Raw genomic sequence first — 47,877 nt, forward strand, 5'->3', positions numbered from 1 at the left:
GTCCAGCCGTGTTCGGATAGGATGTCGGTATAGCAGATTTCGTCCTGGAGATAAGAAGCTGCATCGGGACCCGTGTTGCCTTCGCGGATCCAGTCGTGTACGCCGTGTTGTGAGGGTATGCGACCGGTGAGAAAAGAGGCGCGGCTGGGCGAACACACGGGGATGGTGACAAAGAAATTGTCGAAGCGAATACCCGTGGCAGCAATGCGGTCGAGATTGGGGGTGCGGATTTCTGGATTACCATAACATCCGGCAGCCCAGGGTCCTTGATCATCGGTGAGGATAAAGATGATGTTGGGAGCCATTGGTTATCCTTTCAGTTTTGAGATATGCGTTATAAGTCGTGAGCGCAATGTACACGCATCGAAATAGCTTGTCAATCTTTTGAATTGGGATTAATCGGCAGCGCGATTTATATCTGCGCGGAATGCGCGGCGTTCGCGCCCGATGAGGCGATAAAAGGCGTTGATGATGTCTTCGAGAATATTGTAGCTGATGGGGACGAGTAAGAGGGTGATGACGGTTGCAAAGAGAACGCCAAAGCCGAGGGATATAGCCATCGGCACCAGGAATTGTGCCTGAAGGCTTTTTTCCAATAGCAGGGGCGTGAGGCCGAGAAATGTCGTGACTGAGGTCAAGAGTATGGGGCGGAAACGCACAGCGCCAGCTTCTCGGAGTGCATCGAAAAGTGCGTGGCCTTTTTCGCGTTGTTTGTTGATAAAATCGACCATGACCAGGCTGTCATTGACGACGATACCTGTAAGTGCAACGATGCCGAATACGGAGAGAATAGAGAGATTAAATCCAAGAGCGACATGCCCCCAGACTGCGCCGACGATTCCAAATGGGATGGCCCCCATCACAATTAGGGGTTGGACATAGGATTTGAAGGGAATGGCGAGCAAAATATAAATGATCAGTAAGGCGATAACAAAGCTTTGGGTCAGTCCCTGTAGCATTTCGGCCTGTTCTCTTTGCTGGCCTTCAAAATCGTAGCGCACGCGGGGGTGGTCTGCCAGTATTTGAGGCAAGACAGTGCGGGTGCATTCGGCGATGATTTCGTTTGCATTGGCGATGCTTATATCGACATCGGAAGTAACGTTGATAACTCTCTGGCGGTCGGCGCGCCGGATGGATGCGTAGCCCCGACCGAGTTCGGCACTCGCGGCGATTGAGAAGGGCACTTCGCCTCCGCCGGGCGTGCGAATGCGCATGTCTTCGAGGTTACCCAGAGACCGACGCTCTGATTCGGGATAGCGCACCATCACGCGGATGTCGTCGCGCCCGCGCTGAATGCGTTGCGCTTCTTCGCCGTAAAATGCCTGTCTGACCTGGCGTGCGAGGTCGGCCAATGTGATGCCCAGAGTTTCGGCCTGTCGGGTGAGAGAGAGTTTTACTTCCTCTTTCCCCGGGCGAAATGAATCGGCGATGTCAAAGACACCGGGATAGTCATTCAACGCGCTTTTGAATTTTTCGGCGACTTCGCGCAATTCGCCGTAGTCGGGGCCTGAGAACTGGATATTGATGGCTTCTCCAGATGAAAATAGCGAGGATGAATAGGTCAGTTCGACCGCGTCGGGAATAGCGCCAGTGAGTTCGCGCCAACGTCTGGCAATTTCTTCACTGCCGATATTGCGATTTTCTGAAGGCACGAGTTCAATATTGACTTCGCCCAGATGTGCTGATGAAAATGAGGCGGCATTCCCGGTGGGCGGGCCTTGTGCTGCGCGATAGGGTTGTTCGCCCACGGATGCGAAGACATGGCGAAATACCGAACCCGAATTCTCGCTTTCGATTTCCCGTTGGAGTTGCTGCGCTGACGCCTCCAGGCGGCGCACTGCGGTTTCTGTCACCTCGGCAGGTGTGCCCTGGGGCATAGTGAGCATGGCCGCGACTCTGTCGGCTTCGACGTTGGGAAAAAAGACGAACTTGATCCATCCACCGCCAACGAGACCCACGGTGAGAAAGAGCGTGGCAACACCCCCAGCGAGGGTCAGATACCGCCATTGGAGTGCCCATTCGAGAAAGGGACGATAATAGCGGTCAACAGCGATGAGTAAACCATCGGCCACGCCATTTTGAACGCGTTGCCACAGAGTGACAATGGCGCGTTTGCGCGGGGGATCGCTGTCTTTTTTTAAATCTATTTTGGCGTGCGCGAGGTGTGCTGGTAAAATAAAGAGCGATTCGATGAGGGAAAATATGAGGGTAAGGATAACAATCATGGGAATGAGTCTCATGATTTTTCCCATGCTCCCTTCAACGGTGAGCAGGGGAGAGAAGGCTGCAATAGATGTGAGGATAGCAAAAATGACGGGAACATATACTTCTTGCGCGCCATCAATGGCGGCGCGCAAACCGCGTTTGCCCATTTGGTAATGGCGATAGATATTTTCTCCTACGATGACCGCATCATCTACGACAATGCCGAGCACCACGATAAATGCAAAAAGGGAGATCATGTTGATGGAGATGTCGAAGAAGGGCATCAGGCCGATTGCGCCGAGAAATGAGATGGGAATGCCCAGAGCAACCCAGAAGGCGAGGCGCAATCGGAGAAACATCGTCAGCGCGATAAAGACGAGGATAAAACCCAGTTGACCATTGTGCAGCATGAGTTCCAGGCGGTCATTTAAGATGCGAGAAGAGTCTGCCCAGACGGTGAGTTTGATGCCATCGGGCATGCGCTGTTGTGTATTATTGATATAGGCTTTGACTTTTTCGGTAATGTCCAGAGCATTTTGATCGCCTACGCGATAAATCTGGACAATTACAGTGGGTTCTGCATCAAATTGAGCAGATTGATCGGTTTCTGCAAACCCGTCGATGACTGTGGCGACATCGCCCAGACGAAGGTACGTGCCATCGGGGCGAGAACGCAAGACGAGCGATTCAAATTCTTTGCCTCGATATGCTTGCCCTTTGGTGCGCAATAGGATTTCGCCACCCTGTGTTCGAATGGCGCCGCCGGGCAGATCGATCGAGAAACGCCTCACGGCCATGGCAATTTCGCTAAAGGTGAGGTCGTAACGCCTCAGGTCATTTTCCGAGACTTCGATAGCGATTTCGTAAGGGCGTGTGCTGACGAGATCTACCTGTGTGATACCGGGAATGGTTGCAATGTCGTCTCTGACTTGCTCGCCAATTGTTTTGAGGGTTTTTTCATCTGTCGGTCCCGAGATAGCAACGTTGATGACCTGGCGGCGGTTGGTGATTTCTCGAATGACGGGTTTTTCCGTTTCCACCGGAAAAGTGGTGATGGCATCTACGCGGGCTTTGACATCGTCGAGCAATTTTCGCATATCGGCACCCGCCTCGAGTTCGATGTTGACAACACCGCTGTTCTCCGATGCCGTGGAGGTGATGCGCTTAATGCCGTCGAGACCCAGCACAGCTTCTTCGATGCGTATGCAGATGGCTTCTTCGACTTCTTCGGGAGCAGCCCCTAGATAGATCATGGAGACATTGATCATATCCTGTGAAATCTCTGGGAAGACTTCCATGCGGATGCGGGATACGAGAAGAATACCACCTCCCAGGATCAATACCATCAACAGATTGGCCGCCACGCTGTTTCGGGCAAACCATTCAATGGCATTTTTCATTGTGTACCTCCAGTGCGCACGGTGCGCACGCGCATGCCATCGACGACGGTATCGAGCGGCGATACGCAGAGTTGCTCACCCGATTTTAGACCGCTTTTAACAACGACTTTTTCTGCGTCAGCGCGCAAGATGTCGATGGTTCGATAATAGAGGCGATTGCCCGTGACCACGAGGACGCGATTTTTTTCGCGCAGTGCAGCGCGCGGGATGACCACGACGTTTTCCGCGCGGTGGCCCAGGATTTCTGCCGTGACAAACATACCCACAGCGAATGGCGGCGTGTTGCTATCGCGCTGGCGGTATGGGTTATCTACGCGCCCGACGAGCGCGATCATGCCAGAGCGCGCATCAATTTCACCTTCAATGCGCACAATGCGTCCCATATAGATGTGTTCCCGCCCGGCAAATGTGGCGTGGAAACGCACATCGGGGCCTGAATTATGATGGGGATTATTGCGAAAGGAGAGCGGCAGGTCCAAATAAGCGAGCTGGTCATCGGACACGGGCAGGCGCACTTCGGCATAGTCGATGGCATAAATATGGCCGAGCGGTGAACCCGGGTTGACGTATTGCCCGACATCGGCATTTTTGGTGCGAACGCGTCCGGGATATGGCGCTCTGATTTGCGTGCGTTCAAGGTTGAGATTGGCGCGCATTAATGCCCCTTCGGCAGCGGCAATGGTCGCACGGGCTTCGTCAATTTGTGGCTTGCGCAAGACGAGATCGGTTGGATCTCCATTGCCCAGGCGTTTCCATTCGTCGCGGGCAATTGCGGCTTCTTCTTCTTCGCGTGCCAATCGCAATTTGGCCTGTGCGACCTGAACCTGTGCCTGTGCAACCGCGACTTCGTAATCGCGCGGATCAATGGTGAGCAGGACATCGCCTTTTTCAAAAAATCCCCCGTTGGCAAATGCTGGTGATACTTTAATGATCTGGCCTGCCACTTGTGAAACGAGTGTGGTTTGCGTGCGCGGGGCAACCGTGCCTTGCGCTGGAATAATGAGTTGAAAGTCTGTAAAATAAACGGATTGAACTCGCACGAGCGGCGGGGGCACTTCTGTTGGTTTAGGCTGGACGACTTCTCGGCTTTTGACCAGTGCAAAAGCTCCCAGCATACCGATAATCAGGACAATGATGGGAAGGAGGATTTTGAGTTTCACGATGTATTTTTCTCCTTGTCTATTTGTCTAAAGGAATTCGGGGGCGTTTAAATTCTTTCAAAAAGAGAGAATCGACGGTGGCTTGAAGGATTATGAGTGCTCGCTGCTGGTCGTCGGATTGTTGTAAGAGGCGGCTGGCCATCTGGCGTGCGCTGTTGGCGTTGTCCTGCGCGCTTTTGAGGTCGCTTCTCAGTGCCTTGATCTGGCGATTTTGTACATTTAGTCGCTCGTTGGCGCGGTCGAGCTTTTGTTGGGTGTTTCGCAATGTCTCGCGGTTTTTGGCGTGTTGTGCCTCCTCGCGCTTGAGCCGATTTTGGGTTGATGCGTGAAGTGATTTTTCGGTGTTGAGGCTGTCCAGATAGGCGCGGTGTGCGAGCGTTTCCCGATTTAAGTCGCTTTGTGTGAGGCGCAGTTGTTCGCGTGTAGCGTCGAGTTCTTTGCGGGTGCGTTGGTGATGTGCAATCTCATTGGATAGCTTGCCGCGCACCTCGACTTCAGATCCAGTGAGTTCCGCTTTTTCATTGATTTGGGCCATAAGACGGTCGGTTTGGTCGCCGAGTCGCTCGCGAAAAGCCGTGAGTTCTTGCTGGAACCGCGCCTGGGTATTTTCAAGGGTTTGCTCCTGGCGGGTGAGCGAGGTTTGCAAAATCAGGATCAGAAAAGTGACGACAATGACAGATGCGTAGGCCAAAAATCCGTAGAGCCAGCGATTTTCAAGACGGAAGAAGGATTTTCCTTCAATTTTGTCGCGCTCTGAAATATAAAAAACAATGTACACACCCACGCCGAGCATAATGAGTGTGCCGAGCGTAGAGAGGATGATGATTTTCATAGTTGATTTACCTGTGAGCCAATAGGCGGTGTGCAACTTTCCAGAAAATTTATTTGGATATTGTAAATAGCAAGGTTTTGGCTTTAGACGCAAGTAGAAAGACAGAGGTGTACAACTTCCCTAGAAGCACAAAGAGCGCCGGCAAGTCGCGCCGACGCTCTGATTTTGCTGGGGCTATTTTTTCTGAGACGAGCGGTGTACTATTCCTCGCTTTAACTACAATAGGTCGCAAGCCGTTTGCTATGGGTGGGATGCCGCAGCCGATTGAGTGCCTCTTCTTTGAGTTGGCGCACCCGTTCTCTACTCACCCCCAGTTTGTTGCCTATTTGTTGATAAGTCGCGGGTTTTGAACTGCTGACTTCGGTGCGTTCTGCCGGGTCGCTGAAACCGTAATAGAGATGTAGAATTTGCCGATCGCGATCGGGCAAGGCACCGAGCGCGTTGTGTATATCATTGTGCATCGTGTCTTGAATATAGGCGTCTTCTGGAGACAGTGTTTGGGGATCTGACAGAGTTTCTTGCAGGGTGACAGTGCGTGGTGCAGAGTTTGTGGCTTCATCGTACATTGGCGTATCCAGCGATACGGTGTTGTAAGCCGATTCGAGGGTGTGTGTGACTTTTTTGATGGGCAGATCGGTTTCTCGGGCGAGTTCGTCGGCATCGGGTTGTCGGTCGAGGTGCTGAGTCAGGTCAGCTTCAACTTTGCGCAATTTGTTGAGGTCGTTGACAACATTGCCGGGAATCCGGATGGATCGGGTTTGGACTTCAAGGGCTTTGAGGATGTTCTGTCGGATCCACCAGACTGCGTAAGTGATGAACTTGTAACCTTTTTCGGGTTTGAATTTGCGGGCGGCAGTCATCAGTCCCATGTTGCCTTCATTGATGAGATCGGCCATGGGAAGCCCTTGATTCACAAAATTTTTGGCAACGTGAATGACGAAGCGCAGGTTGCTGGTGATGAGCTTTTCGCGGGCGTGTTCACCTGCCCGCCGAACACGAGCGCTCGCGCCTGGCAGATTGCCCAGGGCTATTTGCTCTGTCAGGGCTTTCTCTTCGTCCGGCGTGAGCAGTGGATGTCGTTCGATCTCCTTGTAGTAATAGGCCAAAGAGGGTTCATCGCCCGCATAGGGTGAGGTACATACTGGGGCTTTGTGAAGAGCCTGTCTGCGATGCTGGTTCATTTCGGAAATCATGTTTCCTCCTTATGGTGTTCTGAGGTCCTATATCGCGTGTGGAACATCTGTCTGATTTGGCCTCAGTTATGGCTGAGCAAGAATATAGTGAACATTTGTTCATAAGTCAAGAAAAAAATAACACAATAAATATTTGTTTATTAACAATTTATTGTGTTATAAGAAAAAATATGTGCAGTATTTTGTGCAGTAAAATAAAAAATACTGTTCAGGTGTATAGATCAGCCATCTACGAGTTCGTATATGCCCGAGTTTTTCATGTTTTCACGGGTTTCAACTTTATAGACCCAGCATCGGTTGTGGGTCATGTCGCGCACGAGTTTGTCGGCATAATCAAAGACAAATTTTGATGACGCTTCCATGCCAACGTTGGGCATAATTCGCAGATCGATCAGTTCCCGGCGGTGCATTTCTTCAAAAAATTCGCGTTCGGGATCATTTTCGTTGATGAGCATTGTGTGGTCAAACATGTGCTCTAACCACGTTTTTAGTTTCTTGAGCTTGCTAAAATCGACGACAAAGTGATTTTCGTCGAGTTCGTCGCAGGTAAAATAAAACGTGATCTCGCGGTTGTATCCGTGAACAAAGCGACAGTGACCGTCGTGGTATCCCTGGCGATGTGCACAGGGCAAATCGCGATAGGTTTTTGTCGATGAGAATTTTCCCTTTCCCATGGGCATCCTTTCTGTTTACGGCCTTTGCGCGGTGCCATCTTGTGGGGTGTAGCCCAATACCTTCCTGGTGCTATCAATTCCGAGATAGGATTTTTTGTGATCAGATACGCCATGTACAATGGCAAAGTCGGTATCTGCTTCCACGCATTTTTGAAAAAGTTGTGCGGTATCTCTGGGGCTGATGAGTATGCTGGGTTTGTCTGGGTCGTAAATTTCATCGGCATTCCATCTCGGGCCGCCCAGGCGCACACAGATGCAGGACAGTCCGTGGGTTGCGGAATATACCCGCGCAAGGGCTTCGCCCCAGCATTTGGTGGCACCATAGACATTGGTGGGAAATACGGGTACATCCCATTCAATGGAGGAATCGCCCGGGTAGCCCAAAACGGCATTGACAGAACTGGCAAAAACAATGCGCTTACAACCGCACAGGTGCGCAGCGTGAAAGGCGTTGTATGCGCCAATAATATTGAGGTCGAGCAAGGTTTCGTAAAAGTCGGCACGCGGACTGCGGTCGGCTGCGAGGTGTATTACGGTATGAATGCCTCGACAAGCAGCTTGAAATTCGTCGAGATTGGTAATATCCATCTGGACAAATTCTTCGTGACCTGCAAGATTTTCAACCGGGTTCACATCTGCAAGCCGAAGGCGATAGGTCGCGCCCCAGTACTGGCGCAACATGCCAGCGACAAAGCCCGCACCACCTGTGATGAGAATGTGTTTTTGTCCGGACATGAGAAACCTTTCTGTAGTAATCCCAGACCTACCATCCATGTGTCCAGTGCCCACCTGTTGGAAACCAGATGAGATCGACAATAGACGAAACGATGACGCCTGTGACATAGCCCACTGGCAGGCCAATAAAATAAGGTGCTGCACGGCGGTACAGGGCAATACCGCCGATACGCAGGAAAAGTGATTTGGCTGCCCAGGTGAGAAAAATGGAGAAGCTGTAGATTCTTGGGCCAGAGGTATTTTGAAAGGCGAGGCCAATCGGGTGCAGGGGCCACCAGGGCAGGCGGCTTCGCAAGCCAATGAGTACTAGCGCTTCAAAGATGCCAATGAACCATACGGCCATTTTATATGGATCAAAGACGGTTTTTTGTTCGTTGAGAATGTGGTTGGTCATGTTGCTGTAGAGGCGGACCGAGGCCGAGTTTGATCGGCCGGAAAATGGGGCTGTGTGCAGATTTTGCCCTCCGTGGGCGTATGCCAGATAGATAATAAAGATGAAGGATGCGAGCAAGCCTGCGGTGAAGGCGAGCACGGCGATACGGGCCATGCGGGCGTTTGGCGTTGCGCCGTGCAATTTCAGATGGTGGGGTAGCGCGGGCCATGCGGGAATGCGAGTGTTGCCAAAGAAGGCGCTGGAGTTGACAAATTCGGTACCCACAAAGTCCGAGGGGGTCAAGTTGGCAGTGCCTGTAAAGGTATAGACCATGCCTCCGCCTTTACCATATATGGGTAGTAGATGGGGAAAACCACTGGCGGCCGTGAATTTGGCGACGGTGAAATATGCCGTGTAGAGTAGCGCGGTTTGCAAGAGTGCAATGGGGATAGACAGGCCCATTGCACTCATCCAGCCGATGATGAAGGTGGTTGCCAGAACAAAGCCGATAAACGCCAGACGGTAGGATATAACGCCGTCGTTATGAACAGACCGTCGGCCTTCTACAACAGCTTGCCAGACGCGAGACAGGTGCCCCCGAGCGGCCCAAACAGACCAGAGTGCCAATAAAACGAGGGCGCCGTGGCTTTCGAGATTGATGATTTCAGATGATTTTGCCTGCTGGTTGGCCAGGCCCAGGGTGAAACCCGTGCGGTCCATAATGCCGAGTTTGACTATGGCGACGAGGCGCAAAACCCAAAAACTGAAGAGGATGTCGAGGTTGCAAAAGTAGGTGAGGCCGACTACTGGAGGCAAGATGCGAAGGTAAATGGGTGGAAAGTCGCGGGCGAGGTCGATTTGTTTGCTTAGATACCCGGCATAGATATTGATGCGCGGCAAGCCGGTGGCGAAATAACCGAGGATATTCCACGCGAAGACGCCAAAAACAGTGAAAAATCCCGCCCAGAAAATTTTGTTGCGAAAAATATCGGGGACGCGCCCGGGTTGATCAAAGCCAGATGTGAGTTCTACGGCAAATTGCGCGAGCGGAAAGGCGAGTCGCTCGTGGTCTTCCCACTGGCGTTGGAAGAGAATACACAAGCACAATCCCGCCGTAAAAACAGCCAATGAGATGGCGGTCCACCAGAATAGGGGTTGCAACCAGCCCACCCAGGGGATGGAACCATAGGGAGGCAATCCATCGTAGAAAGGACGAATGACCGCAGGCGATATATCTGGCAGGGTCCACCAGGGCAAGATGTCAAAGATGATTTCGGTCCAGCGATTTTCCGGTGACGCATAATAGGTGGGCACGGCCATTGTGCTCGTCCAATAAGCTGCCCAACCTTCGAGGGGAATAACGCCCGCGATCCAGGACATGCTGTAGATGACCAGCAGTTCGGTGCCCGAAAGGGCCGCTTTGGGCCAGAAGGTTTTGAGACCGATATTGGCAAATAACCAGAGTACAAAGGGCAGCAACATGGCCATGGGGTATTGCGATTTGACCAGGGATGACGATCCCATCACCAGCCCGGCGTGGTCGGTGTACACGTTGAGGGCAATGGCGGTGAGTGCGCCAAAGAACACGGAGCGACCCGTGATGCGCGAGGGAATGCGTTCTTGTTGGGGAGATGTTGCAGCCATGGTCAGGGCTGGATTCCAAATGCTTTGTTGTAAATATTGGAGACTTCGTTGAGGTTGCCGTAAAAGGCGCGCACTTCGGGGTCTTCGTGGTCGCGCCAGAAGATGGGAGGGATGACGGAGTCATTGGCCAGGTATTTGCGGTCGCGGTGTCCGTAGTAGATTTGCAGGGTTTTGCGGTCTTGGTGCGTCGGTCGCGTGGTGGCTGTGTGTAGTGCCGCGACATTGAAGAGACAGACCGTGCCTGCGGGGCCGTGAATATCGGTGATGCCGCCGCGTTTGAGTTGCGCTTCTTTGTCTTCGAGCGCGGGTTCGTAAACCGATTCGGGGGAGAGTGAGAAGCAGTGAGTGTCTGCACCGACGTCTGTGAGGTAGAGCATGAGTTGGATATAGTCCATTCGGAGTGGATGCTCGTCCCAGTGGGGGCGGTCGCGGTGCCAACTGCGGTGTAGTTCGCCGTCGTAAGGGTGCATGTAACGCGCACCTATTTCGCCAAAACAAACCGGACCACCCATGAGTTGTTCGATTGCAGCGAGGATTTTTGGATGACGGATCACGCGGTCAAATTCGGGCGTGGTGACGAGTGCGTCATAATTGGCTTGCTGGTGGTAGCCATAGGGATGCCAGCGAAACACAAATTGCTCGCGGTCGCGATCAAATAGGGCGATAAATTCGTCGCGCTCCTCATCGGTGAGCAAATCGGTGCGCACGATATATCCATGACGCCGAAAATAATCGACTTCGACTTCGTTGAGGATGGGTTCGGTTAAATTGGACATGAGACATATTTCCCGAAGTTATGCATTTCCGACCATTACCAGCGCGACATCTGCTACATTGGTTCCGGTTGCTCCGGTGATGATCAGGTCGTCCAGTGGTTTAAAAAAGTGGTAGGAATCATTGTTTTTTAAATGTGCGATCGCGGAAAGTCCCAGTGCTTCTGCGCGCGCAATGGTTTGTCCATCGGCTACGGCGCCCGCGGCATCGGTTGGTCCATCGGTGCCATCGGTGCCTCCGCTAAACAGTACGACATTGTCCCATCCTGCCAATTGAATCGCGCCAGAGAGTGGTATCTCTTGATTGCGTCCGCCCTTGCCATCTCCGCGCACCAGTACGGTTGTTTCTCCGCCAGCAATTACGCAGGCGGGCGCCGCAAGGGGCTGTCCAGATGTCACAATTTCTTTGGCAATACCCGCATATACATAAGCGACTTCTCTCGCCTCGCCCTCAATGCACGTAGATAATACCAGGGTATTATACCCCAATTCCATCGCTTTGTTATTCGCCGCCGCCACTGCCAGGCCATTGCTGCCCACCACGAGATTTTGAACTCTGGACAGTGCCGCGTCGCCGGGCTTGGGCGTATCTTCAATATCTCCAGCTAAACCGGCTTGTAGTCGCAGCCGAACACTTTCGGGTATTTTATCGACCAATTCGTATTTGTCCAGGATATCCATACACGTTTTAAATGTCGCGGTATCCGGCACCGTGGGACCAGATGCAATGACATCCATGGGATCGCCAATCACATCTGATAACATCAGCGCGACTACGGTCGCGGGAAAAGCCGCACGCGCTAACCCCCCGCCTTTTAGGCGCGACAGGTGTTTGCGGATGGCGTTGAGTTCTACAATATTTGCACCACAGGCTAACAATAGGCTCGTCGTCTCTTGTTTGTCTGCAAGCGTTAATCCTTCAGCAGGTGCGGGCGCAAGTGCCGAGCCGCCACCGGAAATTAAACAAATCACCAGTGTGTTTTCATCCGCTTCTTCCAGCAGGCGCACCATGCGCCCGACGCCGTCAACTCCCGATTCATCTGGTACGGGATGGCCGCATTCCACTATGTCGATATGTTTTAAGGGCAATGCGTGGTCGTATTTTGTATTCATAGATCCATCGGAGATGCGATCACCCAATATATCTTCCAGAGCTACGCCCATTTGCGGTGAGGCTTTGCCCGTGCCCACGACCAGAATGCGGCGGTAAACACTTAAGTCATAATTTTGATCGCCCACGCGCAAAATATCGCCATCCAGCGATACAAATTGCCGTACGCACTGTTCGGCATCAACTGCTTTGACTGCCGTATCAAAAATCTCACGCGCGTGTGTGCGCATGGTTTCAATGTCGTAAATACGCATTGTATTTGCTCCTGTGCTATTGAGTGACAAATGTCGCTGTCGCGGTTGCCGTCTGACCTGTTGTTTCATCTACAATCGCGATTTCTACGATTTTTTCGCCCGGTTCAGAGCGCGACATATCCAATTCAAGATATCCCGGCTCTTGTGTCTCTGTTCCCACCTGCTCGTATTCGATTGAGACAACGCCCTGTTCGCTCTTTTGTCCGAGCATTTTGCCCACACTACCCAAAATTCGCGCGCCGATGGTCTTTTGATCGCGCGATCGCACCACATAAGATACGCGGTATTTGGTCTGGCCAAAGGCATTGCGTTTTAGGTTGTAAATTTCAAAATAGATAAACACGGGTTGCGTGGGCAAATAGGCTTTTGAAGCTATGGGAATTACTTCGATATCGCCCTTTTGGAACCGGCTCTTGTCGGCCACATTGATGGTGGCGGCGAGTTCCACATCGCTGATTTTTAACTCGTCGTCTATATCGTATTCGGGCACGACGCGGTTGATGTGATACACCTGTGATTTTCTCGAACGGCGATCCAGAACCTGCACGGAGATGCGATAATTTCCTGGTGTTAAAAACAGACGGTCCATCTCCGGCATATATGCGCCAGGCGACTGATCGGCTTCACCCGATGCGCGTAGTACCATTTCCTGGCTGGTGCGATAGACGGGATCGCCCGCCTGATTGTAAACGACAATGCCGCGATCTAATTGTGCGATCTGCACGCCTTCTTGCCCGGCTGCAAAGTGCAACTGCGCGGTTGGAATACCGTAATAAATTTCGAGTGCGGTTAGATCTTCTTGTCCTCGAAAAGCAGATGAGGCGAGATAAAAATCCAATGCGCCCGTTGCAAAGTCGGGGCGATATGTCATCGGTGTAATAGCAGCAACCTGTTTCAAGACGATTTCGGGATGCATGTCCTGCCAGATTCTGGCAATCCGCCCCCTGCCGAGGGGTATATCGGCATAATCCCAGGCTCCCTGGTTTGAGCGCTGTTCAAATACGACCTCTATGCCATCGCCAACATCGGCATAGATCCAGTATTCCCATATCCCGTCCACCGGATATACCGGCCATCCCAAAATGGTTCCACTGGTTACTTGCTGTCGTTCGCCGCGTGCGCCGGGGCTTCGGTCCCCTGTGCGCTGCAATTGCCCGCGCATACCCACCATGCTCGATGCGACCGCGTCGGCCCGCGCTCTGAGCAACCGATCTACTGCTGGCCCCGCCTTTTGAATGAGCCGCTCTTTTACGTCAACCAATTTTTTTGTTCGCTCCAGTTGAATATTGCCCGAATTGCTCACATGGTCGGGTGAGCCATAGCGGATATAGGCTTCGCCGCGCGCGTCCCAGGGAAATCGAAGTGTCCCAAAAAATTCACGCGCATACGCGACGCGGCGATAGTGTTCCAATAACCGTTCATTGGCTTCGGTGACGGGAGCCGGGTCTAAGCGCGACCAGAATGTTCTAAAAACGCGCTTTTTTTGGGGAAGTGTCTCGGTATCGTTATATTCCTTGAGAATGGGACCCGATGCGACGAGATTCAGATCGCAATACGTTTCTTGCTCTTTTTCGGACAACTGTTTGATATAGGATTCAAATAATCGCGCTGATTGTTCAAATGCCTTTGCCCTTTGAAATACCTGCGCCAATTCCAATACGGCGCGACGTTGAAAATCGCTGGCAACCGTTGCAACTTTGAGCAGGTGCTGAAGTGCCTCTCGCAATTGCCCGAGCAATTTCAGATCAATGCCCAGATTCAAGCGCGCGCCGAGGTGCTCAGGTTTTGCTTCTAATTGATCGCGATACGCTTGCACGGCTTTTTCGCGTTCTCCATCTGTGTCGAGCAATATGCCTATGCGATAGTTTGCATTGGGGTGTTTGGGATCGATCTTTAAGACATTGCGATAGGCTTTGAGGGTCTCACTGCTGCCGTAATTTTCCAGGGTTTGCGCCAGGTTATATTGCGCTTCCGAGTACGTTTTGTCTGCTCGATTTGCATCCCGAAAATACGCAATTGCCCGACGTAGTTCGTTCTTTTTGCGGCTATATACCAGCCCCAATCCATTGTAAGCTGGCGCGTATTTTTTGTTTTTTGAGACTGCGGTCTTAAATGCCTTTTCCGCTTCGGACAAATCGCCCTGTTGCAAATAGACATGCCCCAGACCCACATAGGCGGGTGCGTACTTTTCGTGCTGGGCAATCGCAGATTGAAACGATACAAGTGCCGCGTCCAGATTTTCTGCCTCAAAGTGTTTCATCCCTTCACGATATGCTCTTTCTGCCGCGGCAATGGCCTCTGGCGAAGCATCTTTTGCCAGACCATCTGTTGCAGTCAGCGCAATGCACAAAATTCCCATTATTATCGTTTTCATAACAGTACGCCTTTTATCGCATTTTTGATTGTCTGTAAATTTGCTCCATGATACACAAATGGAAACGAAAGCACAAGAGGGCACTAATCGTCGTAAAAAACAAAAAAGCGGGGCTCTCAAAGAGCTCCCGCTTTTTTATTTAGTGCCGGTTGTACGCTAAATCCTTCCCCTCTCCCCTGACGAAAGAATGCGCGCTACAACCGGCTCAAAATCAAGCCGCAATAGGTTGTGCATCGGCTTTGCGCCGGGCGTCTAACCTCGCTTTTATTTTGTGAATCAGTTCAGATGCTTGACGCTTGTCCAATCCACCTTCAATCTGGGTTTTCAATCGCTCGCGTTCTCGCTCGGTTAGCCGCGGACTGCGTCCCAGACTTTTGATCAGATCAATCTGACTTTGCGTAGCGGTATTGTGCGCCGCTTCGACATTGCCATCGGTCTGCGCGGCATCTGTGGCTACCTGTAGTTCATCGACGGAACACATCCCCGTTGCGGTAGCCAAACGCATTGCCCGATTGGTGGCGCGTCGCGTCGCCATTTCGAGTGGGTAATCTGAAAACCGCACAAATCCTTTGAGATTTTTAGGCGTTGTGGTACCGTAATCGACAAAAGGACGCGCAAGCCCATCAACCCACACTTCACCGCGCATTACCACCAGCGGTTCCTCATCTTTCAAGCCCATCATCCGCCGCAATAGGGCGTATTCTTCTTTGGAAGGCATTACGGCCTGTACTGCGAATTTGCCAGCCTTATAGGTTTGCAACATTTTGTACTGCAACCCCGCAGACGTGATGTAGGGATCATTCTGAATGAACACCACAAACTCATCGATTTTCTCGATGGGAAAACCTTCGGACTCTGCTATCTGCTTCTTGATATGGTCGATGGGTTGGGCTGCTGTCGCAGTCATATTTGAGTTATTCGTTTTCATATCTCGCTGGGACATTGCTACCTCTCCTTTGCTTTCGTGGAAATCGGCAATACAATGGGTTATTTATCGCCGAAAATAAACGTGAATATATGGGTTGTGATTTAATTATTGCGGACGCCTAAAGACTCAATAACCTGAAACCAGGCCGATTCGTAATCCGTCAGGGCACCGTGCCACTCGGTGAGTTCCCCTTGCCCCTGAGTCAAATCTCGTGCCAGGGTATCGACGGCTTGCTCGGCGGCTTCGACGCGCGCCAGGGCTTCGGGACGAATAGCATCAAAAGGCACATGCGGCATCTCGGCCTGAATGCGATCGGCTACTTTGAGCAAATCCCGACTCAAATCGGACAATAAAATTTCCCTAATTTCCTGCTCGGTCTGAATCTCAATGCTTGCCATGATTACCTCCTGTCGAAGGATTATGTCTCAACGTTCTATGCACAAAAATACTAAACAAAAGAACAGGTGTCAAGGGAAATTTTACAGTTTAATGGAAAACAATTAAACTTTTTTAAAAAAATAAAATCAATGGGTTATGGTCAATTCTCTCATGACGCCTTATTTGCCCTTATTTCTCAATGAGATCCCAATAATTTTCTCTCATTCATATCGCAGGGCGTGAACGGGATTGCGCTGTGCGGCTTTGAGGGCTTGAACGCCGATGGTGAGCAGGGCTGTTAAAAAGACGAGTAATCCGCCGAGCATAAAGAGGCCCATACCTGCATCGATGCGGTAGGCAAAATCCCGCAACCAGTGTTCGACGCCGTAATGGGCGATGGGCCAGGCGATCAGGTTGGCGATGAGAATAAGTACTACAAATTCCCGGGACAATAAGGCGACGATGTGATGGTTCGATGCGCCGAGTACTTTGCGGATGCCGATTTCTTTGGTGCGTCGGGTAATGGCAAGGGATGTGAGGCCGAGGACTCCGAGGCAGGCGACAAAGAGCGCGAAGAAAGAGGCGTATTGGACAATGGTGCCCCAGCGTTCTTCCTCGCGGTAGAGGCGATCAAAATTTTCGTCGAGGAAGACGTAGTCAAACGGTGCATCGCCCGCAATAGACTGCCACTTTTCAGCCATAAAGGCGAGCGTTTCAGGCATGCGTTCTGGGCGAATGCGTACAAGGAAATCGTCGGCATAGCCGACTGCATCTAAAAATATCACCAAAGGAGGTAGAGTATGATGCAGTGACCGTAGATGAAAGTCATCTACGACACCGATAATTTGGGGATCTTTTATTTGCTGAACTTTTGGTAAGCTATCTCCCGTCGCAAAAGAAGCCATCATCTTCGTCATGGGCAAGGCCGCATTCAATGGTTGTTCCAATTGCGCGCGTTCGACAAATGTTTTATTGACCAGAACAGCCTGTGTTGCATCTGTGCCAAAATCTGGCGAAAAGTTGCGTCCCGCCAATAAATTAATACCCAGTGTATCGAAAAAGTCGTAATCTACGGAAATTTCGGCTTTTTCCACGATTTCTCCATTGGGAAATGTAATATTGCTTTTGCGGGTGTCTGAGTCCGCTTCCAGGTGGGAGAATAAACGCGATTGTGTCACGTTTACGATCTGAAGGTGAAGTTTGAGTTCTCGCTTGAAAAGTTGCAATATCCTATAACGTTCCTGACGATCTTCTAACGAGATCCTCGGTTTTACCAACACGACCTGCGACTCATTCAAGCCCAGATTCTTTTCTTTTAAGAATGTCAATTGCCGAGACATTACAAGGGTGGCGATGAGAAACAAAATTGCAACGACGAACTGACCAACGATCAGGACGCGGCCAGACCAAGACCTGCCGCCGATATTGAATCGGTTCTTCAAAACGGCAATGGGGTCAAAACCCGATAGCACGAGTGCTGGATAGATGCCTGAACCCAGACCTATAACCAATAAGAGCGACAGGCCAAAGAGCAGGCCAGATAGGGAGGGCCGATAATCCAGTGTTAAATTTACCTGTGTCAAAGCATTGAAGGTCGAAAGAAAAAACTCTGTTAGCGCAAGTCCCAACAGCATTCCCACACCCGTGAGCAGCAGAGATTCGCCCCAAAATTGTTTCATCAGTTGAAAACGCATCGCCCCGACCACTTTGCGCACACCCACCTCTCGCGCTCGGGTCGCAGATCGCGCAATGGCGAGGTTCGTAAAATTGATGCACGCCACCAGCAATACGGATAGGGCAATGCCCGCGAGGATATAGGAATATGCGGGGTTGCTCGGTGTTGAAAGTCCATTTGTTATTTCGCGATCAAAATGGATATCCGCAATGGGCTGCAAGTGCAAGGTCAAGTCCTGTTCAAAAAATCTGGGCTTAGACTTGGCCCTGCTTACAGGAGTTGGCGTTTTGTTTGCTTCAACAAATGCATTCAGGACAGGAGCTAAGTCTGACATTTGCACGTTGTCAATTAGTTGTATATAGGTGACATTTCTTCCCCTCGAAAAGACGGGCGGGGCAATTTCTTTGCGTTCGGTTTTGCCGTCTGGTGTCATGATAAATGACGTTACTTTATTTTTAGAAGGAGGACGGCTTGCTTGAGAAAAAATCAGATCGAATTGAATGCTGGAATTTTCAGGAGGATCCTGTGCGATACCCGCGATTACAAAAGTCTTCTCTTCCTCGTTCCAGATTTTGTCGCGGATGCTGATTTCCTGTCCCACAACATTGGTTTGTCCGAAATATTTTTTTGCCGCACTTTGCGTTAAGACAAGATTGTTTGGATTTGCGAGTGCGGTTTTGGAATCGCCGTGAATGAGTGGAAACGTGAATAATTGAAAAAAGTCTTCGTCGGTAAACAGAGATTTCACTTCAAAGGTGTTGTTGCCGTGAGATATAGTGCCTGGGCCTTCATGGATCCGCACAACGTGGGCGAATTGCGGGATGTTATCTCGCATGAGTGGTCCAATTTGATCCGATAGTCGGACATGTATGGTATTGTCTCTTCCGCCAAACATTCCACCAGACATGCCGAGTCGGAAAATGCGATCGGATTTTTCGTGAAATTGATCATAAGTCCATTCGTGCCGCACGTAGAGAAATGTGAGGAGGCAAAACGCAATGCCCGTTGCCAGGCCGAGGGCATTGATCGCGGTGTATGTTTTGTAGCGTACCAGATTTCGCAGGGCTATGGTCAGGTAATTTTTGAGCATGGGACCTCCTTTGATAATTGGAAAGATTGTTTGTGTTTTAATTTAGCGAAAATCGTGCCAAATTTTTTTGGAGATCGATAATTCAAGTAAATTTTTTAGACTATATTTCTCTTTATTTTTTTAAAATGTTGATAATAATCCACTTAATTATTTAAAAAATTTGGGATATTGGCAAAAAATAAAAAATAGCTGGCCTCATAAAAATTTAATTATGAGGTCAAGTGTCCGATTTTGATACAGTGGTGTCCGAAAATGAACACAAAAAAGCCGCCGATAGATGTACCGGCGGCTTTTTTAAGCTGCTTGTTTATACAAGACAGGTCGATTCCGAGTGTTTGTGAAGTACTGGACTCAGTTGCTCGGCGTTGTCGTGTATGCGAGGCGCAAAATAGCGTTCATCACAGGTCGAACATATCGCAAGGGGAATATTGCGAATGGTGACGGTGTGTTTCCCCTTGCCATACATGCGGTCGATTTTGTGGATGTGCGCGTTTTCACGCCCGCAAATGTCGCAGTGCATAAAATGAATTTCTCCCTTTGTTGTTAAAATTTAACAGCTATTGCGCTAACACGTTGTAAGACGTTTTACATTGCCGCAAGTTCCGTGTCATTGAGAGATTCTTGCAACTGGTGTCGCGCGCGATGAAGCCAGGTTTTCAGGGTGCCCATCGGCACGCCGAGTTCTCTGGCAATTTCTGCATAAGATCGATCCTGCACATAGCGCAATCGCACGGCATGGCGATATCGCTGTGGCAGTTCTGCTATGCTTTCTTCGAGTATTTCGCGGCATTCTTTTCGAGACAATGCATCGTCGGGACGCTCTGTATTGGCTGGCTCCCAGCTATCTCGATAGCCGAGTTGTGGATCTTCAATGGTTTGCTGCCACGATCTACGGGCTTGTTTGGATCGCATGTGCGTGGTACACACATTAAGGGCAATTTGCATCAGCCATGTTGAAAACGCAGCCTCCCCACGGAACCCGGACAAACCGCGATAGGCGCGTAAGAAAGTCACTTGCATCAAATCTTCAGCATCGTGTCGATTTCTGGTTCGTCCAATTAATGTGGCGAGAATCCGGGCGTGGTGGCGTTTGTAAAGGCTGTTAAAAGCCCCGGCATCGCCATTTAATGTGCGACGCACCAGGTCCCGCTCTTCTGCGTACTGCATGGTTAATCCTCTGGTGAATGGTTATCACTATTCGTCAATATCGTCAGGCGTTGCGGTAATTTCCCACTCGGTAGGTTCCGCAAGCGAGACCTGAAAAATGTCGCGCAACCCCGTCAGGGCATAGGAACCCGTGATGAGGATAACGACAATCAGAAAGCAGAATCCTATGTTTTTCAGATTTTGCAATTCCTCTTTTCTGCGGAATACATCCTTCCAGGTTTGCATCTATTTTCTCCACAAGTTTATGATTCCATTTGCAGTTATCGGAAATTTGTCCTAAATTATGCGGAACACCGCATGTACTTGTCGGTGTGATCTGGGGTCCTCACGTCGTCCCGCCAAAGACTCGCGTGAGGGCCTTTCTGTTTGTACTGACATCATCATATCAGATCTCCTTTCTCTGATGAAGGGAAGAAATGGTGAGCCAGGTATTGTGTTTACCAAGCGTTTGTTAAATAATCATAGTGCCTCCTTTGAAAAAAAGGGCCACCGCGTCTCGTTTGCGCTGTGGCCATTAAAAAAGCCATCCGGCGAGGATGGCAGTGTTTTTTGATGCATTCAACAAGCCATATAGTCCTCCCCAGGCGCAATAAGAGCGCGTGCAATTATTGAAATTGCGAGCTATCCTGGATTGGACAGTTGAAGGCAACAATGGTGAGTTGAACACAAAAATCTCTTGTGTAAAGGTGTTACCCTGGATGTCGTTCCAGGAGACTCAGCCCTGTGGTGCGGGTTTACGGATATACACGATGGATTCCCTGTTTGAGGTTGGTGAATTGCAACAATAATGTTCAGGTTCAGAAAGATAGTTAGAGAACTTCATTACGTCAAGGAAGAAATCGGAATTTTTTGCAAAATTGATCTTCACTGTTACATGCCTTTGGATGCACTTTGGAACGAAAAGAAAGAAAAAATTTCCCCAACGTCACATACATAGACAGTGCAAGTTGCAAATGGGTTTCAGAAATTTTGATTTTTTTTGGAGATGGTGCAGGTCTCAAGAGACATCTGGGCCTATGCGAATGGCGTGTGTTTTTATCAGGCAAATTACGGGGTCGCCGATTTTTAAAGCCAATTCCTCTATGGCTTCGGGCGTGACTTCGGCGGCGAGGCGTTTGCCTATGTCGATGTACACGAGGCGTCGGCCATGTGTTTCAACGATATCGAGAATCCGTCCAGAGAGGGCGTTGCGTATGCTTAAACCCGCAGGTCGTTGTCGGCATAAAATGATGTCGTTTGCCCGGATGCCTATAAAGATCTGCGTGCCCGATGCGCGATCACAGGGGGGGATGTGGAGGATCTGATTGTTGTATTGCACGCGATTGGGTGCGATGACTTCAACGGGCAGGACATTTTCAAAGCCGTGCGCTTCGAGCAGAGGCAGAATTTCGGGCTGATGAGCGAGAGAAAAGAAGTCTCCATGCGCGAGTACTTGTCCGCGATTGAGCACAATGACCTGTCCGGTGAGTTGCAGAATTTCACCAATTGCGTGGCTGACGTAGAGCATGGGGATGCCCAAATCCGTGCGAATGTGGCGCAGATAGGGCATGATGCGGTCTTTGAGCTCTTGATCGAGCGCGGTCAGGGGTTCATCCATGATGAGCAGTCTGGGAGAAGTCAGGATGGCTCGTCCCAGGGCGACGCGCTGGCGTTCACCACCTGAGAGTAGATTTGGGAGGCGGTCGAGCAGGGTGTTTAATTCGAGCAGGTCGATAATGGTGTCGGGATGAAATTTGCGTTCTGATGGCGCGAGAAATTGATATCCGTACAGGAGATTCTGGCGCACGGTCAGGTGCGGAAAGAGTAAATCGTCCTGAAATACATGGCCTATGCGTCGCTTTTCTGGCGGCAGGTCAATGCCTTTTTCAGCGTGGAATAAAATGGTGTCATCAATGCTTATTTGACCGCTATCTGGCCGCATCAGGCCGCTTATGAGGTTCAGGAGGGTGGTTTTGCCGCAGCCCGAAGGGCCAAATACCGCGGTGACGGGATAGGCACATGTCACATCGATTTCAAGGGTAAATTCGGCGAGTTGCCTGTGTACGCAAAGGGTGAGCATGATGTTTTAATTTTTCATTTTGCGGGCGATGGTCTCGCTGGCGATGAGCGCGCCCAGAGACAGGATGATGGAAAGCATGACGAGACGTGCGGCAGCGGCTTCGCCGTCGGGCTGGTTGATGTACGTGAAAATGGCGAGTGGGAGTGTGCGGGTTTCGCCGGCAATATTGGAGACAAAGGTGATGGTGGCGCCAAATTCGCCGAGGCTACGGGCAAATGTGAGGAGGGAGCCAACGAGTACGCCCGGGATGGCCAGGCGCAGCGTTATGGAGAAAAAGGCGCGGAGCGGATTGGCACCCAGGGTACGGGCAGCGCGCTCAAGGCGGGGGTCAACACTTTCTATGGCGAGGCGAACGGCTCTTAACATGAGGGGAAAACCCACGACAGCAGCGGCTAATACAGCACCTCGCCAGGTAAATGCGATCTGCAAACCAAACCAGTCGCTCAAAATTTGACCCAGAAAACCCCGACGTCCCAACAGGAGTAGTAGTAGATATCCGACAACTACAGGCGGCAACACAAGGGGCAGGTGACACAGGCCGTCGAGGATGAGCTTGCCCCGAAAGTTTTTGCGCGCCAGCACCCATCCCAATAATACGGCAAAGGGCAGGCTTATTACCACGCAGAGCAGGCCGACTTTAAGCGATAGGACAAGGACGGTGTATTCTTCAGGAGTTGGGAATATCACGGTGCAGTAGGTTTAATGCGAATGGCGAGGGGTGTTGTCGCGCACATTCTGGTATTTGACGGCCAGTTCCAAACACGCGCCGTCGGCGAGTTGCCCCACACTTTGGCGATAGATTTCCTGCCAGGGTGTCTGGTGGACCAGATCGGGTTGTTTCCAGTCCTTTTTGCGCTGCGCGAGTTCCCGGTCGCTGACGAGGACATTGGCCGTGCATGTGTTGAGGTCGATGCGCACGCGGTCGCCCGTTTTGAGAAAGGCAAGGCCACCGCCCACTGTGGCTTCGGGCGAGGCGTTGAGTATGGACGGGCTGGCAGAGGTGCCGCTTTGACGTCCGTCGCCGATGCAGGGCAGTTCGGAAATGCCCGCCTGCACGAGGCGGTCAGGCGGGAGCATGTTGACGACTTCGGCTGAGCCGGGATAGCCCACGGGGCCACAATAGCGCACGAAGAGCATGGAATTTTCGTCGATGGGCAAATCGGGATCGTTGATGCGGTGGTGATAATCTTCGGGGCCGTCGAAGACCACTGCTGTGCCTTCCCAGGCGTTTTCATCGCCTTCGCGCTGGAGATATTTTTTGCTGAAGTCGTCGCCAATTACAGAGGTTTTGAGCAAGCCCGCTTCAAAGAGGTTGCCGCTGAGTACAATGAACCCGGCGTTTTCTTTTAGGGGTTGGTCATAGGGCTTGATGACGCGCTCGTCTTCAATGGCGATGTTTTTGAGATTTTCACCTATGGTTTTGCCTGTGACGGTCTGGCAATGGGTGTGGAGTTTGCCGGCTTTGACGAGTTCGGTCATGACGGCGGGTACGCCACCGGCTCGATAAAAGGCTTCGCCGAGGTATTCGCCTGCGGGCTGACAGTTGACGAGCAGGGGGATGTGGTGACCATGGGTTTGCCAGTCTTTTGCCGGTAGTTCCAGCCCGATGTGTCGCGCCATGGCGGTGATGTGAACCGGCGCATTGGTCGAACCGCCAAGCGCAGAGTTGACGACAATGGCGTTTTGGAAGGCTTCTGGCGTGAGGACCTTGTTGGGGGTGAGATCTTCTTTGACCATATCGACGATGCGCAGGCCCGTGCGATAGGCCATTTGTTTGCGGGCGCGATAGGGGGCGGGGATGGCCGCACATCCGGTAAGCGATAATCCAAGTGCTTCGGCCAATGCGTTCATGGATAGGGCGGTTCCCATTGTGTTGCAGTGACCCACACTGGGCGAGGATGATGTGACGATATCCATGAATCCGTCGTAGTCGATTTCGCCAGCCGCGTAGCGTTCGCGGGCTTCCCATACAACCGTGCCCGATCCGGCCAGATGACCGCGCCAGTGCCCGTCGAGCATGGGGCCGCCAGAGAGGACGATGGAGGGGAGGTTCATGGTACAGGCGGCCATGATGCAGGCCGGTGTGGTTTTGTCGCATCCGGTGGTGAGGACGACGCCGTCGATGGGATAGCCGTGCAGGATTTCGACCAGCCCGAGGTACGCGAGGTTGCGGTCGAGGGCAGCTGTGGGTCGTTTGCCCTGTTCTGCAATGGGGTGTACGGGAAATTCAAAGGGTATGCCGCCGTTGTCGCGGATACCGGCTTTGACGCGATCGACCAATTCGACGTGAATGCGATTGCAGGGGGTGAGGTCGCCGCCCGTTTGCGCGATGCCGATAACGGGTTTGCCCGATTGGAGTTCTTCGCGCGTCCAGCCGTAGTTCATATAGCGTTCGACATAAACGGCTGTCATGCCCATGTTGTGCGGGTTGTTAAACCACTCTTGACTGCGCAGTTGACCTTTGACTTCAGAATAATCCTTCTGCATCAATGCTCCTTTTGTTTTATTTATTCAATTTCAATTTATTCAGTATTCTGAAAAATACTTCAGTTTATCGACATAGGCAAGGAACAAAGCATTCTGTATCATGGAACCTCACTTTAAGAAACTCCATTGACGCGGGTTGTTGAGGCTATTATCTTTTTAAAAATTCGATTGGTTTGTATTTGCCAAAGGAGTGAGGCATGCCGTTATCGGTGGATATTGAAGATAAATTTGTATTTGATTTAGATGGCTACATTGTCATTGAGAACGTGCTTTCAGATCGGGAAGTTGATGAACTGAATGCGATTGTAGATGAGAAAATGAAAAAGGTCGATGGCAAATATCGCAGTGTGGGACGGCCCTCAACGTGGGGAAAGCCTTTTCAGAAGTTGCTGGATCACCCGAAGATTATGCCTTATCTGCTGGAATTTTTGGGACCAAAGGTACGAATTGACCACGATTACAGCATTTTTATGCAAAAAGGTGGGCAGCGAGGGCGATTGCACGGAGGCGATAATGGGCGCGAGGGTGACCACTGGTACAAATACCGCGATGGTGTTATTCGGACCGGGTTGACGGTGGTAACTTTTTTCACGATGCCGGCGCGCAAAGGCGATGGTGGGTTTTGTTGTATTCCCGGCACACACAAGACCAATTTTTTGAATAGCATTCCACAGGATGTGCGGGAGTATGAACGGGTACCGCACTATGTGGTACAGCCCGAAGTGAACGCGGGGGATGCGTTGATTTTTACAGAGGCGTTGGTTCACGGGACGATGCCGTGGACAGCCGATCATGAGCGGCGTGCGTTTCTCTATAAATACAGCCCCGGGCATTCATCGTGGGCAAATACGTATTACAATGTCGATGATTATGAAAATTTGACGGCACAACAGGTTCGCTTAATGGCTCCACCATCAATAGGTCAGCGGCCCGATACTGTGCTGTTGGAAGAAAGTGGGTAAATGCGGGCATGCGGAAGGGTTTGATTTCACGAATCGGGCTTGACATCCCAAACTATCTTTTGTTAATTAAAATGCATTGTAAACTTCCTGTAACTATCAAAAAATAGGTCGGTCGTTCTGTGCGGTATTATTGCGAAATTGGGCGATTAGCTCAGTTGGTTAGAGTGCCGGTTTCACATACCGGAGGTCACTGGTTCAAATCCAGTATCGCCCACCATTCCAAAACTTCTTGTCAACAGATCAAGAGGTTCAAGTTGCAGTAAAGACGGCCATAGAAAGGTGCACCTGTTCAGGGTAGCACCTTTTCTTTTTACGCTTCACGAGGAGGCCCGCGCATGAGAGAGAGTTTGGTTAATTTGCTGAAACTTCAAGAAATCGACAAAGAAATCAACGCATTGCACCAATCCCAAATTGATTACCCGAAAGAAATCAACAGTCTCAAAACAGAACTGCAAGATGCACGCGATCAACTCGACGCCCAACAACAGCGCAGTGAAGAATTGGAAAAAAATCGCCGGGCACTCGAAAGAGAACTCAGCGCAATTGAAGAAGACCTGAAAAAACATCAAGACCGTCTCTATGAAGTAAAGACCAACAAAGAATACGATGCCTTGCAACTCGAAATCGCCACCCTCCACGATCGCAAGGATCAACACGAAACCGCCATTTTGGAAAGCATTGAAACGGTTGAAGAAATTGGGGAAAAACTTCGCGAAGACGAAAATTATTACAAGGAAATTGAAGAAGATCGGCAAAAACGTATCGATGAATTAACGGTCAAACTCAATTCTGTAGAAAAAAATGTGCGTACTTGGGAAAAGAAGCGATCAGCCATTGAACCCGGTGTGGAAAACAGTCCTTTAAACATGTACAATCGCATCCGCAGAGTTGTCAGAGGCGGTATTGCCATTGTACCAGTTCGCAAAGGGGCCTGTGGCGGCTGTTACCGCCAATTATCACCTCAGCGCCTGGTGGAAGTGAAACGCGCCGACAGCATTATACGCTGCGAAAATTGTGGTCGCCTTCTGGTGTGGAGTGACGAAGAGGCTGAAGTTTGACCGAATTGACCCTATTTATTGACGGGGCATCCAGGGGCAATCCCGGGCATGCAGGCATTGGCATTCGCATTGAAGCAGATGGAGAAGTTCTCAAAGAATATTGTGAATATATCGGCTGTGCGACCAACAATGTCGCAGAGTATAGCGCGCTGATCAAGGGCCTCAACATAGCCGCAGAGTTCAAAGCCAATCGGGTGACCGTATTTTCCGACAGCGAACTCGTGGTTCGCCAGATGAATGGGACTTACAAAGTCAAAAGTGAGGGACTTTTGCCGCTTTATCAAACTGCCCAAAGGCAGAGTAGAGCTTTTGATGGCTTTCAGATTAAACACGTGCGTCGAGATCAGAATAAAGAAGCCGATCGGTTGGCAAACCGGGGTATTGCAACAAAAGACAGTGCCGACACGTCTAAAAAGTAAGAATATTACGAGCGGGCCGGATGGTCGCGTCCCTTTTGGGATGAGGAAAGTCCGAGCTCCACAGGGCAAGATGCTGGGTAACACCCAGGCGGGGAGACCCGATGGAAAGTGCCACAGAGAATAGACCGCCAACGAGCGCGATTTTTGTGCAACGGGCAAGGGTGAAACGGTGGGGTAAGAGCCCACCGCGCGACTCGGCGACGAGCGCGGCACGGTAAACCCCATTTGGAGCAAGGCCGAATAGGAGCAAAGAGATAGCCCGTCTCGCTATTATGCTCGGGTAGGCCGCAAGAGGTGTCGGGTAACCGGCGTCCCAGATAAATGACCATCCGTTTGGGAGACCAGACGACAGAACTCGGCTTATAGGCCCGCTTGTTTCAAAACGGCGGATTCCCACGAGGGGTCCGCCATTTGCTTAGTGGAGATATTTGGATGTCCTTTTCAGAAAAATACAGCGATACAGTACAACGCAATAATAGTTTTGTATGTGTGGGACTCGATCCCGATCCGGCAAAGTTGCCCGACCATCTCAAGGGAAAATCCAATCCTACCTTCGCTTTTCTGAAAGAAATTATAGCCGCCACGCGGGATATTGCGTGCGCCTATAAACCCAATTTTGCATTTTTTGGGGCGCAGGGTATTGCAGGTTGGGAAGCCCTTCAAGGCGCGATCCGGACTATTCCCAATGATATGCCAATTATACTCGATTTCAAAGCTGGCGACATTGGCAATACAGCAGAACACTATGCATACATGGCATATTGCCAACTCGGCGTTGATGCTGTGACCGTCAACCCGCTAATGGGAACAGATGGTATTGAACCCTTTTTGGCTTATCAAAATGGCTGTGCCTTCCTTTTGTGTCTCACGTCCAATCCCGGATCGGCTGACATTTTGCGTCTCAATACAGCTCAGGGCGTGCTGTATGAGGTGCTCGCGCAGAAAGCCGTGGAATGGTCAGAGACTGGACCCTGTGGCCTCGTGGTGGGTGCGACGCATCCCAATGACTTGAAAACTATTCGCATGATTGCCACTGATCTTCCCATACTTTTACCCGGCGTGGGGACGCAAGGTGGTCAAACCAGTGTCCAGAATGGTCTCGATAAAAAAGGCAGCGGTATTCTCGTCAATTCATCGCGCAGTATCCTCTACGCTTCCAGTGGTACCGATTTTGCAGACGCCGCTCGACAATCTGCGGAAGATCTGCGTCAGGTGCTTAATAAAGTAAGAAGGGAAAAGTGAAAGCCCGTCCCAACCCCCAAAAGGCTGGGACTTCATATCCCACTTCCTCATTCACACTTCCCACTTCCCATGCCACTTATTCAACTCGAAGATATCTGGAAATCTTTCGGCGCGCACGATGTGCTCACCGGTATTCATTGGCAAATTGACCGAGGTGATAGCATTGGGCTTGTCGGTCCCAACGGGTGCGGAAAGACCACGTTGCTTCGGCTCATAACCGAAGAAAGCCTGCCCGACCGCGGGCAACTTCACAGGCAGCGCGGTCTCAATATTGGATTTCTGACACAGGAACCCATATTTGACCCAGAATGCACAGTTATGGATGCGGCACTCGATGCTTTTGCCGATATTCTGGCTCTGCAACACCGTCTCCAGGATCTGGAAAAAATTATGGCTGAGGGTGAAAATTCCGATGATGTGCTCAATGATTACGGGCATCTCCGCGACCAGTATGAGCATATGGGAGGATATGCGACAGAAGCCCGTGCCAAAGCCATTCTGTTTGGCCTCGGTTTTTGCGAAACTGACCTGAAATTGACAACGCCAGTGCTCAGTGGCGGGCAGAAGAACCGCCTGGCCCTTGCTCAATTACTCGCAAGAGAACCCGACCTGTTGCTTCTGGACGAACCCACTAACCACCTCGATTTACAAGCTATAGAATGGCTCGAGTATTTTCTCTCGGAGTATGCCAAAGCCTTTGTCATCATTTCTCACGACCGCATTTTTCTCGAGCGCACTGTGACCAAAATTGTAGATCTGGAACGCGGTATGGTCGAACAGTATTCGGGTAGCTATTCCTTCTACATTCAGGAAAAAGAACAACGCCGGGCACAGCAGCAAAAAGCCTATCGAGCGCAGCGAGCGCATATCGAACGAACCGAAGAGTATATCCGCCGAAATATCGCCGGACAAAAGACCAAACAGGCGCAGAGCCGGCGCCGAGCACTCGAAAAACTCGACCGCGTAGAACGCGTTGTGCAACAACGCGATATTGTGCTTAGATTTAACGCCACCACACGGGGAGGAGATCGCGTCTTGGAGGTTGAGAATCTCACCAAAGCCTATCCCAACTGCCCTTTATTTTCCGATCTCAATCTCACGTTGTGGCGGGGGGAGCGCCTCGGTGTTATAGGTCCCAATGGTTCGGGCAAATCCGTACTCTTAAAAATTTTCCTGGAACAACTCGCACCTGATTCGGGGTGCGTTATGCTGGGTAAGGGGCTTGAGATCGGTTATTACGCACAAACCCGTCAGGACCTGGATCCCAATTTGAGCGTTCTCGAAGAAATCTGGTCACTCACACCCAGTGTTCCTGAAATTGAGATTAGAAATTTTCTGGGTGCTTTTCTCTTTTCTGGGGACGACGTGGAGCGCAAGACGGGTTCGCTCAGTGGGGGAGAACAAAGTCGGGTTGCTCTGGCCAAGCTCATGCGCGCACCCCTCAATCTGCTGATGCTCGACGAACCTACCAACCATCTGGATATCGCCTCCCGCCATGTGCTCGAAAACGCGCTTGATGCTTTTTCGGGGACTGTGATCGCGGTTTCACACGACCGATATTTTCTCAACCGTCTGGTCAATCGCCTGATCGTGCTTGGCGACGGAAAGTGGCAACTGGTAGATGGGAATTACGATGCGTATCAGCGTCAGATGCAGGGGTTAGAAATACCGACCGTACAGAATGCACCCAAAACGCAAACCGACTATGAAAATCGCAAGCGCGCAATGCGGCAGCAGCAAAGACGGGAACGCCGCTTAGCCGAAATGGAAGAAGCGATTGCAATACTCGAGGACCGGATTGATCAGATAGCTGAAGAAATGGCGCGAGAAGACCTTGCCACCGACTGGCATCGCTTGAAAGAATTGGCAATAGAAAAGGAAGAGGTGCAAGAGAAAATGGAGCGCTTATTTGAGGAATGGGAAGTTTTGGAAAGAGAAAAATGAGTGGTGGCGGTAAGACAAAAAACTCGGCCTTTAGTGCCGAGTTTTTTTGATTGTGCCAATGCGAGTTCGCGCTATAGATCCTCGCGTTTTGCAAACATCGCCATCAATTCTGCCTGTGCGGCGACTTCGCCATCTACTGTGGCTTCGCCAATCCCTTTGCACACATTGCGGCGTTTTTGACCTACTTCGACTTTTAGCTGAAGTTGATCGCCGGGGACAACCTGTCTCCGGAAGCGCGCTTTGTCAATACCCATAAACAATGGTATCAAGTCGCTCTCCTGTCCATCACTCATCAATATTGCAGCGGCCTGAGCAAGTGCTTCGATAATGAGCACGCCCGGCATCACGGGATTGCCGGGAAAATGCCCCTGGAAAAATGGCTCATTAGCAGACACATTTTTGTACGCGACCAACCGCTCGCCGGGCACCAACTCGGTTACGCGATCTATTAGGAGAAAAGGGTAACGATGCGGAAGAATTTTTTCAATATCTCTAATGTCCAGAGTCACGGCATCCTCCAATATTCACATTAAAAAGTCTCCGTTCACCCCGCGGGGTAAATCAGAGACTTTTAAGAAAAACAACATATAATAGATGATCTGCTATGGTCCCTCGGTTTTTGCCCTGGCTTCGAGATCTTTTGCCAGTGCTTCGAGGACCTTATCGGTCAAATCGTGTGCCTCTTTCGCATAGGCCAGAGCCGTTGAATTGAGCACAAAATCAAAACCTTCGTCTTCTGCTACTTGTTTGATAACCGCATTTACTGTTTGAATAATGGGTTCGGACAATTCCGCGGTCTTGCGCGCGAGACTGCCTTGTGGTGAGGTAGTATCTTGCACAAACCGCTGTAGTTCCTCCTGTTTCTTCATAATGGCCTGCTGCTCTTCTTGCTTGCGTTTGTCACTCAAAAGCAGGGATTGACGTTCATAGGTATCCTGCATTTTGGCCAGATCGTTTTGCATGGTGCTCATCTTGCGCTGGAGTTCGTCTTCGTAACGGCTATATTCTCTTAAAGCATCTTGATAGGGCTTGTACTGATCCAGAATTTTCTGTGAATCAATATACCCCAGCTTTAGCTCCGCGCCAGCAGTACTGGCTATACCAGTTAGTGCTAGAGATAGCGCGACGTAAAGTAAGCGACAGCGTGTCATCAAAAATCCCTCCGTGAATAGTGCTTTTGGCCCTCCCTTGCCATCCATTGAGCAAAGGAGGATATGACTGCTAATAAAATTGCGGGCCGAATTGGAAATGCGTCATCATTTGTACGGACTGGCCATCAACACGCCGACGGTCAAATCCCCATGCAAAATCGAATCCCATAATACCCACCACAGGTGCTACAATCCGAATGCCAAAACCCGCCGATCGACGCATATCCGTCAAGCTGATCCGATCCAGATTTTCCCAGGCATTACCCGCATCGGCAAAAATGAGGCCATAAAACTGATTGGGCACAATGGGAATGCTAATCTCCGCGTTAAACAGCAACTGCGCGACGCCCCCAATTGGCTCTCCCCCACTATTGCGAGGACCTATTGAGCGGTCGGGATAACCGCGCAACATGGTACCTTCAAAAATATCAACGCCGCCCGGCAGATACAATTCCTGGTACGGGACGCGCTCGGTGCCATAACTGGCGACAAAGCCCAATTGCGACCGCAGATTTAAGGCCAATCGCCAGAATATGGGGAAGTAAAAACTCGTGACAATATCGTGCTTGTGAAAATCTCTATTTCCGCCCAAAAATCCACCGGCCAGTGCAGGCGAATAAGACATCACGCTGCCCGATGTGGGAAAGATCGGCAAATCGCGGCTGTCGCGGGTCAAGTTTGCGCTGATGCTGCTGGTCACATTGTCTTCATAAAAAGGATTGTTTACATCTGTACTGTCGGTAAAATTGATAAAAGCAACCTTCTCGAGGCGATATCCTCCAGAAATGCGCGAATAATCGGGCCAGCGCAGCCTGCGTCCGAGGCGAAATGCACCGCCTTCTGTGCGCTGGTCAAAGTCAGCCACACCATAAGTTGCCAGTCGTATGGTACTTCGGAATAGTGACGCAGATATACTCGTGGGGGTATTGCGGAACCACGGTTCGGTAAATCCTATGCTAAAGGTTTCGCGGCGCGATCCAAACTCCCACTGGAAATCGAGTTGTTGTCCATTGCCTCTAAAATTGGGAATTTGCAATCCAATGGTGCCAATCAGCTTGTCGCGTTCGCTATACCCTGCCCCGATAGATGCCGTGCCCGTTGACTTTTCTTCTATGGTGAACTCCAGGTCAATCTCCGATGTCTCTTCTACAGCAATAGGCTCGGGCAAAACATTGGTAAAAAAGTTGAGTTGCATGACTTCGCGCACGCTGCGCTCCAAAAGGGCGCGGCTAAACGTATCGCCCGGGCGCACGCGCAATTCGCGTCGAATCACGCGGTCTTTGGTTTTGGTATTGCCCGTAATCAAAATTTTGCGAATTGTCCACGGATCTTTTTCGACCACATCAAAATGTACGTTGACGACGTGACCTTCAATGGGTTTTTGTTGCGGAAAAACTTGCGCGCCTATATGCCCGATGTCCATATAGGCATTTTGCAACTGCTCTCGCGATTTTAAGACGCGCTCTTCGTTGTAAACCGCGCCCGAATCGACCACAATAAAGTGAGAAAAACCCGCATCTGTGATTTTCTCATTGCCCGACCAACTCACTGCGCCAAAGCGATAAAGCGGTCCTTCTTCGATGGTGATATCGAGATACATATTTTTTTTATCAGGGCCATAGGACAAACTATCGGATACAATTGCCGCTTCCCGATATCCGTTTTGTCGGTAAAAGGCCAAAACCAATTCTTTATCGTCGGGATAGGTTTCCTCACTGTATTTGCCTCCTCCAAACCACCAGCCGTCTTGTTTGGTTTCTTTCATCTGCTTGCGCAGTTGCTTCCCGGTCAATGCTGTGTTGCGGTGAAAACGGATTTTTTTCAAATTGACTTTTTCACCTTCGTGAATTTCAAAGGCCAGTGGCAATCGCCCATCTTCATCAACCGCCTCTTCTTGTACATCTACTGAGGCGAGCAAGTAGCCTTTTTTGCGATAGAGCGCGACCAGTTTGTTGACCCCTCTCTTTTTTTCTCGCGGCTGTATCAACTGGCCTTTGGTCAATTCCAATTCGCGTTTTAGCGTCTTGTCCTTTATTGCGCGATTGCCCTTAAAAATCACCTCACCCAAACGCGGCACGGCTTTCAAATCAATAATAATGGCTACACCGCCAGATACGCGATCTATAGAAATTTTGATATCGGAAAATAGGCCGCTTTTGTAGAGATTGCGGATGACCCGCGCGGCTTCGCCTTCCGCCAGGTTCTGCCCTTTGAATAAACCGCTCTGAGACTCGATAAAAGAAGTCTCGACCCAATCATTGCCTCTGATGAGGATCTCTTGAATCACCGGGCCTTCCTGAGCGCCTGAGCGCCCGCCCAATAGTATAATGATGACCCAAAAACTGTGTGTCCAAAATTTTTTCACGTTGCGAATACCTATCTCAAAACAGATCCTTTTTGGAGTTGTAAGCCTCAAACGCCCAAAAAAGGAAAATGTTCCGACTGTACGACAAACAGCCCGGACTGCTGCCCGGGCCGTTTGGGTATTGACCGCACCTTCACGATCATGCTTTGTCCTTGTTCACTACTTCTTCTTTTCCGACAGGATCTCCCGATTTGTCCTGATCTCCAACTTTTTCATCGAGATTACCCTCTCCGCGCTCATCAGCCGTGTTGAGTTTACTGTCTTTTGTACTCATCTGAATTTCGGTCGTGTCTTCCGATTCTTCTTTCGATTCTTCTTTTGCGATAGAATTTCCCTCAAAGCTGAGCGTATCGCCTTTTTTGCTCACCCGAACCTTGCAGCCATCGGCAAAGTGGCCCATAATGATCTCTTCGGCCATGGGATCTTCAATCATCTTTTGAATGGTGCGCCGCAGATGTCGCGCGCCATACGTCGGATCATAGCCCTTTTCGGCGATCAAACTCTTGGCTCCCTGTGTGAGGCGTACTTCGATATCGCGTTCTGCAACGCGAGCGAGAATTTTTTCAAGCTCAATATCGACGATCTGAATAATTTCCTTTCGATCCAGTGGATTGAAAATCACCGTTTCATCCAGGCGATTGATAAACTCGGGATTAAACGTCTTTTTGACTTCTTCGTTGATGCGCTCTTCCATTTTTTCGCGGATCGATTTTTTGTCTGATCGGCCAAATCCCAAACCACCTGCCTTTTGCAGGTCTTTGGTTCCCAGATTGGATGTCATGATCAAAATGGTATTTTTGAAATTTACCTTGCGCCCGAAACTATCTGTCAAACGCCCTTCATCCAACACCTGCAAGAGGATATTGAATACATCGGGATGGGCCTTTTCAATTTCATCGAGCAAAACCACCGAATAGGGACGCCGGCGCACTTTCTCCGTTAGCTGCCCACCCTCATCATATCCCACATAACCTGGTGGTGCACCAACGAGTCGAGATACCGCGAATTTTTCCATATATTCCGACATATCTACGGTTACGAGTGCATCTTCATCATCAAATAAATACTGCGCCAGTGCCTGCGCCAAATACGTTTTGCCAATACCCGTGGGGCCCAGGAACAAAAATGTGCCGATTGGGCGATTGGGATCTTTGAGACCTGCACGTGTGCGTCGAATGGAGCGACATACCGTAGAAACCGCTTCCTCCTGGCCGATCACGCGCTTTTGCAACTCGGACGCCATGTTGATCAGCCTCTCGGACTCGGCCTGTGCCAGCCGAAACACGGGAATGCCCGTCATGCTCGAAATCACTTCGGCAATGTGTTCTTCTGTCACTTCGACCACATCATCAGTCACCTGTACTTCCCACGCCTGGCGCATATTTTCGAGTTCGTTTTTGAGTTCTCTCTCGCGGTCGCGCAACCTTGCAGCCTCTTCAAATTGCTGATTTTCGGCAGCCATATCTTTTTTTCGCGTAATCTCACCAATAGCCATCTCGATTTCTTTGATCTCTTCGGGGGGATTGAGGCGGGCCAATCGCACCCGCGCTCCCGTTTCATCGATTACATCAATGGCCTTATCGGGCAAGTGCCGATCGCTTATATAACGATCGGCCATTCGCGCTGCTGCTTCGATAGCTTCGGGTAAAAACGACACTTTGTGATGTGTCTCATAACTGTCTTTTAGGCCCTTGAGAATTTCAATGGTCTCATCCACTGAAGGGGCATCGACCACTATCGTCTGGAACCGTCGCTCGAGCGCGCCGTCCTTTTCAATATATTTTCGATATTCGTCTAAGGTTGTTGCACCAATGCACTGCAATTCACCGCGGGAAAGTGAGGGCTTAAACATATTGGATGCATCCAGCGTACCCTCTGCGCTGCCAGCACCGACAATGGTGTGCAACTCATCGATAAAAATGATCACATTCTTGCTTTGCTGGAGTTCATTCATCACAGCTTTCAGGCGCTCTTCAAATTGTCCTCGGTATTTTGTGCCAGCGACAATGCCGCCCATATCGAGCGTGACTACGCGCTTGTCCAGCAAAATTTGTGGGACCCGCCGTTCTACAATGCGCTGTGCCAATCCCTCGATGATCTGCGTTTTACCCACGCCGGGTTCGCCCACAAGCACCGGGTTGTTCTTTTTGCGTCTGGCAAGTACCTGCGACACCCGTTCGATTTCGCGATCGCGACCAATGGTTGGATCCAATTTGCCCTGCCGCGCCAGATCGGTTAAATCGCGTCCGAAATGATCGAGGAAAGGCGTTTTGCTCTTTCTTTTTTCGCGCTTACTACCACTCGAAGATTTTCCTTGCAAAACGGCAATCACCTCCTCTTTGGCGGTTCTGTGATCTACGCCGAATGTGACCAAAATCTGTGCGGCAACCCCGTCTTTATCCTTCAACAGTGCCAACAGCAGATGGCTGGTTCTCACAACCCGGCTCTTCATTTCTTTGGCTTCATTGGCAGCAATTTCGAGAATCTGTTTTGCCCGAGGTGTAAAAGGCACTTCACCCATCGTCATTGAACTGCCAGAAGAAGCGACAAAATCGTCTATGGATTGCTTGATGCTTTCGAGATTTAAGTTCAGATTTGTCAGTACTTGAACGGCCGTACTCTTGCCCCCGCGTATAATGCCCAGCAGCAAATGCTCGGTGCCGATATAATTGTGTCCCAGACGCGCTGCTTCTTCGCGAGCGAGTTGCATGACCTGCTTCACCTGGTCTGAAAACATACTGTTCTGCATTGAATACTCCTCTCGCCTAACGAGAAATCTGGCGAAGCTTGGTTTTGATTCCATTATAACAGTTTATAAAGGAAAACTCAACACTGTTTCTTTTAGCCCCACACGCTTTGTTATTTAAGCAAGGAGACGACCGTCTTCCATTTCGACTACCCGATCAGCGCGAGCAGCCAAATGCTGGTCATGTGTTACGATAATGCACGTTTGATGTCGGGTTCTGACAAGTTCCCAAATTAATGCGTGAAGCTCTGCACTGCGTGCCACATCGAGATTGCCAGAAGGTTCGTCGGCCAGAACAACTGCGGGTTGCGTCACCAATGCCCGTGCAACAGCAACGCGCTGCGCTTCCCCGCCAGAAAGTTCGGAAGGTAAATGTGCAAGTCGCTTTTCCAGACCGATATCACAGAGTAGTTTTTGCGCGGGTACTCGCGCTTCATCGTGCGAAATACCGGCAATCATCAGGGGCATCATCACATTTTCAAGCGCAGTAAAATCGCGCAACAAGTGGTGAAACTGAAAAACAAATCCGATCTGGCGATTGCGAAATTTGGCGCGAGCAGTATCTGAAAGGGAAAATATATCGACGCCATCAATGACAATCGTCCCCGAAGCCGGATGATCTAACCCGCCCATAATGTGCAACAAAGTACTCTTTCCCACACCCGAAGCACCAACCACTGCTACAATTTCACCGCGAACAACCCCGAGGTCAACCCCTTTTAATACCTCAATATGGGTATCCCCCAATACATAGTGCTTGTAAACCCCTGTTGCACGCAGCAACTCATCCATGGTCTTCAAGGCCCTCTTTAGGGCGCATGTGAGGAAACAGAATTGCGTCTCGAATCGAAGGCGCGTCTGCGAGCAACATCACCATTCGATCGACACCAATACCCAACCCACCCGTCGGTGGCATCCCGTGTTCCAGGGCCATTAAAAAGTCTTCATCGAGAATCTGAGCCTCGTCATCGCCCCGGTCTCGTAAGGTTTTTTGATGCGCAAACCGATGCCGCTGATCAATCGGATCATTCAGTTCGGAAAACGCATTGCCCGCTTCCCAACCATTGATAAAAAATTCAAACCGCTCGGTGAGGTCTTTTTGGGTCCGATGGCGTTTTGCCAGGGGAGACACCGCAATGGGATAGTCGGTAATAAAGGTCGGTTGAATCAATTCAGGCTCGACACACGCTTCGAACAATGCATTGATCAGCAAGCCGCGCTCTGCATCCGGTTCGATATCGGAATCAAAGCGCTTGCATGCAACACGCAGGTCGGCATCTGAGGAGCGCGCCACATCAATACCGCCGTATTTCTCTATGGCGTCGAGCATGGGAATGCGCGGCCAGGGGGGGGTAAGATCAATTTCTCGACCCTGGTATTCGAGTGTTGTCGCGCCATTTACCTTTTCGGCGACAAATGCGTAGAGTGCCTCGGATATTGCCATCATATCTGAATAATCAGCATAGGCCTGATACAATTCGAGCATCGAAAACTCGGGGTTATGAGTTCGATCGATGCCTTCATTGCGAAAATTTTTGCCGATTTCATATACTCGCTCAAGCCCACCCACGATCAAACGCTTGAGATATAACTCATCGGATATCCGCAGGTACAGCGGCATGTCCAGCACGTTGTGATGCGTCACAAAAGGACGGGCAGAAGCCCCGCCGTAGAGCGGTTGCAACACCGGTGTTTCGACTTCTAAAAAACCGCGTGTATCTAAAAATTCACGAATCGCAGATACGACCGCACTACGCTTGCGAAAAACCGCTTGCACATCGGGATTGAGTGCCAGGTCCAGATAACGACGGCGATATCTCAGTTCTTTGTCACTAAATTGATCGTGTACTACGCGCTCGCCATCGCGTATTTCTTCTTTGGGGACGGGTAAGGGACGAATGGCTTTGGTCAACAATACGAGCGTTTGAACCTGAACGGATATTTGTCCCGTGCGCGTCTTAAAAACGCGGCCAGATACACCGATAAAATCGCCGATATCCAGCAGCTTCCACAGCGCGAAAGCATCATCGCCAATATTGTCGAGCCGCACGTAAATTTGCAGACGGCCCACGGCATCCCGCAGATCGGCAAAGGCCGCTTTTCCATGGCCGCGCGTAACAATTAATCGACCGGCAACCCGCACCTCGTTGCCCGATGCACTCAGCGCATCAAAAGACGCGATAATATCCGCGGAATAATGCGTGGGTTCAAAGCGATACGGATAAGGCTCAATGCCCAAATCCCGAATGGCGTCGAGTTTTTGCAGACGCTGTTCGATCAATTGAGATTCTGGTGTTTGTCCCACAACCCGAGTCAAGATAGGAGCCTCCCAACCCCTCTAAATACCTATAAGATTAAACGCTGTAAAGGTTATTAAACTATAACCAATATGCATATTCAAGTCAAGCTTGTTGCCCGCTTGAGGTTACCACTTAAAACTCTGTTCACGCGGTGCGCGACGATAGTAAATATGCGCGGATAAATGGGTCGAGATCGCCGTCTATAACCCCTGAAACATCCGATGTCTCAAAGCCCGTTCGTGCGTCTTTCACCATTTGATAGGGTTGAAAAACGTAATTGCGGATTTGACTGCCCCATTCAATGCGTTTTTTTGTGCTTTCGAGTTTGGCGCGTTTTTTGTCTTCTTCTTCCCGCAGGTGTTGATATAGTCGCGCCTTGAGGATTTTCATGGCCGTATTGCGGTTCTTGTGCTGAGATCGCTCGTTCTGGCATTGCACCACAATTCCCGTGGGTTCGTGGGTAATACGCACTGCAGAATCGGTTTTGTTTACGTGTTGTCCTCCGGCACCCCCAGCGCGATAGGTATCTACTTTCAAATCACTGGGATTGATCTCCACTTCGATATCGCCTTCGGCGTCGGGATAGACAAAAACGGAAGCAAATGATGTGTGGCGACGATTGTTGGAATCATAAGGAGAAATCCGCACCAATCTGTGTACACCAGATTCGGACTTGAGATAGCCAAAAGCATAGTCGCCCTTCACTTCAATTGTCGCACTCTTAATCCCTGCCGTTTCGCCGGGAAGTGTGTCCAGGACATTGGTTTGAAATCCGCGCCGGTCGGCCCACCGCGTGTACATACGCATCAACATTTGCGCCCAGTCTGCTGCTTCGGTACCTCCGGCGCCCGGATGAATGGTCAATATCGCGTCGTTGCGATCTTCGCGGTCGCCCAACATGTGTTGCAATTCAAGTGCATCTAAAGCCGCGCCAATCCCGGGTACTTCAGCGGCGACTTCCGACAGGGACTCAGCATCGCCTTCTTCGCACGCCAATTGAAAAAGTACATCCAAATCGCCGACTTGTTCATTTAAATTTTCCCAGCTTTCAACCCAGAATTTTTCTGCGTTACAGGCGTCGATAATTTGCTGTGCTTTTTCGCGGTCATTCCAGAAATTAGGTGCTTCCATGAGTTTTTCAAATTTGACAATTTTTGTTCGTCTTTGATCGAGGTCAAAGATACCTCCCGAGTTTATCTACGCGTGCGCTATAATCGGATAGGGCATCTTGCAGTTCACGCACCTGAATTTCCACGGCCATTATTTGTTCCTTTCAGTTTAATCAACGCAAGTCGATCAATTCCACTCCGCTGGGTACGTGGAATGTAAATTGATCGGGCCTGGCTTTTTTATTCACCTTTAAATCCGACAACACAAATGTTGTCACGTCTTCGTGGATATTGCGATATTCCACTTGCCGCACCAGATAGAGACGTTTGTCTATCCACATGCGAATTTTATGGATATACGTATCTTCTTTTTTTGCCAATAGATCAACTGCGTAACACGTTTTGCGCTGTATCTTTTTTTCGCCCACATAAACGGGCACATAATTTTCGTCGTACCCACCCCAAAAAATCAGATCAAATAATAACTTCTCATAGTTTCGGTCATTTTCCATCGCGGTGTAATCGCTCACCAGCACCTGGGCATTGGCAGGCGCGTAATGCCACACGGTTTTGCCATCGCTCACCACTACCTGTACATCCGAATCCATTCTAAACTGATCGGGGCGCTGAACCAGCAATTTGCCTTTAACTTCTTGATGCTGATCCATTACGCGCCAATAGTGTTGTTTGACAAAGTGAGCGGAAAGCGTCTCGAGATCCGCAAATTTTTTTTGCAATTTTGCAATGACCTCTGAGCCGCGCGTATCGGCCTGCACCGTTCTCATGCAAAATAAAATACCGAGAATAGCGAGAAGGGCTTGCAGGCTACGCCTATGGTGCATTCTGCACGTCATACATCCAACTCCTCGAGTTCCTCTAAATAGTCTTCGTCAACGAGGACTTCGCGTCCCTTACTCGACCCATTGGACGGGCCAACAATACCGGCGGCTTCGAGTTCGTCAACAAGGCGGGCGGCCCGCGAGTATCCGACCTTCATCCGGCGCTGCAGGAGCGATGCCGAGCCCTGCTGGTGGATAACCACCAATCGCAATGCCTCATCAAACCGGGCGTCTCGCTCATTATCTACAACAGAAAGATCGCTATTTTCGCCCTCAAATTCAACTCTGTCGAGTTCGACATCCTGATCGCGCACCCAGGCCACTAATTGTTCGGTTTCTTCGGTATCGATCCACGCACCGTGAAGGCGAATGGGTTCTGGTTGTCCTGGAGGCAAGAATAGCATATCACCTCGCCCCAGGAGTTTTTCACCGCCATTGGCGTCAATGATCGTGCGCGAATCGACCTTGGATGCCACGCGAAATGCAATGCGAGTAGGGAAATTGGCTTTGATTGTCCCCGTAATCACATTTACTGAAGGACGCTGGGTTGCAATAATGAGATGTATGCCCACAGCGCGGGCCATTTGTGCCAATCGCGCCAGTGAATTTTCAATATCACTCGGTGCTGTCATCATCAAATCGGCCAATTCGTCGATCACCACGACTATATAGGGCAAGGCATCGGGAATCTCGTCGCGGTCTTCCTCGGTGGGTGCTTCCTGTCGCAGCCGCGCCATTTTGGCATTAAAATCAGTAATATTGCGCGCTGTAAACTGCGCCATCGTGCGATATCGGTTCTCCATCTCTGATACCGCCCACTTGAGCGCACCCGACGCCATTTTGGGATCGACGACAACAGGAGCGAGGAGATGTGGAATATCGTTGTAAATTGACAATTCCAGCATTTTGGGATCTACCATAATAAAACGCACTTCCTCTGGTGTGCAGCGGAATAAAATGCTGGAAATCAACGCATTGATACACCCCGATTTACCAGCTCCTGTTGCGCCAGCAATTAACAAATGCGGCATTTTTGCCAGATCGGCACAATAGGGATCGCCCGAAGCTGTTTTGCCGAACCCAAGCATCAATTTTGAATCGGACTGCTCAAATGCGCGCGATTCCAAAATTTCTTTTAAGAAGACCGTATAGGGTTCTGGATTGGGCACTTCAATGCCAACCGCAGCTTTTCCGGGAATGGGAGCCTGAATGCGAATGCTTTGCGCTTTCATCACGAGGGCGAGATCGTCTGCAAGTCCGACTATTTTGCTGACTTTCACGCCCGGGGGAGGTACAACCTCATATGTCGTAATAACAGGTCCTGGATTGACCTGCACGACTTTGCCCTGAACGCCGAAATTGCTCAGGCTTTGCTCCAATACCTGTGCCCCTTTAAACAGGGTTTCGCGGTCTATAATCCCATCACCAGGAGGAGGGTCTTCCAGCAACTTTAAACTGGGCAGTAAATATGTCGAAGATCTCTTGCGCTTGATTTTCTTTTTCTTTTTCGGTTTTGAAGGAACAGGTTCTGGTTCTGGCTCAGGCGTTTCATCTACTATTTCAAATTCCACTTCAGGCAATTCGTCTTCTTCTCGCTCAACCCGTGCCACATCTGGAATGGGGTCAGCGATTTTCTCTTTTGTGGGCTTCTCTAATAGTTCATCAATGTCTTTTTTTTCTATGTCATCAGCGATTACTGGCTTGGGCACCTCGACCAATTCATCCTTTTTCCATTCATCTGGAATGGGGGCGTCAACAATCTCTTCTTCAGTTATATTTTTTTTTTGATCAAGGTCCTCAATTTGATCAATGTCTTCGTCTCGTACCACTTCGGTTGATGTCCCGTTATTGTCAGACTCCTCCGCACGTTTTTTCAAGAATGTCCACTCGGGTATTCGGTTAAACGGAATATCGGTGGCAACCATCAACAATACCACAAACAGCGTCGCCAAAGAAATATAAGAACCAACAGTACCCAAATAGGGCACCAGGAGGGAAGACGATAGCATAAATCCCAGCCCGCCTCCCAATTTCCAGGACATTGTGGGGCGCTCCCAAAAAAGTACGCCTGTTGCGCCACAATAAATCACCATTAGTGAAAACAGGATGATACTGTGCACTACAAGTGATCTGACGCTCGACATCCTGAGGCGGTTCCACCCCCACACCAATAGCACAACAATCAGTGCGTAAGCGCCGTAGCCCACGCTAAATAGCAAGTGATAGGAGACGTGTGCGCCGAGCCACCCGATCAGATTTTGCGCCAATTCGTTGGGGCGCGTCGAATTGGGTGGGTCCTCAGGCGAGTGCGATAGCAAGCTCAAAGCCATCAATAGCGCGAGTGCAATCAAGCATATGCCCAAAATTTGAAAAGGTAATCTCGACTGATCTTTTGGGGTCTCAGGTAATGCCTTCGATGACTGTTCCATATTTGTTCCTCACAGCATCAAAGGGGAGAATAGATCCGATGTGGGGACATCGATAAAGATAAATAAAAATAAGAAGTGAAAAGAAAAAAGTCCACCTTCACCCTTCACCCTTCACCCCTCATTGGCTTATCCCTCTTGCCATCACCACAGATTTTCGGGCGCGGAATAATTCGCCTTCCGGTGTGCCGACTTCCAGGTAGATAACATAAATACCGGGCTTTAAAATTTGTCCATTATCATTGCTTCCATCCCAATTTACAACGCGCTGACTACCACTTTCAATACTTTCGAGTAAGGTTGCCACGCGCCTGCCCGTGCGATCAAACACCCACAAATTTGCGTGGAGTCTGGGAGAGGGCACCCGATATGTAATGGCGACATGATCGACAAAGGGGTTGGGCTCAACCGCCACTGATACCTCTGCTACTTTATTGTTAAATCGAACGCTATTTGCAGCCCCGGGGGTCGCACCCCGCGGATCCTGGCTGTCGAGCCAGTTGTTTTGATCGCCCGCTACAGTAAGATCAATGCGTTCCAGACTGATAGCGATCGCTTGTGCTGGATAAAAGATGCTATCGACAAGTGTTGCCGTCGCATCGCGCAAAATGAGACCATCGCCTCCATTGTTCAGTCGGGGCCAGCGGGTAAGCGACAAAATGGGAACATCGAGGCCGGGATATTGCAGGCCAATGGCATCTGCGTCTTGTGCGACGATTGCATATCCTCCACCATTAATGACCGAACCTGTTCCAAATTGTCCCGTTGTTCGCAAATCGGATAACGTCCACTCCGATAGATGAACTGCGTCTGGCGAATGATTGTACAATTCAATCCACTCTGACCCATCGGCGGGCCGTGCCATCACCTCGTTGATTACCACCTGTGCAGAGACCTCCACGGCGAGCAAGATGGAGCAACAAAATAGCGCATTGACTATTGAGTACATTTTGTTTTTTAAATTCTGTATTCTATCCATTTTATAACATCCCCAATCTTCGTCGAATAGTCCATTCAAAGACCAGTAATCCCACCAGCAAAAATAGCGGCCACTCATGTTCCCAAAATCTGATCCGGTGGTGGGTGACAACAGGCTCAGGAGCCAGCACAAGCGAATCGAGTGCGGCTTTCAGATCACCTGGTCTCACATATTGTCCATCACTGCGCGTGGCAATATCGCCGAGCAGTTCGGCGCGCATACGCACGGTTTCGTATTCCAGGCTGTATCTTCCCACAGTAAAACGTCCCGTACCTTTGCCCAGGTCCCCATCATTGGCCTGTGCCTGTATCTGAAGCTCGTAATCGCCTTGTGGGAAACGTCCCAAATTGCCGGCATACCGTCCACCGCCCAAATCTCGCAAAACAACTTCTCGCACACCCAAACTGTCGCCGACTCGCGCCAGAACTCGTGCGCCTGAACGCGGCTGCAACAGGTGATCAAAAACACTTGCATGCACCGCGACTGGTTCACCGCTTCGATACTCGGGTTTTTCAGTCATGATTTTTATGCGGGACATCTCGTCGCGCGTGACCAGCCAACGCACCATATTTTTCCAAAATGCGCGCGACACAGCATCGGTCTTGCCATCGCCCCACATCATCAGCCCGTGACGCCAAAATGTTTGGTAGGCTACAATCGCGGTTTTTCCCGCGCCCACGCGGCGAATTGCCAGCACTGGCATCGGTGCGCCATCAACGCGTTCTGTGGGATGATGTGCTAATACAGTTGCGTTGGAAACAGCAGTTCCCACGCGATTATAAGACAGAAGTGGCGGCAATGCCTCCCAGGCATCGCGGTCACTTAATGGATCATCTGATACGCGCAAAATGGGGTGGTGAGAATCGGGAAACGAAAGGGCAAAAGCGCGTTCTTGAAATGTGTCTGACGACCGTAACACCTGTACGGGCAAAACGTCGGCCAATGCCGAGCGCGCGTATCCATCGTCAAAAGCAGCATCCCCTCCGAGGGCCAACAGCCCCCCGCCTTTTTGTACGAAGGCAACAAGTGCCTGCTCTGGTACACCTGCAAGCGCTTCGTAGGGCGCGTTGATCAACGCGACAATATCGCGCTCGTCCAATGTAAGCAGCGCGCGATGCACATCTCTTTGCCACCCGGCCCCCAATGTGCGTACCAACACCTCAACTTCCAAATTGGCATCTTCTTGTAGCATGCGCCGTAAATAGCCCAAATCGGCGCCTGGGCTGCCCGCAAGTATTAAAATGCGCACGCGGCTTTCGAGCACATCTGTCGAGACCACCACGCGGTTGTTGCCCACTGTGCGCTCGCCTGCTTGCGCCGCAATTTGTACTGAGAATGCATGTCGCCCGGATTGCTCGGGTCTGATCTCAAATTCGAGGGTTTGCTCACCATCGGCCAGCGCAATGGTTTGGGCACTCACTTCCCGATCATCCAGGAATACGCGCACTTGTTCACGCACCTGTTCAAATCCAAAAGACAGTACGCGCGCTTGCATCACCAGCGACCTGCCCACATAGCCGAGGGGATCGATAACCGCCGATACTATGGATACATCTTTAGGCGCGACTGGGTCACCTGTTCCCACAGCGATCACTGGCACGCCCAGATCGACCGCTGCCCGCTCGGGACGCCCACCCAAGTTTTGCCCGCCATCGGAAATGAGCACCACTGCGGCAAGTCCTTCACCCATTGTTTGTTCGCGCAACCCATCTAATGCACCTGCCAGGTTGGTCGCTCGCCCCGCCCATGTAAGTTCTTCTTCTTCGTGCATGGGCGTCAAAACATCGGAAAACCGATATTGCGTCACGCGTGCGCGATCACGCAAATTTTTGAGTGGGGGATCAGCCAGCACGGCTTTTACAACTTCCGATCGCGCGGTATCGCCATCTGCTATTTTCATGCTTTCGCTATCGTCAATGAGCAGGGCGACTAAGGGCAAACGCTGTGTATGCAATGTCAATGCGAGAATCGGCTCCATCAAAAGGCCAATTAGCAAAACAAGTGCCGCGACGCGCACACCCAACAACAATCGATGTATGCCCCTAAGGCGCGAGCGATACATTAGAAAAGAGAGATAAATTCCGGCGCAGCCGACGATTAATAGCAGCCATCCATCTGTGGCGGAAAATCCAATATTGCGCAGCATTGTTATACCTGCCGCTCGCGCAGTCCAGGCAGCGGCAACCGGGGAGCCGCATTCAAATTACCTCCGGCAACTTCACCTTGCGACAATCGAAAAGCGCCTGCGCCAGCAATCATCGCTGCATTGTCCGTACACAAGCGCGTGGGCGGATAAAAAACATCCATCCCGAGTTTGGACGCACCGTCGTCGAGGTGTGCTCGTAGCGCGCGATTGGCGGCTACCCCGCCCGAAAGCAATATTCGCTCTGCACCTGCTTCCCGTGCCGCTTTGAGTGTCTTTTCCACGAGCACATCGACTACAGCCGCCTGAAAACTCGCCGCAATATTCGCTCGAATAGCTTCAAGATCCTCCACTGCGAGATCGCGAACTCGATAGAGTACAGAGGTTTTTAGCCCGCTAAAACTAAAATCAAATCCCGGATCATTGATCAATGCACGCGGAAAATCAAAGGCAACGGGATTCCCTTCTTCGGCAAGCATAGAAATGCGCGGTCCGCCCATGGTGACCTCGCCCTCGCGCAATAACCCCAGTATTTTAGCTACTTTATCAAATGCTTCACCTGCGGCATCGTCGCGCGTGCGTCCCCAGCGCTCATAATTGCCCCACGCACAGACATAAATCAATTCCGTGTGCCCTCCTGAAGCCACCAGTGCCATAAAAGGTGGTACCAGATCAGGGTGCGCCATACTGCCTGCAAATAAATGTCCTTCAATGTGATGCACACCCACAAGGGGCAGTCCCGAACCCAATGCAAGCCCTTTGCTCACGGAAATGCCCACCAGCAGGGAGCCGACCAGGCCGGGCCCTTGTGTCACAGCGATACCACATAGATCGTCCAGTTTCAGGTCGGCTTCTAAAAGTGCTTGATCGACGACGGGAAGGAGTGTTCGTATGTGGTTGCGAGATGCCAACTCGGGTACTACGCCGCCGTAGAGGCTGTGTTCTGTTTGGGAAAAAATCGCGTTGGAATAGATATGCCCATCTGCTACCACGGCAGCGGCAGTTTCGTCGCAGGATGTTTCAATGCCTAAAATGGGCCGATCGGAAATGCTCATAAGTACGTATCAGCTGTTGGGAAATTAAGGGGAGTGTATCGGCATAAGAAGGGAAAAAAGAAAGAAACCGGTGCCGCCCTTGTTGGGAGAAGGTGAAACGGCAAACCGGTAAGGAAAAAAACAGCCATTTCGACGAGGTATTCCCCACCGAAATGGCTGTTCTACTTGTAGGACTCGGTAATATTCCGGCCCGTGCTAATTTCACCGTTGTCAATCCGCAAATTATATCCGCAGTTGGGATTGTTGCATACCCATGCTTTGTACATGATAGATGCCCCATCGCGCCCATAATCCGACAGCGGTAGTAAAATACCCGTGTTGCACTTCAAACACTGTGGAAACGCTTGCTCCATAAAACCCTCCTCTCCACCGGCGTCGTTAAAAAAAATCTCGCCATGCACACAACCCGTTCGGCCATAAAGTTAGGAGTGATCATGGCCAAGGGATAAATTTGAAGATAATGTAACAAACTTATGGACAAAGTCAACTTGTTTTATCCCATTTTTCCGTGCTCATCCCGCGCCAAAGCAATTGACAAGTGCATTTTACCGCCTTATTTTTGGACACCTTCTCCCCGTGTTTTTAGACCCTTATTCTGGAGGGAGTATATGCCTCATCTGCCGGAAC

Annotated in this window: 38 protein-coding genes, 1 tRNA gene and 1 other RNA gene; 7 read left to right on the forward strand and 33 right to left on the reverse strand. The window is 50.5% G+C overall.

Annotation, left to right across the window (positions count from 1 at the left end; all coding sequences use genetic code 11):
* The 20 genes from OXH16_00005 to OXH16_00100 form a co-directional block, all read right to left on the reverse strand.
* A partial coding sequence (locus OXH16_00005; GenBank protein ID MCY3679747.1) for a sulfatase-like hydrolase/transferase occupies positions 1-305 on the reverse strand: 305 nt, incomplete at its 3' end.
* Positions 306-395: 90 nt separating this feature from the next.
* A complete protein-coding gene (locus tag OXH16_00010) occupies positions 396-3,605 on the reverse strand; it encodes an efflux RND transporter permease subunit (protein ID MCY3679748.1) in 3,210 nt (1,069 codons plus the stop codon).
* A complete protein-coding gene (locus tag OXH16_00015) occupies positions 3,602-4,765 on the reverse strand; it encodes an efflux RND transporter periplasmic adaptor subunit (GenBank protein MCY3679749.1) in 1,164 nt (387 codons plus the stop codon). Before OXH16_00015 ends, OXH16_00010 begins: the two co-directional genes overlap by 4 nt.
* Before the next feature lie 19 nt (positions 4,766-4,784).
* On the reverse strand, positions 4,785-5,597 hold the full coding sequence (locus OXH16_00020) for a hypothetical protein (GenBank protein MCY3679750.1): 813 nt from the start codon (positions 5,595-5,597) through the stop codon (positions 4,785-4,787).
* Positions 5,598-5,809: 212 nt separating this feature from the next.
* Entirely contained in the window at positions 5,810-6,790 is a 981-nt protein-coding gene (locus tag OXH16_00025) for an RNA polymerase sigma factor RpoD/SigA (protein MCY3679751.1), read from the reverse strand.
* A 221-nt stretch (positions 6,791-7,011) separates the two neighbouring features.
* Positions 7,012-7,464 (reverse strand): 6-carboxytetrahydropterin synthase, encoded by a 453-nt coding sequence (locus OXH16_00030; protein ID MCY3679752.1) that lies wholly within the window; start codon positions 7,462-7,464, stop codon positions 7,012-7,014.
* A gap of 15 nt (positions 7,465-7,479) precedes the next feature.
* A complete protein-coding gene (locus OXH16_00035; GenBank protein MCY3679753.1) occupies positions 7,480-8,199 on the reverse strand; it encodes an NAD(P)-dependent oxidoreductase in 720 nt (239 codons plus the stop codon).
* Positions 8,200-8,227: 28 nt separating this feature from the next.
* Positions 8,228-10,216: a hypothetical protein gene (locus OXH16_00040; GenBank protein ID MCY3679754.1), complete on the reverse strand. Its 1,989-nt coding sequence runs from the start codon at positions 10,214-10,216 to the stop codon at positions 8,228-8,230.
* 2 nt (positions 10,217-10,218) lie between these two features.
* Complete coding sequence (locus tag OXH16_00045; protein ID MCY3679755.1) at positions 10,219-10,992, reverse strand: phytanoyl-CoA dioxygenase family protein; 774 nt, start codon at positions 10,990-10,992, stop codon at positions 10,219-10,221.
* An 18-nt stretch (positions 10,993-11,010) separates the two neighbouring features.
* Positions 11,011-12,354, reverse strand: a complete 1,344-nt coding sequence (locus OXH16_00050; protein MCY3679756.1) for a glycerate kinase — start codon at positions 12,352-12,354, stop codon at positions 11,011-11,013.
* 16 nt (positions 12,355-12,370) lie between these two features.
* Positions 12,371-14,728, reverse strand: a complete 2,358-nt coding sequence (locus tag OXH16_00055; protein MCY3679757.1) for a GWxTD domain-containing protein — start codon at positions 14,726-14,728, stop codon at positions 12,371-12,373.
* Between the two features lie 211 nt (positions 14,729-14,939).
* On the reverse strand, positions 14,940-15,671 hold the full coding sequence (locus OXH16_00060; protein ID MCY3679758.1) for a hypothetical protein: 732 nt from the start codon (positions 15,669-15,671) through the stop codon (positions 14,940-14,942).
* An 86-nt stretch (positions 15,672-15,757) separates the two neighbouring features.
* Positions 15,758-16,054, reverse strand: coding sequence for a hypothetical protein (locus tag OXH16_00065; GenBank protein ID MCY3679759.1), 297 nt, complete (start codon positions 16,052-16,054; stop codon positions 15,758-15,760).
* Positions 16,055-16,255: 201 nt separating this feature from the next.
* Positions 16,256-18,799: an ABC transporter permease gene (locus tag OXH16_00070; GenBank protein MCY3679760.1), complete on the reverse strand. Its 2,544-nt coding sequence runs from the start codon at positions 18,797-18,799 to the stop codon at positions 16,256-16,258.
* Positions 18,800-19,106: 307 nt separating this feature from the next.
* Positions 19,107-19,319: a YgiT-type zinc finger protein gene (locus OXH16_00075; protein MCY3679761.1), complete on the reverse strand. Its 213-nt coding sequence runs from the start codon at positions 19,317-19,319 to the stop codon at positions 19,107-19,109.
* A 65-nt stretch (positions 19,320-19,384) separates the two neighbouring features.
* A complete protein-coding gene (locus tag OXH16_00080) occupies positions 19,385-19,966 on the reverse strand; it encodes an RNA polymerase sigma factor (GenBank protein ID MCY3679762.1) in 582 nt (193 codons plus the stop codon).
* A 27-nt stretch (positions 19,967-19,993) separates the two neighbouring features.
* Positions 19,994-20,191, reverse strand: a complete 198-nt coding sequence (locus OXH16_00085; protein MCY3679763.1) for a hypothetical protein — start codon at positions 20,189-20,191, stop codon at positions 19,994-19,996.
* Positions 20,192-20,963: 772 nt separating this feature from the next.
* On the reverse strand, positions 20,964-22,025 hold the full coding sequence (gene modC, locus OXH16_00090; GenBank protein ID MCY3679764.1) for a molybdenum ABC transporter ATP-binding protein: 1,062 nt from the start codon (positions 22,023-22,025) through the stop codon (positions 20,964-20,966).
* A 6-nt stretch (positions 22,026-22,031) separates the two neighbouring features.
* Positions 22,032-22,709 (reverse strand): molybdate ABC transporter permease subunit, encoded by a 678-nt coding sequence (modB, locus tag OXH16_00095; GenBank protein MCY3679765.1) that lies wholly within the window; start codon positions 22,707-22,709, stop codon positions 22,032-22,034.
* 15 nt (positions 22,710-22,724) lie between these two features.
* Positions 22,725-24,512 (reverse strand): dihydroxy-acid dehydratase family protein, encoded by a 1,788-nt coding sequence (locus OXH16_00100; GenBank protein ID MCY3679766.1) that lies wholly within the window; start codon positions 24,510-24,512, stop codon positions 22,725-22,727.
* Between the two features lie 197 nt (positions 24,513-24,709).
* On the opposite strand from OXH16_00100, the gene OXH16_00105 reads away from it, so the two are divergent.
* The 7 genes from OXH16_00105 (at position 24,710) to OXH16_00135 (ending at position 30,137) form a co-directional block, all read left to right on the forward strand.
* Positions 24,710-25,474 (forward strand): phytanoyl-CoA dioxygenase family protein, encoded by a 765-nt coding sequence (locus OXH16_00105; GenBank protein MCY3679767.1) that lies wholly within the window; start codon positions 24,710-24,712, stop codon positions 25,472-25,474.
* A gap of 140 nt (positions 25,475-25,614) precedes the next feature.
* Positions 25,615-25,691: transfer RNA gene (locus OXH16_00110), tRNA-Val, on the forward strand.
* 118 nt (positions 25,692-25,809) lie between these two features.
* On the forward strand, positions 25,810-26,532 hold the full coding sequence (locus tag OXH16_00115) for a C4-type zinc ribbon domain-containing protein (GenBank protein MCY3679768.1): 723 nt from the start codon (positions 25,810-25,812) through the stop codon (positions 26,530-26,532).
* Entirely contained in the window at positions 26,529-26,951 is a 423-nt protein-coding gene (locus OXH16_00120; GenBank protein ID MCY3679769.1) for a ribonuclease HI family protein, read from the forward strand. The genes OXH16_00115 and OXH16_00120 overlap by 4 nt, the downstream gene beginning before the upstream one ends.
* Before the next feature lie 8 nt (positions 26,952-26,959).
* Positions 26,960-27,330, forward strand: an RNA gene (gene rnpB, locus OXH16_00125) — RNase P RNA component class A.
* A 53-nt stretch (positions 27,331-27,383) separates the two neighbouring features.
* On the forward strand, positions 27,384-28,193 hold the full coding sequence (gene pyrF, locus OXH16_00130) for an orotidine-5'-phosphate decarboxylase (GenBank protein MCY3679770.1): 810 nt from the start codon (positions 27,384-27,386) through the stop codon (positions 28,191-28,193).
* A 69-nt stretch (positions 28,194-28,262) separates the two neighbouring features.
* Positions 28,263-30,137, forward strand: a complete 1,875-nt coding sequence (locus OXH16_00135) for an ABC-F family ATP-binding cassette domain-containing protein (GenBank protein MCY3679771.1) — start codon at positions 28,263-28,265, stop codon at positions 30,135-30,137.
* Between the two features lie 71 nt (positions 30,138-30,208).
* Here OXH16_00135 and fabZ read toward each other — a convergent pair whose 3' ends face one another.
* From fabZ to OXH16_00200, 13 genes are all read right to left on the reverse strand, one after another.
* The gene (gene fabZ, locus OXH16_00140; GenBank protein MCY3679772.1) at positions 30,209-30,646 is read right to left on the reverse strand and encodes a 3-hydroxyacyl-ACP dehydratase FabZ; all 438 of its coding nucleotides are present in this window, start codon (positions 30,644-30,646) and stop codon (positions 30,209-30,211) included.
* Between the two features lie 93 nt (positions 30,647-30,739).
* Positions 30,740-31,288: an OmpH family outer membrane protein gene (locus tag OXH16_00145; protein ID MCY3679773.1), complete on the reverse strand. Its 549-nt coding sequence runs from the start codon at positions 31,286-31,288 to the stop codon at positions 30,740-30,742.
* Positions 31,289-31,358: 70 nt separating this feature from the next.
* Positions 31,359-33,575, reverse strand: coding sequence for an outer membrane protein assembly factor BamA (bamA, locus tag OXH16_00150; protein ID MCY3679774.1), 2,217 nt, complete (start codon positions 33,573-33,575; stop codon positions 31,359-31,361).
* 217 nt (positions 33,576-33,792) lie between these two features.
* Positions 33,793-36,402, reverse strand: a complete 2,610-nt coding sequence (locus OXH16_00155) for an ATP-dependent Clp protease ATP-binding subunit (GenBank protein ID MCY3679775.1) — start codon at positions 36,400-36,402, stop codon at positions 33,793-33,795.
* A 114-nt stretch (positions 36,403-36,516) separates the two neighbouring features.
* Complete coding sequence (locus OXH16_00160) at positions 36,517-37,191, reverse strand: ABC transporter ATP-binding protein (GenBank protein ID MCY3679776.1); 675 nt, start codon at positions 37,189-37,191, stop codon at positions 36,517-36,519.
* Positions 37,184-38,716, reverse strand: coding sequence for a lysine--tRNA ligase (lysS, locus tag OXH16_00165; GenBank protein MCY3679777.1), 1,533 nt, complete (start codon positions 38,714-38,716; stop codon positions 37,184-37,186). Before lysS ends, OXH16_00160 begins: the two co-directional genes overlap by 8 nt.
* Positions 38,717-38,843: 127 nt before the next feature.
* A protein-coding gene (gene prfB, locus OXH16_00170) for a peptide chain release factor 2 (GenBank protein ID MCY3679778.1) occupies positions 38,844-39,960 on the reverse strand; the annotation gives its coding sequence in 2 pieces (ribosomal slippage) (positions 38,844-39,887 and positions 39,889-39,960; 1,116 coding nt in all).
* 21 nt (positions 39,961-39,981) lie between these two features.
* Positions 39,982-40,662, reverse strand: coding sequence for an outer membrane lipoprotein carrier protein LolA (locus OXH16_00175; protein ID MCY3679779.1), 681 nt, complete (start codon positions 40,660-40,662; stop codon positions 39,982-39,984).
* Entirely contained in the window at positions 40,659-43,076 is a 2,418-nt protein-coding gene (locus tag OXH16_00180; protein ID MCY3679780.1) for a DNA translocase FtsK, read from the reverse strand. The genes OXH16_00175 and OXH16_00180 overlap by 4 nt, the downstream gene beginning before the upstream one ends.
* 118 nt (positions 43,077-43,194) lie before the next feature.
* Positions 43,195-44,052, reverse strand: a complete 858-nt coding sequence (locus OXH16_00185; GenBank protein MCY3679781.1) for a lamin tail domain-containing protein — start codon at positions 44,050-44,052, stop codon at positions 43,195-43,197.
* Between the two features lies 1 nt (position 44,053).
* On the reverse strand, positions 44,054-46,198 hold the full coding sequence (locus OXH16_00190; GenBank protein MCY3679782.1) for a glutamine amidotransferase: 2,145 nt from the start codon (positions 46,196-46,198) through the stop codon (positions 44,054-44,056).
* A gap of 2 nt (positions 46,199-46,200) precedes the next feature.
* A complete protein-coding gene (gene tsaD / locus OXH16_00195) occupies positions 46,201-47,250 on the reverse strand; it encodes a tRNA (adenosine(37)-N6)-threonylcarbamoyltransferase complex transferase subunit TsaD (GenBank protein ID MCY3679783.1) in 1,050 nt (349 codons plus the stop codon).
* A gap of 161 nt (positions 47,251-47,411) precedes the next feature.
* Positions 47,412-47,603, reverse strand: coding sequence for a hypothetical protein (locus tag OXH16_00200; protein ID MCY3679784.1), 192 nt, complete (start codon positions 47,601-47,603; stop codon positions 47,412-47,414).
* Between the last annotated feature and the right edge of the window lie 274 nt (positions 47,604-47,877).

The organism is Gemmatimonadota bacterium (assembly GCA_026705765.1).
Classification (GTDB): Bacteria; Latescibacterota; UBA2968; order UBA2968; family UBA2968; genus VXRD01.

What these genes read in the sequence shown, in the direction of transcription:
- OXH16_00010 (MCY3679748.1), bottom strand. Translation starts at nt 3,605, where the DNA reads ATGAAAAATGCCATTGAATGGTTTGCCCGAAACAGCGTGGCGGCCAAT.
- OXH16_00020 (MCY3679750.1), bottom strand. Translation starts at nt 5,597, where the DNA reads ATGAAAATCATCATCCTCTCTACGCTCGGCACACTCATTATGCTCGGC.
- OXH16_00025 (MCY3679751.1), bottom strand. Translation starts at nt 6,790, where the DNA reads ATGATTTCCGAAATGAACCAGCATCGCAGACAGGCTCTTCACAAAGCC.
- OXH16_00030 (MCY3679752.1), bottom strand. Translation starts at nt 7,464, where the DNA reads ATGGGAAAGGGAAAATTCTCATCGACAAAAACCTATCGCGATTTGCCC.
- OXH16_00035 (MCY3679753.1), bottom strand. Translation starts at nt 8,199, where the DNA reads ATGTCCGGACAAAAACACATTCTCATCACAGGTGGTGCGGGCTTTGTC.
- OXH16_00040 (MCY3679754.1), bottom strand. Translation starts at nt 10,216, where the DNA reads ATGGCTGCAACATCTCCCCAACAAGAACGCATTCCCTCGCGCATCACG.
- OXH16_00045 (MCY3679755.1), bottom strand. Translation starts at nt 10,992, where the DNA reads ATGTCCAATTTAACCGAACCCATCCTCAACGAAGTCGAAGTCGATTAT.
- OXH16_00050 (MCY3679756.1), bottom strand. Translation starts at nt 12,354, where the DNA reads ATGCGTATTTACGACATTGAAACCATGCGCACACACGCGCGTGAGATT.
- OXH16_00055 (MCY3679757.1), bottom strand. Translation starts at nt 14,728, where the DNA reads ATGAAAACGATAATAATGGGAATTTTGTGCATTGCGCTGACTGCAACA.
- OXH16_00060 (MCY3679758.1), bottom strand. Translation starts at nt 15,671, where the DNA reads ATGTCCCAGCGAGATATGAAAACGAATAACTCAAATATGACTGCGACA.
- OXH16_00065 (MCY3679759.1), bottom strand. Translation starts at nt 16,054, where the DNA reads ATGGCAAGCATTGAGATTCAGACCGAGCAGGAAATTAGGGAAATTTTA.
- OXH16_00070 (MCY3679760.1), bottom strand. Translation starts at nt 18,799, where the DNA reads ATGCTCAAAAATTACCTGACCATAGCCCTGCGAAATCTGGTACGCTAC.
- OXH16_00075 (MCY3679761.1), bottom strand. Translation starts at nt 19,319, where the DNA reads ATGCACTGCGACATTTGCGGGCGTGAAAACGCGCACATCCACAAAATC.
- OXH16_00080 (MCY3679762.1), bottom strand. Translation starts at nt 19,966, where the DNA reads ATGCAGTACGCAGAAGAGCGGGACCTGGTGCGTCGCACATTAAATGGC.
- OXH16_00085 (MCY3679763.1), bottom strand. Translation starts at nt 20,191, where the DNA reads ATGCAAACCTGGAAGGATGTATTCCGCAGAAAAGAGGAATTGCAAAAT.
- modC (MCY3679764.1), bottom strand. Translation starts at nt 22,025, where the DNA reads ATGCTCACCCTTTGCGTACACAGGCAACTCGCCGAATTTACCCTTGAA.
- OXH16_00100 (MCY3679766.1), bottom strand. Translation starts at nt 24,512, where the DNA reads ATGCAGAAGGATTATTCTGAAGTCAAAGGTCAACTGCGCAGTCAAGAG.
- OXH16_00105 (MCY3679767.1), top strand. Translation starts at nt 24,710, where the DNA reads ATGCCGTTATCGGTGGATATTGAAGATAAATTTGTATTTGATTTAGAT.
- OXH16_00115 (MCY3679768.1), top strand. Translation starts at nt 25,810, where the DNA reads ATGAGAGAGAGTTTGGTTAATTTGCTGAAACTTCAAGAAATCGACAAA.
- pyrF (MCY3679770.1), top strand. Translation starts at nt 27,384, where the DNA reads ATGTCCTTTTCAGAAAAATACAGCGATACAGTACAACGCAATAATAGT.
- OXH16_00135 (MCY3679771.1), top strand. Translation starts at nt 28,263, where the DNA reads ATGCCACTTATTCAACTCGAAGATATCTGGAAATCTTTCGGCGCGCAC.
- OXH16_00145 (MCY3679773.1), bottom strand. Translation starts at nt 31,288, where the DNA reads ATGACACGCTGTCGCTTACTTTACGTCGCGCTATCTCTAGCACTAACT.
- OXH16_00155 (MCY3679775.1), bottom strand. Translation starts at nt 36,402, where the DNA reads ATGCAGAACAGTATGTTTTCAGACCAGGTGAAGCAGGTCATGCAACTC.
- OXH16_00160 (MCY3679776.1), bottom strand. Translation starts at nt 37,191, where the DNA reads ATGGATGAGTTGCTGCGTGCAACAGGGGTTTACAAGCACTATGTATTG.
- OXH16_00175 (MCY3679779.1), bottom strand. Translation starts at nt 40,662, where the DNA reads ATGACGTGCAGAATGCACCATAGGCGTAGCCTGCAAGCCCTTCTCGCT.
- OXH16_00180 (MCY3679780.1), bottom strand. Translation starts at nt 43,076, where the DNA reads ATGGAACAGTCATCGAAGGCATTACCTGAGACCCCAAAAGATCAGTCG.
- OXH16_00185 (MCY3679781.1), bottom strand. Translation starts at nt 44,052, where the DNA reads ATGGATAGAATACAGAATTTAAAAAACAAAATGTACTCAATAGTCAAT.
- OXH16_00190 (MCY3679782.1), bottom strand. Translation starts at nt 46,198, where the DNA reads ATGCTGCGCAATATTGGATTTTCCGCCACAGATGGATGGCTGCTATTA.
- tsaD (MCY3679783.1), bottom strand. Translation starts at nt 47,250, where the DNA reads ATGAGCATTTCCGATCGGCCCATTTTAGGCATTGAAACATCCTGCGAC.
- OXH16_00200 (MCY3679784.1), bottom strand. Translation starts at nt 47,603, where the DNA reads ATGGAGCAAGCGTTTCCACAGTGTTTGAAGTGCAACACGGGTATTTTA.